Genomic DNA, 57,671 nt, shown 5'->3' on the forward strand with positions numbered 1-57,671 from the left:
ATCCGCCGAAAGCCTAAGGGTTCCTGAGGAAGGTTCGTCCGCTCAGGGTAAGTCGGGACCTAAGGCGAGGCCGATAGGCGTAGTCGAAGGACAACAGGTGGAAATTCCTGTACCACCGTAATCCGCTATGAGCGATGGGGTGACGCAGTAGGGTAGTGACGCGGACTGATGGATGTCCGTCTAAGCAGTGAGGCTGATGTGTAGGCAAATCCGCACATCGTAAGGCTGGGCTGTGATGGGGAGCGAAAATTATAGTAGCGAAGGTCATGATCTCAGACTGCCAAGAAAAGCCTCTAGCCAGGAGAAGGTGCCCGTACCGCAAACCGACACAGGTAGGCGAGAAGAGAATTCTAAGGCGCGCGGAAGAACTCTCGTTAAGGAACTCGGCAAAATGACCCCGTAACTTCGGGAGAAGGGGTGTCTCGGTAGGGTGAATAGCCCGAGGGGGCCGCAGTGAAAAGGCCCAAGCGACTGTTTAGCAAAAACACAGGTCTGTGCGAAGCCGCAAGGCGAAGTATACGGGCTGACGCCTGCCCGGTGCTGGAAGGTTAAGGGGAGTGGTAAGCCTTCGGGCGAAGCTATGAACCGAAGCCCCAGTAAACGGCGGCCGTAACTATAACGGTCCTAAGGTAGCGAAATTCCTTGTCAGGTAAATTCTGACCCGCACGAATGGCGTAACGACTTGGGCGCTGTCTCAACGAGAGATCCGGTGAAATTTTAATACCTGTGAAGATGCAGGTTACCCGCGACAAGACGGAAAGACCCCATGGAGCTTTACTGCAGCTTGATATTGAATTTGGGTACGATCTGTACAGGATAGGTGGGAGCCGTTGAATCTTGAGCGCCAGCTTGAGAGGAGGCATCCTTGGGATACCACCCTGATCGTATCTAGGTTCTAACTTGGTACCGTGATCCGGTGCGAGGACAGTGTCAGGTGGGCAGTTTGACTGGGGCGGTCGCCTCCTAAAGAGTAACGGAGGCGCCCCAAGGTTCCCTCAGAATGGTTGGAAATCATTCGAAGAGTGCAAAGGCAGAAGGGAGCTTGACTGCGAGACCTACAAGTCGAGCAGGGACGAAAGTCGGGCTTAGTGATCCGGTGGTACCGCATGGAAGGGCCATCGCTCAACGGATAAAAGCTACCCTGGGGATAACAGGCTTATCTCCCCCAAGAGTCCACATCGACGGGGAGGTTTGGCACCTCGATGTCGGCTCATCGCATCCTGGGGCTGAAGTAGGTCCCAAGGGTTGGGCTGTTCGCCCATTAAAGCGGTACGCGAGCTGGGTTCAGAACGTCGTGAGACAGTTCGGTCCCTATCTGTCGTGGGCGTAGGAAATTTGAGAGGAGCTGTCCTTAGTACGAGAGGACCGGGATGGACGTACCGCTGGTGTACCAGTTGTTCCGCCAGGAGCACCGCTGGGTAGCTATGTACGGAAGGGATAAGCGCTGAAAGCATCTAAGCGTGAAGCCCCCCTCAAGATGAGATTTCCCAATTAGTAAGACCCCTTGAAGACGACGAGGTAGATAGGTTGGGGGTGGAAGTGCAGTAATGCATGGAGCTGACCAATACTAATCGGTCGAGGGCTTATCCTAAAGATAAGGCGCAATGAAGTTTCGGATCCAGTTTTCAGGGTGTAACACCTTGAAGGTATGTAGAAGTACATACAACAAGCGTATAGCTATTCATTCACACAATCTGTGATGAACCGAATAACCTTACGGAAGAATTTGCGAAGCAAATTCATGTTTGGTGGCGATAGCGGAGGGGTTCCACACGTACCCATCCCGAACACGACCGTTAAGCCCTCCAGCGCCGATGGTACTTGGACCGCAGGGTCCTGGGAGAGTAGGACGCCGCCAAGCGAACTTTATAATTATTATTCCCTGATAGCTCAGTTGGTAGAGCACTCGACTGTTAATCGAGTTGTCACAGGTTCGAGTCCTGTTCGGGGAGCCATATGGAGAGGTGTCCGAGTTGGCCGAAGGAGCACGATTGGAAATCGTGTAGGCGCCAAAAGCGTCTCGAGGGTTCGAATCCCTCTCTCTCCGCCAGAATTATTTTATAGCATGGCCCGTTGGTCAAGGGGTTAAGACACCTCCCTTTCACGGAGGTAACAGGGGTTCGAATCCCCTACGGGTCATAGTAGTATGGAGGCTTAGCTCAGCTGGGAGAGCATCTGCCTTACAAGCAGAGGGTCGGGGGTTCGATCCCCTCAGCCTCCACCATTTAAAAAGTAAATACTTATTACTGTCGCGGGGTGGAGCAGTTCGGTAGCTCGTCGGGCTCATAACCCGAAGGTCGCAGGTTCAAATCCTGCCCCCGCAACCAATTTAAATCTATTATGGAACTGTGGTGTAGAGGCCTAACATGCCTGCCTGTCACGCAGGAGATCGCGGGTTCGAATCCCGTCAGTTCCGCCATTTTCACAAAGTTACATTACCCTGTTGGGAGCCATTAGCTCAGTTGGTAGAGCACCTGACTTTTAATCAGGGTGTCGAAGGTTCGAGTCCTTCATGGCTCACCATTCATGCACTTATACGTCATGAATATAATTGTATTGCGGACGTGGCTCAGCGGTAGAGCATCGCCTTGCCAAGGCGAGGGTCGCGGGTTCGATTCCCGTCGTCCGCTCCATATTTGCGCCCTTAGCTCAGCTGGATAGAGCGTTTGACTACGAATCAAAAGGCCGGGAGTTCGAATCTCTCAGGGCGCGCCATTAACTTCATAAGCCGGTGTGGCGGAATTGGCAGACGCGCGCGACTCAAAATCGTGAGGGAAACCGTGGAGGTTCGAGTCCTCTCACCGGCATCTATTTCGGGATGTAGCTCAGCTTGGTAGAGCACCTGGTTTGGGACCAGGGGGTCGCATGTTCAAATCGTGTCATCCCGATTCAAAAGAAAGTCGCTGGAAGCAGCGGCTTTTTTGTTTATGTTATTATCTTTTGTATAATTAAGTAATCTTCAGGTCACACTAACACAAAAAGTGGGACGGAAGGGATTACTGTGAAGCGATTAAGTTGGAAAAAACAGATGAAACGGCGCTGGAAACAGTGGAGAAGAGCAGTGTGGGCATGTACTATTTTTAGTGCGGCTTGTTTACTGGCAGGTTTGGGCGTTCTGTTTTCGAATCATATGCAGGCTATGCTGTCGCACCCACTGGCTACTCCCGTTATGGCAGAGGTGGAAATGGAGGAGTTATCATATAGCCCGACCGAAGACCGATCCCCACAGATGCAGCTATTGCAAAGTATTCGTGCTTCCGGTATAAGCAGGAAGACCCGTTTGTTAACTACCTACGTATGTGGCACGGAGACCACTTCCTTGGGAACGTTAAGTTCAAAGCAGCTGGAAAATTTGCTGAAGCAACATCCCGATTGGAAGGGAAGGCTTAATACTAAAGGAGAAGTGTGGCTGGAGCGCAGAGTGGAAGATTTGTCAGAGTCATGCAAAGAGCGCGCATATATGGGCTTAAGCACTGATGGGCAGCTTACACTGTTTGAAGGGCTACCTAAAAAGGAAAAAGTAATTCGTACCTTTTTTCAATTGGATATAGGGTCCATGGAGACGGCCTTGCCGGAAGGGGTATATAAACAACTTCAGCAGGGAATCCGTGTACAGGATATAAATGAGTATAACAGTGTAATCTCTACTTTTAGTGATTTTGCAGTGGAGCGAACACAGAGGGTATTAAAGCAGCATTATTGATTACACCAAGTACGGAGACGTTAGGCTTTGCCCACGAGGTGAGGTTTGTAGCGTCTCTTTTTATGTTTTCACTCATGGTTAAACTTTTTCCTCTATTAGATACAAAGTTTTGTTATAATGAAAAGAACGACACATATGTTCGCTTTATATGGGATTTGGTCATGTATATTGACGATAGTGCTGGCTGTTGGTTAGTTACGTCATGTTTGAGCGATAGGGGAGAGATTTTTTTGCGTTTTCTAGGAATTGATCCGGGTATTGCCATTGTGGGCTTCGGATTTGTAGACAAGGTTGGTAGTAAGGTGGTTCCTGTGCAGTATGGCTGCATCCAGACGGAGGCACACACCCCCGAAGAAGACAGGCTGCTTCATGTATATGAAGGCATGTTGCAATTAATTGATAAGTATAAGCCGGATGCGGTAGCATTGGAGAAGCTCTTTTTTAATCGCAACGTTACAACGGCTATGTCCGTAAGTCAGGCACGTGGAGTGCTGGTATTAGCTGCCAAACAACGTAATTTGCCTATAGGGGAATACACGCCGATGCAGGTAAAGCAGGCTATTGTAGGGTATGGCAAGGCGGAGAAGAAGCAGGTACAGGAGATGGTTAGAATGTTTCTAAAGCTCCAAGCTGTGCCCAAACCGGATGATGTAGCGGATGCTTTGGCAGTGGCTATTTGTCATGCGCATTCCTATGGACTAAATTCAAAATTAAATGAGGTATTACGAAAATGATAGATTTCTTGCGTGGTTCTGTAGCTCACTTGGAAAATGAATATGTCGTTTTGGATGTGCAGGGTGTAGGGTATCGGGTATTTTGTCCCAATCCTTACGCGTTCGCCAAAACGGAAGGACCGGTGGTTATTTACACTCATCATCATGTAAGGGAAGATGCTATTTTACTGTTTGGGTTTGCAACCCGTGAGGAGCAGCAATTATTCCGTAAACTGATCGATGTATCTGGTATTGGACCGCGTGTGGCACTTGGGATTTTGGGAGGCGGTACGCCTGCTCATGTGGTGACGGCGATTTATCAGGAGAATATCACATTTCTCACCAAATTACCGGGAATTGGTAAAAAGACGGCACAACGTATGATTCTAGATTTGAAAGACAAGCTGGACGGTATTGGGACGTTGGGAATGGCTACCGGATTGTTTGCGGAGCCTGTTGTAGAAGAAGGTCAAGGTTCGTATTGGAGTGAGGCGCGTGAAGCGCTTAAGGCGCTCGGTTACACGGATGCTGAGCTAGATAAGGTATGGAGCAAAATGAAGAAAGATGCGAAACCTGATGATTCAGCGGATATTTTGATGAAACGGGCTTTGCAACTGTTGTTTGCCGGATAGGACGCTGATGTCCGTGGATAGGATTCTGGTAAAAAGAGGAGCGATGGAATATGGATGACCGGATTATTTCCGCCAATTTGATGATGGAAGACCAGACGGCGGAGTTAAGCCTTCGCCCCCGTTATCTAAATGAATATATCGGGCAAAATCAGGTTAAGGAAAATCTGAAAGTATATATTGAAGCAGCCAAGATGCGTAAAGAAGCATTGGACCATGTATTATTGTACGGACCGCCTGGATTGGGTAAAACCACGCTGGCTAACATTATCGCCAATGAGTTGGGGGTTAATTTACGTACGACTTCAGGCCCTGCAATTGAAAGACCAGGAGATTTGGCAGCATTGCTGACCAACCTGCAAGAGGGGGATGTTTTGTTCATTGATGAAATTCATCGCCTTCATCGTACAGTGGAAGAAGTGATGTATCCGGCGATGGAAGATTTTGCGTTGGACATTATGATTGGCAAAGGTCCGAGTGCACGTTCGGTGCGTTTGGATTTGCCTCCCTTTACTCTTATAGGTGCTACTACACGGGCTGGGTTGCTCTCTGCGCCATTACGTGACCGATTTGGCGTTATTAGTCGGTTAGAGTTTTATACGACAGACGAGCTGGCTTACATCGTGTCTAGGAATGCGGATATTATGGAAATTGAGATTGTCGGGGACGCGGCGGAGGAAATTGCATTGCGTTCACGGGGAACACCGCGGATTGCCAACCGACTGTTAAAAAGGGTACGTGATTTTGCCCAAGTGGCCGGAGACGGTATTATTCATTCAGAGTTGGCTGCTGAGGCACTAAGGAGACTTCAAATAGATCCACTCGGGCTGGATGAAATTGATCATAAAATGCTTAAGGCTATGATTCATTCATTCCGGGGCGGACCTGTAGGATTGGACACCATTGCTGCGACCATTGGCGAAGAGAGCCAGACGATTGAGGATGTGTATGAGCCTTATTTGTTACAAATTGGTCTTTTACAAAGAACACCTCGGGGACGAACGGTGACTCCGGCGGCATATGCTCACCTTGGAATTCCAATGCCAACAGACCCACGGTGACTAGAAAACCATGGTGCACTTTTAAAAATCATTGAATGCTATTCGTAAGTATGGCGATATGAAATGGATAGACAGATAAATTGAGGTAAGAAGTGTGTAAGTCCGATTCGAGCGGGTTCAAAATTTGGTTTATTCCGCCGATGTATTTAAAGGGAAATACGCAGGTCGAGATCCGATAAATCATGTAATAAAAGTGCTAGTCAGCTAGAATTGGGGGAGCTAGAAATGAGTGGAGAAACATTGAACCGAAAAAAAACTTTCGGAGCGTGGACAGGCGGCTTCAAACGAGCAGCAGTTATTATGGTATTAGCTACAGCTTGCATACCTTGGTCTTCGGGCGTTCACGCTGCTGCCGCCCAAGAAGATATTCGTGTAGTGATCTTTGCGGATCTAGGTAGTAAATATAAAGCGACAGTCCCCGCTGTAACTTTGAAATCATCAGGAAGCCTGAGTGTCGGCCAGAACAGTGGGGGAAGCTTTCAGGCTTGGATGGGACTGCCGGACAGTACGGCTCGTTTTAGTGTAGACAGCTATCGAGTGAAGGTATTTGAAGGAAATGAAGCGACTGCGATAAAAGCGGCTCAAGCTCTGCAAAAGACTAATGATAAACCTACTGTTTTTATCGGTTCAAAAAACGGTAGCTCTGTCTATCAAGTGTATGCAGGATTATATGCTAGTGAACAGTCGGCACAGGCTGCTGTGCAGCGGATTTCCTTAGCAACCGGAGCACAGGCCGAAGTTAAGGGAAACAAACATTGGTCGACGGGAAGCTACGGAACCGAGCAGGAGGCTAATCTTGTTCGCACGACTATTGCTGCCGCAGGCTTTGATGCTTTTACAGTAATTCAATCAAGAGGCCAGTACGCTGTATGGGTTGGAGAAGAAAGTAATGACAGCAAGCTGTCGGCCTTGAAAACAGAACTGGAGAGCAAGCAGCCCAGACTCACCCTTTCCAAAGTGAATACTACTCAAACTGGTCTGATTCTAAGACAGGAAGCAGGAGTAACGACAGGCTCACAGGCGATGTCTCATTACATGCTAAGTGGCTCTAATAACAGCAAGGTAATTGTCAACGGCGGTAATAATGGAATCCAAGTGGTCGAAAGATCACAGCGTATATATCGCGGCGACATGGAGATTGGCATGACGTCAGGACAGCTGGCGCTTGTAAATGAAGTCCCTTTGGAGCAGTATTTGTATTCCGTAGTAGGAGCAGAGGTCTATTCTTCATGGCCAGATGAAGCGCTCAAGGCTCAAGCGGTAGCTGCTCGCAGTTATGCGCTTGCCCAAGGCAATCGGTTTCAGATCGGCAATGTGGTAGATGGCACCCTAAGCCAAGCTTACAACGGTAAGAGCTCAGAACATGCGAATGTCAACGAGGCTGTAGAGGCAACAGCTGGTGAAGTTATTAAGAGTGGCGGCAAAGTGGTCGAAGCTGTATTCTCTTCTAATGCGGGCGGTGTGACAGCAGATGCTTCCGAGGTGTGGAATAGTGGTGGTGAGGCGTTTGCGAGCGTGGACAGCTCAGGAGATACTTCGGCACAAAAAGGAGCACAAGAGTGGTATCACGTACTTCTCTCCAGTGGCAAGACAGGCTATATTCGCGAGGATAATGCTAAGGAGCTGGAGGGAGTCACAGAAGCAGGGTTAGACAAAATCACCGTCACTGCGGAAAATACAAATGTGCGTCCTATTCCCCAAATCCAATCAACGGTTACACCCGTAGCAAAGGCGCAGCCGGGCGAAGAGATGATTGTTTTGGAAAAGGTGCCTCAATCCGGAGATTATGCATGGGTTAGAGGCCCCTTTACAGCAGCTCAAATCGCTAAGTCCTTGCAAGGAAAAATAACTGGCACGGTACCATCCTCTATTAATCACCTTGATGTCACCAAACGAGGTCCGTCAGGGCGAGTATTGGAGGTTGAAGCAGATGGCACCCCTTTAAAAGTGAAATATCCGGACATGTATCGCTCAGCGATGGGGGGACTGCCGAGCACACTGTTTGATATTGCGAGTACCGGCAGTTATACTGTATTAGGCGCTGATGGAGTTACTACTCATATAAGCGGCACACAAGGCACCCAAATTCTGTCTGCATCTGGCACCAGCACTTCAAGTGGTAACGGGGTGGTCGTCATGAATGAAGATCGCCATGCACGAGTCATCGACAAAACGCAAAGCTTTATTTTTACAGGTAAAGGGAATGGTCATGGCTTGGGCTTATCACAATGGGGGGCCAACGGTTTGGCAGAGCAGGGGTATGATTACAAGAAAATTTTGCAACACTATTACAAAAATGTGGATATAGTTAAGGACTGACCAATATATGAACGTAAACGATTACGATTTTGAACTACCTGAAACATTAATTGCACAGACGCCTTTGCTTGAGCGGACCGCTTCTAGATTACTGACGTTAGACAAAAACAACGGCGAAGTGGGACATCATACATTTTCGGATATTGTGCAGTATCTTCAGCCAGGGGATACGCTGGTTCTGAATGATACCAGAGTAATTCCTGCACGTTTGTTTGGCATCAAGCAAGACACTGGGGCTAAGGCCGAGGTTCTGCTGCTTAAACAACTGGAGGGAGACCGATGGGAAGCATTGGTGAAACCCGGCAAAAAGCTGAAAAAGGGAGCTGTTATTGTTTTCGGTGATGAGCTGAAGGCAGTTATTGAGGAAGAAGGAGATATGGGCGGAAGGGTACTTTCATTTTCATATGATGGTATTTTTCAGGAGATTCTGGATCGCTTGGGGCAGATGCCGCTTCCTCCGTATATCAAGGAACAGCTGGATGATCGTGAGCGGTATCAAACCGTTTATGCTCGGCACGAAGGTTCTGCTGCGGCACCAACGGCAGGGTTACATTTTACAGAAGAATTACTGGACCAAATTAAAGAGAAGGGCGTTACGGTTGCCTTTATCACACTTCATGTCGGTTTAGGGACGTTCAGACCGATGTCGGTGGATACGATTGAAGAACATGTTATGCATGAAGAATACTATTCATTGTCACAGGAAACGGCAGATATACTCAATGCAACCAAGGCACGCGGTGGGAGAGTCGTGGCAGTGGGAACAACCAGTTGCCGAACGCTGGAGACGGTGGGCAATAACTTCGTAGATGGTGTGCTACAGGCCAGCAGTGGCTGGACACAGATTTTTATTTATCCAGGCTATGAATTCCGTGTGGTGGATGCAATGATTACGAATTTCCATTTGCCTAAGTCCACCTTGGTTATGCTGGTCAGCGCACTAGCTGGCAGAGAGAATATTATGCATGCTTACCAGGAGGCGATTGACCAAAAATATCGGTTCTTTAGCTTCGGGGACGCTATGTTCATTTATTAATTAAGGATGGTAGAGAAAATATGGCACCAGCAATAAGATACGAACATATTAAGACCTGCAAGCAATCAGGAGCACGTCTGGGGCGTGTACACACCCCCCACGGAGTTATTGAGACTCCAACCTTTATGCCTGTGGGAACTCAAGCAACTGTTAAAACGATGAGCCCTGAGGAACTGAAAGCGATGGATGCTCAAATTATTTTGAGTAATACGTACCATCTGTTTCTTCGTCCTGGTCATGATATTGTCCGTGAAGCGGGCGGACTGCACAAGTTTATGAATTGGGATCGTCCTATTTTAACAGACAGCGGCGGATTCCAAGTGTTTTCCTTAAGTGAAATGCGTAAAATTTCAGAGGAAGGTGTTCATTTTCGCTCTCATTTAAATGGAGATAAGAAGTTTCTTTCTCCGGAAGTGGCGATGGAAGTCCAAAACTCACTTGGCTCGGATATTATGATGGCCTTCGATGAATGTCCACCGTTTCCGGCTGAGTATGAATACGTGAAAAAGTCACTGGAACGTACCAGCCGTTGGGCTGAGCGTTGTTTGGAGGCACATGCGCGTCCTCATGATCAAGGTCTGTTCGCCATTGTACAAGGAGGCATGCATGAAGATCTGCGTAAGCAAAGTGCGGCAGATTTGACTTCCATGGATTTCCCGGGGTATGCTATTGGTGGACTGAGTGTAGGTGAACCTAAGCATTTGATGTATGAAGTGCTCGATTATACGGTTCCTCTGCTTCCTACCAACAAACCACGTTATCTGATGGGCGTAGGTTCGCCGGATGCTTTGATTGAAGGCTCCATTCGTGGTGTGGATATGTTCGACTGTGTACTTCCAACCCGAATTGCTCGCAATGGGACAACGATGACAAGTCAAGGACGTCTTGTCGTTCGGAATGCGAATTATGCAAGCGATTTTGGCCCGCTTGATCCGGCTTGTGATTGCTACACTTGTCGCAATTATTCACGTGCTTACTTGCGACATTTAATTAAAGCAGATGAAACCTTCGGGCTCCGACTGACAACGTATCATAACTTGCATTTCTTAATACAATTGATGCGTAATGTCAGACAAGCGATTATGGATGACAGGCTGCTTGATTTCCGCGATGAATTTTTTGAGCAGTACGGTCTTCATGATAATGATAAAGGCTTTTAAGTTTTAGGGGAGAGTATACGAAAGGGGGATTTAATGTGTTTCATTTTGCTACAGCTGCGGCTGCACCTGGTGGAGCTGGCGGACTTTTTCAAATGATCTGGCCACTGGCTCTGATGTTTGTAATCTTCTATTTCTTGCTGATTCGTCCGAATCAGAAAAAACAAAAGCAGCGTCAATCGATGCTTCAAGCTTTGAAAAAGGGAGATAAAGTAATTACAATCGGAGGTCTTCACGGTACAATTGTGGAGATTACGGACGATGTGGTTGTTTTGCGTGTGAATGATGTGACAAAGCTGACCTTTGACCGCAGTGCAATTAGTAATGCGATTGCAAAAGACACTGCAACTGAGGAAGTTGTTTCTAAATCGTAATATGCGATTGTAATGCAAAAACCGAGCCTTAGAGGAGGCTCGGTTTTTTTGTGTTGCATACATGTCGACTTACTTGCTGAAGTTAATGCCAAACATCCCGCCACCTGCTCCTATGACAAACGCGATTCCTAAGTGCATTAGGTCTTTACCGTTCATGCCTGCATCCAATGCCAAAAAACCGACTAGAAGAACGATTAGTCCATACAGAATGCCTGTAATACCGCCTTGATACCAGCCTTTGTTCGTGGATCTTTTACCAGCGACGAAGCCGCCAGATAGCATGGCGAATGCGTGGACGATGTACGTATACAATGATAAATCCTGTTCTTGCATCTGTGTCATCCACAAGAGTATTGAAAGAATCAATGCGCCAAACAGCATCCATGCAAAGGCATAAAATAAGCCGGATAAAATGGGATGGGCCAGACGAAACGAACACCAGCGGCGAATGAGCTCCATGGATAATTCCTCCTGTACCAAGGTTTGAACTATTATCATTCTATGGCCAAGCTTCCCGGGTTAGTACCAAGTCGTAAGCAGTCTTTCTCTTTATTTCAATAATTTAGCCTTTTGTTTTTTGTATGAGCCAAGTGAGGAACGGTCAGAATACGTGTACAATGAACGACTAATGTCTTGTCGCAAGTACAGGAGAGGAGGCGAACCTATTGAGTCACGATATTTTTGCTCATATTTTTCGGACGCTGCTCATGTATTTTATTGTATATCTGGTGATGCGCTTGATGGGTAAAAGGGAGATCGGAAAACTGTCTGTTTTCGATCTCGTCATATCCATTATGATTGCGGAAATTGCTGTGTTCAGCCTGGAGGATATAAAACGTCCACTTTATGAAGGGTTGATTCCTTTAGGAGTGCTGTTAATTTTGCAAATCGGGATTTCCTATTTCAGTCTGAAAAGTCGGCGTCTGCGCTTACTATTTGATGGTAGGCCCAGTGTATTGTTCTCCAATGGACAACTAAACAAGGACGAAATGGCGAAGCAGCGTTATAACTTAGATGACTTGCTGTTACAACTTCGTGAACAAAATATAGAAAGTTTGGACGAGGTTGAATATGTCATTCTGGAAACAACAGGTAAACTCACGGTGATTAGCAAGGATATTTACGATGGCGCTAAACGCGAAAAAATAAAGCAGGAACAAAGCGAGAATGATTTGATAAGCAAAGAGCACCAGGAAAATAGAGTCCACCCTTCTCCACAAATCGGTGGAAAGTTTAGATATGAGGGACTGCCGATTCCATTAATTATGGATGGCAAGGTGCTGGATCGAAATTTGGAACGGATGGATATGAACCGTTTTTGGCTTAAAAATCAGATTCAAGCGAAGGGACACAAAGATTTTAAGGATGTTTTCTTATGCTCGGTCAACCATAGAGGGGATGTATATATTACACCACCGGTCTATGGAGAATCTTCAGATTAGCTTATTTTATGCTTTAAACCATCTTCTCAGGATTGGAATGCGTGTGAGGTTGTCCCAGTCGATCATTTTGATCAAGGTCATCAGGAAAAGGTACAGAATAATTCCCAAGCCTGCGGAAAAAATAAACTGGAGCCACATTTGATCGAAAATCGTTAAATGTCTGTAGGTATATAATACCGCTGCCGCCATAATGATCATGCCTATCCCGGTTTTCCAGAAGTCAAGTAAACGTACACGAAAGCGAAGCAGTCTGCTGACACTGAAGCCATGTAGGAGGGTAACGATAGCACTGTTAATACAGATGGCGATGACAGCTCCGTAGATACCGTACTGAGGCTGGGAAGCAAGCCATACAATCAGCCCAATTTTGATAATGGCTCCGACAAAGGTGTTCAATAAGGCGCTTCCAGGACGGTCTAACGCCTGAAGTGCTGCCTGAAGCGGGGCCTGAATGTACATAAAAAGTGCAAAGGGCGCCATGAGTTTAAGCATGCCCGCAATATCGCCATTATTGTAGAGCAGCACACACAGCGGCTCTGCTAATACATACATAATTACGGCAAATGGCGCTCCTGCGACTAAAGCAAGACGAAGCGATTGATGCAAACGTTTGTGAATGGCGGTAATATGCCCTTTTGCTGCTGCTTCGGATAACGAAGGCACGAGTGAAACAGCCAGCGAACTGGTAAGGGCTCCAGGTAGTAATAACACAGGAATAACCATGCCCTGCATGGCTCCATATTGTGCAGTTGCCACGCCAGTTGCAATGCCTGCTACGGCGAGGCTACGCATGCATAAGATAGATTCGAGCAAATAAGATAAGGAACCGACAAGCCTTCCAGCAGTAACGGGAACGGAAATCGACATAAGACGTGATAAAACGGATGATTGCTCGGTATGAACTTCTGAAGGTAAAGGCGCCTTCGGTTGAAGAATGTGATCTTTTCGCTGGTTCCAGGCGTATTGCCACAGCAGCACAACCATGCCAATGAATTCACCCGCCAAAGCACCAAGCATTGCACCCGCAGCAGCGTAGGCTACCCCATGGGGAAGTAACAAGTAAGCAAACCAAATGACGCAAAAAATGCGCATGACGGTTTCCGCAATGGAGGAACTTGCGGAAGGAATCATATTTTGTTTTCCTTGAAAATAGCCCCTATAAGCTGAGGAAACAGCAACAATGACAATCATTGGGCTCATACTTACGAATGTATAATACACACGGCTGTCGGTCAGGAGATGGCTTGTGATCCAAGGTGCAAACACAAGACAGATTGCCATGGCGATCAGGCTGAGTGTAATGGTGAAGCGCAAGCTAGTGTGCAAAATACGCCGTGACATCTCGGGTTGCCCCGCCGTTTCAGCTTCAGCTACAAGCTTGGCTACCGCAAGAGGGATGCCCCCAGTAATAAGAGTCACTAGTACAATAAAAAAGGGATACCCCTGCTGGTACAAGCCGACTCCTTCGGGGCCGATGATACGCGGGAGTGCGATTCGGGGAATAAAACCCAGTAGCCGATTGATGATTCCCGCTGCCAATAAAATAATTGCTCCATGAATGAATGTCTGCTTTTTCAATCGCAACTCCCTCTTCCCCAAAATGAAATTCTGCGTCTATGTGTTTCCTTAGAAGATATGCTGAACCTGTCCATGTTCATGACAAGCTTTTCAGCTTAGAAACAAGGTGATCCAGACTACAAGAGGGAGAGTGGTGAATTCTGCTATTGACGAGCGAAATGAATGCATATATTGTTGATTTACGGCTATTTTTCGACGAAAAGAAGGGTTTTCCAAGATCAGGACAGAAATGTTCTATAAAGCAGTCAATAACCCCGCTAATTGCTGATCTGCGGAACCGATAGTCGCTTGGAGGAGGAACGACCATCGTGGGTATGGAAGAGCTGGATGAGCAGGATTGGGATGACGCAATTGAGATACTCTGTCAAAGTAAGGCAGACGAGCTGATTCTCGTAGGCTATGAACATGTCACCAGTAAGGACGTGTGGAATTGCGTCAGCCATAAATATGAAAAGGAGGGTATTCCTCCGCTGCACAAGCTCGTTAACGATATACTTTCCCTTAAAGCGACGAGCTTTATGAACTATTTGACGATGTCCGCATTACGGGGCTCCACTTTCGAATAGAAGGGGGTCTTTTTTTGCATTCAAATTGACTGCTTTTTGAGGGGTAGCTATAATAGGAATATTGAGAATGAAAGGGGAACATGGGACGGAATGAAGAGAATTCTAAGTTTCATCGTGGTCGTGCTCATAACTACTGGTGTTATGGTCGGGACAAGCCCGGGCCTACTAAAAAGTTTAAAACTAGGCCTCGATTTAAAGGGAGGCTTTGAAATTTTATATGAAGCCCAGCCTTTGGAAGCCGGGCAACGTGTAACCAGCCAGTCTCTGATACAAACAGCACAAAGCTTGGAGAGACGTATTAATGCGCTTGGTACGACTGAGCCGGAAGTAACAACTGAGGGGAGCAATCGGATTCGCGTGCGGCTTGCTGGTGTCTCTAATGAGGCGGAAGTCCGCTCCATGCTGAAAAAACCCGCAGAGTTAACCTTCCGTAGTGCAACGGCAGCAGATGCTAAAAAGCCGGGTCAATACAGCAAAATTGAGCTCCGCGGTAATGATTTTGTGGAGAATGGTGCAGTGGTAGGCTATGATCAGCTGAACAAGCCTGAGATTAGTATCAAAGTAAAAGACAAAGCTAAATTTGCAGAAATCACAAAGCGACTTATGAATAAAGAGTTGGCTATTTTCCTGGATGATGAATTACTGTCTGCACCTACAGTCCGTAGTGAATTGACGGATGGCAGTGCTTCGATTACAGGTAGCTACACACGTGATGAGGCGAACAAGCTAGCAGATACGATCAACCTGGGTGCTCTTCCGCTTAAACTGACGGAAAAATATTCTCAGAGTGTAGGAGCTACACTGGGTCAGTTGTCACTGGATCAGACGATCCGTGCCGGTTTGATCGGTTCGGTCATCATTCTGATCTTTATGATTGCAATGTTCCGTGTACCGGGACTGATAGCTAGCTTCTGTCTCATCGTTCATACCTGGCTGGTGCTTGCGATTTTTTATTTGGGCGGTTTCGTGCTCACACTTCCGGGTATCGCAGCCTTCGTGCTCGGGATCGGGATGGCGGTGGATGCCAATATCATTACGTATGAACGGATTAAAGAAGAAATCAAGTCAGGCAAAACGATTCGTTCTTCTGTCATTGCAGGCAGTAAGGCATCGTTCCGTACTGTTATGGATGCCAATATTACGACAATTATAGCGGCAGCCGTCATGTTTGGTCTGGGTACAGGCTCCGTTCGAGGATTCGCTCTCGTGCTCATCGTTGATATTGTCGTGAGTATTTTGACAAATATCTTCTTCTCGCGCTTCTTGCTCAATCTGCTGGTTAAAGCAGATGCTGTGAAGAAGGCCAAGTATTTTGGTGTGAAGGAGAGTGATATCAGTGCGCTTTAATTGGGACTATAAATATGTCAAGATGAGCAAGTGGTTTTACACGTTCTCGATTATTATCACATTGCTTGGTATTTTGAGCTTATCGATATTTGGTTTGAATTACGGGGTTGATTTCCGTTCCGGTTCCAACGTGGATGTTAATTTGACTAAGACAGTTACACAAGAACAGATTCAAGCTTTGCTGAACAAGAACGGGATCGGCAAAGAGGTGGATTATACACCAGGTAAAGAGCGTTTCGGCATTCGTTTTTCACAGGTATTAACGGATCAGCAAGTGAATGAATTCAAAACCTCTTTTAACAAAGAGCTTGATCCGAAGGCATCATTTGAGGTCAATACGGTGGATACGGAAATGGCGCAAGAGCTGGAGCAAAATGCAATCTGGGCGATTTTGCTGGCCTCTGTGGCTATTGCTATCTACATTTCGATCCGGTTTGAATGGCGTTTTGCGGTTGCTGCAATTGTTTCGCTGCTGCATGATGCGTTTCTCGTCATTAGTATATTCTCGATTTTCCGGCTTGAGGTGGATTTGACCTTTATTACGGCTATTCTGACAATTGTCGGTTTCTCCATTAATGACACCGTCGTTATTTTTGACCGTATTCGGGAAAATCTGCGATTTGCAAAGAAAAAGTCCAGAACCGACTTGGAGCAAGTCGTCGATCACAGTATTGCACAGACAATGACGCGTTCACTCGCAACTGTGTTTACAGTGTTTATTGCCTCCGTCTGCCTATTCATTTTTGGCGGCGAGTCCATTCGGATGTTCTCGCTTGCGATGGTTATCGGTTTGCTGTTCGGTGCTTACTCTTCCATCTTCATTGCCAGCCCGCTGTGGGTAGCTTTGAAGGGAAAACAAAAGACGTCAACAACTGGTGGAGCGGCCAAAACTGCAAAGTCTTAAGTTACGCAAATACCAGTAGTATAAATTAAAGAGAAAGCCGCGTCTGCTTGGGCGCGGTTTTCTAAGGTTTTAAGAATTCGGTTATATTGGATTGGAGCTTTATCGGGAAATGGTTAGTTCAGGATTGAGGGGGAAACGTTGTGAATAGCGAACGCAGCCGATCATTAGAAACTGCGGCGTTGAGCGGAATTGTAGGCAATCTCGCGCTGGCTGTTCTAAAGGGAACCGTCGGTTATGCAGCAAACAGCAAGGCGTTGATGGGGGATGCACTGCACACGGCTGCGGATAGTGCTTCCCGTTTGCAGGAGATGCTGTTTTCCAAGGGTGGTACAGATCACGGAATGCTGGCGCGGTTGCGGAACGGTGAAAAAGTTCGGACGGTTATATCTGTGGTGCTGGCTATTTTAGTGCTGATGAGCGGACTTCAACTAGCTATTTCTGCTATTCGTTCATTAAGCAGTTCGGAACCGCAAGCTCCCGGTTTGTACGCATTAATTACCGTGTTTATTGCTTTGGTGTTGAGAGAAGCGTTGTTTCAGTTTCAATATCGCTACTCGATTAAACACGGCCATAAAGCGGAAGCGGATCGGTACGCTAACCATGAACGGTACTCGCTATATGCATCGCTGATTGCATTGATCGGCATGATCGGTGCAATGACTGGCGAGGCAATGGAGTGGCCTGCATTGTTATATCTTGATCCAACTGCAGCTTTGCTGGTAGCCTGTCTGGTGTTGCGTAAAGGATATCTCATGGTAATGAATACCGCATACCAGGTGCCTGCACAGCCCTTGCAGGAGGAAGACTCCCAGCGCTTTATGGAGACGATTCAACGGGTATATGGTATTGTAACGGTTGAACACTTACATGCTCAGGAAACGGGTCATTTCATAACAGTGGATGTAACGATAAGTGTTAACCCGCGGATTACGGTGCAGGAGGCGCAGGAAATTGCTGATCGAGCCAAAAATTTACTGTTAGCCCGTTTTCCACAGGTGACTCATGTACAAATGCAGTTCATTTCTTACCAAGCCGGGTATCCTTATAAATCCAACTATGAACTGCCAGATAATGATGCGTCGTCCTTGCTTCAATAAGGCAGGCCGACTATGAAAGAAAGGTGAATAGGATTGCTTCATTCGCAGTACAGATGGAAGACCCCGGAGGTTAACCTGGAAGCGGCTCAGCCGTTAACAGAAGAGCTGGGGATTTCACCATTGTTGTCCCGGCTTTTAGTGAACCGGGGCGTCACTACGGCCGGGGAAGCAAACCGCTTTTTGTACGGAAGTGTGGACGATGTACACGACCCATTTCTGCTTCTTGGCATGAAAGAGGCCGTGCCGAGAATTCGCCAGGCTCTGGAGCGCGGCGAGCATATATTAATCTATGGCGATTATGATGCGGACGGCGTATCCAGTACATCATTGATGATTCAGCTTATGCGTTTTCTGAAGGCTTCTTATGATATTTACATTCCCCATCGTTCTAATGAGGGATATGGTCTGCACAATCATGCTCTAGATTGGGCACATCAGCAGGGAGTGACGCTGGTCATTACAGTGGATACGGGAATTAGTGCAGTAGAGCAAATTGCTTATGCGACTTCCTTAGGAATCGATGTGATTGTGACTGACCATCATGAGCCGCCTGCTGTGCTTCCCGAGGCTTATACTTTGATCAATCCGAAGCTGCCGGATTGTCCCTACCCGTTTAAAGGCCTTGCAGGCGTTGGTGTTGCTCTGAAGCTGGCTCAGGCGCTGTTGAGTGAAGTACCCGAGGAATGGTTTGAAATCGCCGCTATTGGTACGGTAGCTGATTTGATGCCACTACATGGTGAGAATCGGACGATAGTACGTAGAGGGATTCAATCCATGAGAAACACTGCATTTCCAGGAATTCGGGCGTTGCTTCATGTAGCGGGTGTGGAGATATCCACAGTGACTTCGGTCAACATCGCATTTGCATTGGCACCGCGGATTAATGCGAGCGGGCGTCTGGATCATGCGGGACGAGCAGTTTCCCTGCTGACGACAGAAAAAGAGGAGGAAGCAGACCAGCTTGCGCATGCGCTGGATCTGCTCAATCGTGAGCGTCAACAAGTGGTCGAACACATTGTGGAGCAAGCCGAGCAGCAATTAGCATCCAAACTAAATGAAGGCAAGCTTCCATCTGTGATTGTTTTGGCTGGTGAGGGCTGGAATGTTGGTGTCGTCGGAATTGTGGCATCCAAGCTATTGGATCGGTATTATCGTCCGACCATTATTCTAGGCATAGATGCGGAGACAGGCATGTGCAAAGGCTCTGCTCGTTCTATTCCTGCATTGGATATTTACAGTGCTCTTACAGATTGCCATGAGCTCATGGAGCATTTTGGTGGACATCCTTCGGCAGCGGGGATGACGCTGTCCCGTGACAATCTGGAATTATTCGAAGAACGGCTTAACCGCTATGCAGGTTCCATTTTGACACCGGAGGATTTTATCCCTATAGCTGAGGCTGATATGGTCTGTCGTCTGGATGAGGTGTCTTTACAAGTGGTTGAAGAACTGGAATTACTTCAGCCTTTTGGGATGGGAAATCCTTCTCCACGATTCATATTACAGGGGCTTCAATTGCGCGAGGCTCGCAAAATGGGACGTGAGAAAAACCATGTGAAGCTACTATTGGAGCAGAATGGTTTATCGTTGGATGCGATTGCCTTCCGACGTGGCGATTTGGCTGATTTTTTACAGCAGCAAACGGACATAGATCTGTTGGGCGAGTTATCAATTAACGAGTGGAACGGTAAACGTTCACTTCAGCTGATGATGCAGGATATTCGTGTGCAGGCTCCGCAAATTTTTGATTATCGTGGAGTATCGGACCCACTTGCCGAACTGGAGCGAGGGCTGAGGATCTTCCATCCAAGCTTAGAGGAACGAAAGAATGATGTTGCGGTGTTGATCCATCCGTCATCCCGGCTTCGGACATCGAGCTCCGTGGGCGCTGAATACTTATGGTTATACGATAAAGATGGCAGCGTTACTCCTAGTGATGGTCGAAAAGATACACAGCACTCTGTGAAGTCGCTGTTCGTACTGGAGCCGCCAGATACACCCGAGCAGTTTCATGCATTATGGTCTACCTTTGAGAATGTAGAGAACGTGTTTCTTCTTCATTCGATCAGTGAGCGTGGCGGCCGGCTCGTGAGCCCCGATAGGGAGCTGTTTAAGCGTATTTACATTGTGCTTTCTCGAATGGGAACACAGCTAATTGATGAAAAAGCAATGCTACCTGCTCTTAGCAGGCAGTGCTCGTGTTCAGTGCGCATGTTATCCAAGGTATTGGACATCTTCGAGGATCTTGAATTTTTGACTCGTACAGATGGTCAATTTTGTTTTGTATCCAATCCGCCCAAGCGGGATTTAACTGCTTCTCCGCGCTATCAGGAATTGTACAATATGGCTGAGATGGAGCGGTATTTACTGGATGCGGACACCACCCAGATGACGAGCTGGATCATGTCGCTTATGAAAGGTGCGTCTTGAGATATTACCTTGTAGTTTTGTAAAATGTATATACTAATTAGAAGTTTACAGTAGGAGGAACTAAGTTGGACTACAAAGAATATATTCGGGTAATTTCCGATTTTCCACAACCAGGGATTAGTTTTAAGGACATTACGACCCTAATGAAAAATGGTGAACTGTATCGCAAGGCGATCAACGATATGAAGGAACTGGTATCTGATTTAAAAATTGATTTGATTGCAGGTCCGGAAGCACGTGGATTTGTTGTCGGTGCACCTCTGGCTTATGCGCTTGGTGTTGGTTTTATTCCCATCCGTAAGAGTGGCAAGCTGCCTGGAGAAACCATTGAGGAAGCATACGGTTTGGAATATGGTAAGGATACTCTGGCTATGCATAAGGATGCGATTGAGCCGGGGCAAAATGTTCTGATTGCTGATGATCTGCTTGCTACAGGTGGAACCATCGCTACGTCCGTTAACTTGGTACGCCAACTTGGTGGCAATGTGGCAGGGGCTGCCTTTCTTATCGAGCTGTCTGACCTCAACGGACGGGCAAAGCTGCCTGATGTAGATGTATTCACCCTAATTAAGTATTAAGTATTAAGTATTAAGTATTAAGTATTAAGTGTTTAGAAACCGGGGTTTCCCGGGAAATATTTATACATGGATTGCCTAAATAGTCCGATGGAACATCTCTTTATCTAAAGAGTTGCTCCATCGGACTATTTTTTGATTGTAATTAAATTGGATTATTTTATTGTAACAAATTACCACGGTTTTTATTGGAAAATAGTTATAAAAAAATAAAATAAATGTCGATAAAAGTGTAAAAAGAAACAGAGGGGATATACATTGGGTATATTTCAATTTAAGAGTTTACAAGCACGGACACTTTCTACCTTGGTTCCGTTAGTACTTATAACGCTGATTTTAATCAACTTTTTGTCTTATTTTTTTGCCAAACAGAAGCTGGATACGGAAATAAGCCAAAATGCTGCTCATTCCTTGTCGAGGGCTCAAGCAGATATTGCAGCTAACGTAGATCGTCATGCTTTGCTTGTTTCGATGCTGACTAAGAGTGCGGAACAACTGGGAACAGAAATGAACATTGAGGGCTATGGACGACTCTTTGAACAAGAGCTGACATTAAATGATATGACTTACGGGTTAGGGATTTATTTTGCTAAAGATGCGTATGACCCAGGAGTGACATACCGTTCAATATATGTGCATAGAGACGGCGAGCTAGTCAAGCAATCGACTGAATATGACGATTCGCAATATGACTATTTAACGCAGCCTTGGTATACAGAAGCCGTGGAACGTGGTAAAGATATAAATTTCACAGAGCCTTTTTACGATAGCAAGCTGAACATCAATATGATTACGGCAGGGAAAGCATTTTACGACAGGGAGGGGAAACTATTAGGTGTCATTACAGGCGACCTAAACATGACGAGTATCCAGACGTATATTGAAAAAATGAAGTTTGGTACTCAAGGTAGTGCGATCTTAGTGGATAAGAATGGAGCCATTCTGTCATCCGGTCTTCAGTCCTTAAAAGCAGGCGAGCCGTTAAAAAACACGATGAATGCGGAAGCAGCACAATCTATTCAAAGTGGTATGTCTGGACAACTATCCATACACATTGATAATGAGGACTACCGGATAATGTACGAAACACTCCCACAAACCGGATGGAAAATTGGTGTATTACTGCCAGAATCGGATTTGAATCGCTCTGCGAATGAAATGCTTAAACTTCTGCTGATTGTTAGTGTTATAGGTATTTTACTAATTATGGGAGCGGTATTGATTAACAATTCAGGCATGATCAAAGAAATTAAAAAAATTAGGCAGATGACCAATCGTATGGCACTTGGTGATTATACCGTTGAATTACCACATCATCGTAAAGATGAATTTGGCCAAATGGCTGATGGGATCAATAAGGTGATTGTTGCAACCAGAGGAATGGCATCACGCTTGAGCGAAGAGTCAGGTGTAATCTCAGGTGTATCTTTAAAAATATCTCAGGAGATTTCCGGAGCGACTAAAGATGCGCACCATAATGCAGGAGAACTGGCGCAGGTAAAGGAAGGGGCAGAGCTTCAGTTGGCCGCAGCAGCAGAAAGTGCGACTGCGATGGAAGAAATGGCTGTTGGCATACAGCGTATTGCTGAATCTATACAGCATGTATCCGAGGCTACCACTGAGATTGAACTTAAAGCACAACAAGGAAATGAACGGTTGAACGTGGTCAGCCAAGGAATGCATAAAGCAAAAATGTCTATGGATGAGGCAGGCAGGGTAGTAAGCTCGTTAAATGAGCGGTCCGCTCAAATTGGCAGCATTATTGGAATGATTCAGGATATTAGTGGGCAGACCAAGTTACTGTCGCTGAATGCTTCCATTGAAGCCGCTCGTGCTGGGGAGCATGGCCGAGGGTTCGCTGTAGTGGCTTCAGAAATCGGAAAGCTGGCCGTAAACGTAAGCGAGTCTGCGGAGCAAATTACAAGTCGAATCCGATCCATGCAGGAAGAAACCAAATTCGCTTTGGAAGGAATGCAGCAGGGGGCTCTGGAGATGGATGAAGGCGTATCTATTTTACGTGAGGTGGAAGAACGTTTTATTGCGATGAATCAAGATATTCAGCAGGTGGCGATAGAAGTGCAGGAGGTCTCATCTGCCTCTGAAGAAATGTCGGCAGGCTCAGAGGAAGTTGCAGCCTCCATTGGTTATCTTGCAGACATTGCGAAAGCTTCAGCTGAACGTACAGGCCAAGTCTCGGAACGATCCGAACGGCAGCTAAAGGACCTGAAAGGTCTGGATAGCTCTGCCAAGTCGCTTACAGGTGTTTCCGATACGCTTAATCAGGTCGTATCCCGTTTTCGTGTGTGATATCTTATTTTAAAAATAAATAAAAAAGCCGTGCATAAAAAGACGCCGTTCCATGTAAGAAGGATACTTACACGCTTGTCTATACAGCCTGAGCGTGTTCATCCATAACTAACATGGAGCGGCGTTTTAAAATTGAAAAATAGATATTAATCTGGTGTTTTTTCAGTTAAAGGTTCCTGCGTTTTATCATTCGACCAGCCGAGCACATCAACCAGCTTGAAGAACAAACTCAGAATAATACCGATGATTGTCGCCAGGGCCATACCTTTCAAGGTGACCGCACCCCAAGTGAGCGTAGTACCGCTGATTCCGACCACAAGCACGATGGTGGCGAGCAGCATGTTAGTTGGCTTGGCGAAATCAACTTTTTGCTCGACGAAGATTCTAAGACCAGAGGCAGCGATCACACCGAATAATAGCAAGGATACGCCACCCATAACTGGAGACGGAATATTAGAAACAATCGCTGAGAACGTACCCGAGAAGGACAACAGAATGGCAATAATAGCCGCTCCGCCAATAACCCATACAGAGTACACTTTAGTTAATGCCATAACACCGATATTTTCACCATAAGTCGTATTAGGTGTAGAACCAACAAAACCGGAAATGATGGTAGAAATCCCGTTACCCAGCAAAGAGCGGTGGAGACCAGGATCTTTGGACAACTCACGTCCGACGATGTTGCTCGTCACTAGCAAGTGACCAATATGCTCTACGATGACGACCAGAGCAACCGGAAGAATCGTCAGCATAGCCGAGGCATTAAAGGTTGGAGTGGTAATTGCGGGATGAGCGAACAAAGGAGCGTCCGCAATAGCCTGCGTATTGACCATACCCATGAAATAAGCAAGCACATAGCCCACCACGATACCGATTAGAATATGAATGATTTTGGCAAATCCGCGAAACAACACCGCACCCAGAACAGTAACACCGAGCGTAACGAGGGAAAGGGTGATCGTTTTGGGATCTGGCGTCCAGGCTTTAGTAGGATCGGCATTAATAATGCCTGCCATGCCTGCAGCAACCGGAACCAGTTCCAGACCAATCAAGGCTACGATTGATCCCATGACAGCTGGTGGAAAAACGATGTCTAGCCAACGTGTCCCGGCGTATTTAATTACCAGTGCGACGAGACAGAAAATAATACCTGTAACGATGAAAGCACCCAGGGCCATTGCATAGCCATTGCTGCCAGGGTTACTTTTAAGCACAAGACTGACAGGAGCGATAAAAGCGAAGCTGGAGCCGAGATAGGCAGGGATTTTGCCACGGCAGATCCATATGTACAACAATGTTCCGATACCGTTCATGAGCAAAATCATGCCGGGATCGACGCCAAAAATATTGGGCACCAGCACGGTGCTGCCAAACATGGCAAACAAATGCTGTACGCTGAGCAGGATCCCAGGTCCTGCTGGAAGCTTTTCATTAACTTGAATTTCGCGTTGCAACGCAGTTCACTCCTTAGTTCTTTCAATTATTCTTATATACATTAATTACTTTTCGTAATTTTTTCAATATAATTCGTTTCATTTCGTCAACAATCCTGATTTTACTTAACCATGTGTGACAAAATAATGCGACAGTGCCAAACCTGTAATAGTTGACGTGTGGCGTGCTAAGCGTCATAATTGTAGGAAATCACTTTTAAAAGGGAACCTTTGCGCGACATTGATCGGCGGGTTCCATTTTGCATAGAAAGGACACGGAATAGAGCAGAATGGGGATAGAGCAATTACTTAAAAAGGCCGGGGCCTATACCAGAGAAGCAGATCTTATCCGCATCAGGGACGCCTATGATTTTGCCGAGCAGGCCCATTCCGGCCAGACTCGTAAGTCCGGTGAACCTTATATTCTGCATCCGCTTGCGGTTGCTGATATCGTCGTTAATATGCAGATGGATACCATCTCCATTATCGCCGCTCTTTTACATGACGTTGTGGAGGATACGACGGTGTCTTTGGCGCAGATTCGCGAGCATTTTGGCGATACATGTGCGATGCTTGTCGATGGTCTGACGAAGCTGGAGCGTATCCAGTTCCGATCCAAGGAAGAACAGCAGAACGAAAATTATCGAAAAATGTTTATTGCCATGGCGCAGGACATTCGTGTCATCGTCATTAAGTTGGCAGATCGTCTGCACAACATGCGTACCCTGAAATATCAATCGGAAGAAAGCCAGCGTCGAATCGCTTATGAAACGTTGGAAATTTTCTGTCCGGTTGCAAACCGATTGGGTATTTCAGCGATTAAATGGGAAATGGAAGACATTGCTTTGCGCTATCTGAATCCTCAGCAGTATTACCGCATCGCTAATTTGATGCATAAGAAGCGGGCAGAGCGCGAGCAATTTATTGATAATGTCATACAGCGTATCAGAGAGAAGCTGGAAGAGATGGGGATTCAGGCTGATTTGTCTGGACGCCCTAAACATATTTACAGTGTGTTTAAAAAGATGACGACAAAAAACAAGCAATTCAATGAAATATACGATTTGCTGGCGATTCGAATTATTGTGGATAACATTAAAGACTGTTATGCCACATTGGGGATTATCCATACGTTGTGGAAACCGATGCCGGGGCGGTTTAAGGATTATATTGCCATGCCTAAGGCTAATATGTATCAGTCCCTCCATACGACCGTAGTAGGTCCCAACGGAGAGCCTACAGAAGTACAAATTCGCACAGTGGATATGCATCGCACTGCTGAATTCGGGATTGCGGCCCACTGGGCCTATAAAGAAAACAACGGGGCAAATAACACAAACTTTGAGGACAAAATCACCTTTTTCCGAGAAATTCTGGAGCTGCAAAACGAGGCGAAGGATGCTTCGGAATTTGTGGAATCACTCAAAATGGACTTTTTCTCAGACCTTGTGTTTGTCTTTACTCCTAAGGGAGAAGTCATTGAGTTACCGGCTGGATCGGTTCCGCTGGACTTTGCTTTCCGTATCCACACAGAAGTTGGAAATCGAACGATTGGCTCTAAGGTAAATGGAAGAATTGTTCCTTTGGATTATCGTCTGAAAACTGGCGATATCGTGGAAATTATGACGTCCAAGCACTCCTATGGACCTAGTCAGGACTGGCTTAAAATTGCTCAGTCCTCTCACGCGCGCAGTAAAATCAAGCAATGGTTCAAGAAAGAAAAGCGTGAGGAAAATGTAGAAAAAGGCCGCGAAAGTCTGGAACGTGAGCTAAGGAAGCGTGATATTGAGCCATCCGTGTGGATGAGCGAGGACAAACTTCAGGATGTGGCACAAAAGTTCTCTTTTAATGATTCTGAAGATATGCTGTCTGCGATTGGCTTTGGCGGTATAACCGCAGCGCAGGTTTGTACACGTTTGACAGAGAAGCTGCGCAAGGAACAAGAAGAGGCACGTCTAATTGAGCTGACGACCGAGGTTAAGGAGTACAAACCGCAGGGTGATCGGAAAAAAACACCGACCAACGGTGTCAGCGTCAGAGGCGTCGACAATTTGCTCGTTCGCTTTGCACGATGTTGTAATCCCGTACCGGGTGATGACATCATCGGCTACGTAACACGCGGGCGCGGCGTATCTGTTCACCGTACCGATTGCCCGAATATTCCTTCGGGGGTGGGCGAAGATCAGGCGCGTGTGATTGAAGTGGAGTGGGAAGAAGCAGCCGAGGTCAATTATAGTGTCGATATTGAGATTACAGGGCATGACCGCAATGGTTTATTGAACGAGGTGCTTCAGGCCATTTCTGAGAATAAAACTAGCTTCTCGGCCGTGACAGGACGTACAGATAAAAATAAAATGGCAATGATTCACATTACAATTCTTATTCGTAACACGGATCATTTGCATTCTGTTGTCGAACGGATCAAACGGGTGAAGGATGTATACACCGTGCATCGGATTATGCAATAAACTTGTGAAGCATACACGCAGGTTTATATAGCCTTTGTAATACATCTTGGGTACAAAGACTCATAGGTGGCTGAAAGAGCCATGGTACGACTGTGAACACCTTGTAAGGGGAAGAGTAAAGGAGCAGCGGATAGGCAATGAAGATCATTATTCAGCGCTGTAAAGACGCTCAGGTAACAGTGAATCAAAAGGTGGTCGGCAAAATCGGAACTGGATTAATGCTGCTGGTTGGTATTGGTCAGGGAGATACGGCAGCCGATGCCGTTTATTTGGCGGATAAAACAGCGGGATTGCGTATATTTGAAGATGCTGAAGGAAAAATGAACGATAGTGTTCTGGATGTCGGTGGGGCCATTTTGTCTGTCTCCCAATTTACGTTGTATGGTGACTGCCGTAAAGGGAGAAGGCCCAACTTTATGGGAGCGGCCAAACCTGAGGAAGCGGAGAAGCTGTATGATTTCTTTAACAGCCAGCTTCGAGCCAAGGGCCTGGAGGTCGAGACGGGGATTTTTGGAGCTATGATGGATGTTTCCTTGACCAACTGGGGTCCAGTGACGTTGATTTTGGACAGCGAACGTTCGTAGGTATCCATTCTTGGTATGATCTGAGAACTTGAGTAGAAGAGAATAAAATAGCCGTTTAGAGGGACCATAATGTCATCCCGGTTGGTAAGCAGCCATCTGGAAAGCCTTAAGGGTGATAGGAGAGACGAAGCTATGCGTCAGACCCCAAAAATGGACGGATATCAAAGCGCGGTGCTACTTTATCCTGGTAGTATGCGGGAGGCAATCAACCTTACTCGTAATGCTGATGCGTTATTACAGCATGTTGCTACAGCTGTGGACAAGCCAGGACGCGGTGCCCTACCGCGTAGGTAAGCCATTTGTAAATGCAGCATTAACGACGTATTGTCTCAAGCGGTTATAAAGAGATCGAAAATAATTATGTAGCAGTACATCAGGGAGGAGCCAACGGGCTCCTTTTTCTTTTTCACTGCTTGGAATTGTTATAAACACAGATCAAGCGGGTAATAACAAAGCGTGGTAAACAAACAAACCTAACTTTAAGCTCGCTTTAAGGATAACCGGAAAGGAGATCTGAACGATAATGAGTAAAATTGCATTTTTGTTGGCTGACCAATTTGAGGATTCCGAAATGAAGGTCCCTTATGATGAACTGAAAAAGGCTGGACATGAGGCAGATATTATTGGATTAAAACAAGGTGAAAAAGTGAACGGTAAGCAAGGCAAAGCAAGCTACACTATTGAAAAAGCCATTGCAGATGTGAAATCAAGTGACTATGATGCAGTTGTTATTCCTGGTGGATCATCACCGGAAAATCTGCGTTTGGATGCAAATGTTCTGAAGTTTGTAACTGAAATAAATGAGTCCAAAAAAACGATCGGAGCTATCTGTCACGGGCCGCAAATTTTGGCGAGTGCCGATTTGTTACAAGGCCGGACGATTACAGCTTACCCTCCATTGAAAGATGACTTGATTAATGCGGGTGCTCATTTTGAGGATCAAGAGGTGGTGGTGGACGGTAACTTTATTACGTCTCGGACTCCTAAGGATGAGCCCGCTTTTGTGCGTGAGTTGTTAAAGGCATTGTAATTTAACCGTGAATGCTTCCTAGATTTATGCCAGTACAATTCCCAAACGAGGAGGATTTGATATGGCTAAACAGATTCAGGCTTATTTTCGCACAGAAGATGAAGCTGAGGGCGCTAGAGCTTCGCTTCAGGCTTATAGAACTGAACATTTGGAAGTAGGTGCTCTGGATGAGACGCTCGGTCGGGAGACGAGGGTTTTAATTCCGTTGGTCCCTTATAACAATACTGGCTCTGTGAGTACAGGAGGTTCTGCGGGTGCGGCGATTCCAGCCGCAGGGGCTTATGGCGAGAATATTCTACCCGATGCGAAGAATGACGAGATTAATTCTAGCGCAGCCCAAAGGGATCTGAATGAGGATCGGAGCGGAACAACGAATCATGACGGAGGTTTGCTCCGTGCGACAGATGTGTATATTAACGGTGATCATGATGAATTACGGTATGTATTGTCCGCCAAGGTGAATGATGCCGATTATGATGAGATCATTTATAAGCTTCGTTCCAATCGTGCATATGTGGCGCAGCTGGATTAAAAAGGGAGCGAATGTCACAAAAATGTCGATATACGAGGAAATTAGTCACACTAGAGTGGCTGTAATACAATTGTAATATTCGAAACATCATTCCTTAATATTCGTTGTTTATAATAACAGCATGACCCCCTTTTGATATATCTTTTAGACCTGCGGACCGTTTCCGCAGGTTATTTTCTTTTTATAAGACTTATTTGTCTGATTCTAGGGGGAATGTCTTGACTTTGTCGAAGCAGTTCATTAAAATCATAAAATAATGAAAAATGATTTGATGACGGGACCAAGTACTCCGAACCCACAAGCGCAGAGAGGAATTTCCAGGCTGTAAAAATTCCCTTGATGAGCGGACGAATGACCTCCCCGAGAACAGGCGGCGAACAATGAGGAATCTCTGCTGAGTAACGCATGGCATATGCCAAACAGCGGACCATCCTGCATAATAGCCGTACTGCGCGTTACGGGCGTTATACGTATGAGCGGAGTCAGTGTAATGCTGACGGACACTGAGTCATTTGTATGCTAGTGGTCTGGTAAACTCCGGAATGTGGGTGGTACCACGGGTGATTTGTAAACGACAATCCCTCGTCCCTGTTAATGATAACAGGGCGAGGGATTTTTTGTTTTTATAAGAAATACAATGACGGGGGGATACGTAAATGGCCTTTCAAAAACCGACGGGAACACAGGACTTGCTGCCAGGCAGTGTAGAAAAATGGCAAGTGGTCGAGGAAAAAGCTCGTGAGATTAGCCGCCGCTTTAATTACCGAGAGATTCGTACACCTATGTTCGAACAAACGAATTTGTTCGTTCGGGGCGTGGGTGAAACGACCGATGTGGTGGAAAAGGAAATGTACACTTTTGAGGATAAAGGCAAACGGAGCATGACGCTGCGTCCGGAAGGAACGGCAGGGGTTGTCCGCTCTTATGTGGAGAACAAACTGTATGGTGAACCGGATGTAACTAAGCTGTACTATATCGGCCCAATGTTCCGGTATGAGCGTCCACAAGCTGGGCGTCAGCGCCAGTTTCACCAATTTGGCATTGAAGCATTCGGGGCGATGGACCCGGCGCTGGATGCAGAAGTTATTGCTTTCGGGTATCAATTCTGCCGAGAGCTAGGCTTGAAAGGAGTACAGGTAGAAATCAACTCCGTTGGTAATGCTGCCAGCCGTGCTGCTTATCGGCAGCATTTGGTGGACTTCCTGATGCCCATTAAGGATACGTTGACCAAGGAGAGCCAAGCGCGCATCGAGCGTAATCCGCTGCGTGTGCTGGATAGCAAAGATGATCAGGACAAATTTGGCGGGGCACCTTCGATTTTGGATAGTTTGGATGAGGAATCCAGCACTCACTTTGAGAAAGTGAAGCAAAATTTGGATGCGATGGGTGTGGAATATACAGTGAACCCACGCCTGGTACGAGGACTGGATTATTATACGCTGACAGCATTCGAATTCAAAGCCGAAGGCATTGGTGCTATTGATACGATTGGTGGAGGCGGTCGCTACAACGGATTGGTTGGAGATCTGGGCGGACCGGATCAGCCAGGGATTGGTTTTGGCATTGGGCTTGAGCGAATTCAGCTGATTTTGGAGCATCAGGGTGTCAAATTGAACGAAGCCAAGCCGCTGGATATCTATATGGTGGCTTTGGGTGAGGCGGCAGAAACGGAAGTGACCAAACAACTGTTCAAGCTGCGTCAAGCTGGATTTTCCGCAGAGCGAGATTATCTGGGGCGTAAAATGAAGGCTCAGATGAAATCGGCAGATCGCTTTAAAGCAAGATATACGGCGATTCTGGGTGATGATGAGCTGGTTAAAGGTGAAATTGCACTGAAAAACATGGAAACCGGTGAGCAACGTACCGTTAAGCTGGATCAGCTGGTGGAAGAATTAGGCTAAACAACATGATGTAACATCAGTCAGGGGGAGCTTCCCTCTGGCTGTCATATAGCATTAACTACTAAACCTAACAGGAGTGTGTATTATGAAAAGGAGTCATCAATGCGGCGCATTGACTCATGCGCATATCGGAGAAACAGTTACATTGAACGGTTGGGTACAGACCCGTCGTGACTTAGGGGGCGTACTTTTTATAGATTTGCGTGACCGTAGCGGAATTGTACAAATCGTGTTTAATCCGGCCTATTCCGGTGAAGCACTGCAAATTGCGGATCGTGTTCGCAGTGAATATGTGCTTGAGGTTACTGGTACTGTTGTCAAACGTGATGCAGAAACGATCAATACGAACCTGCCTACAGGTGAGATTGAAGTGCGTGTCACTGAAATCGAAGTATTGAATGCATCCAAAACACCACCGTTCTTCATTGAAGACGGCGTAGAAGTAGACGAGTCGCTGCGTTTGAAATACCGTTATCTGGACCTGCGTCGTCCGGAAATGCATCAGACGTTGAAACTGCGTTCCAAAGCAGCAAAAGTATTCCGCGACTTCCTGGACGGTGAAGATTTCATTGAGGTAGAAACACCAATTTTAACGAAAAGCTCCCCAGAGGGTGCACGTGACTATCTGGTGCCTAGCCGAGTGCATGAAGGCGAATTTTTTGCCTTGCCGCAATCGCCACAATTGTACAAGCAATTGCTGATGGTAGGCGGCCTGGAGCGCTACTACCAAGTGGCACGTTGTTTCCGTGATGAAGATTTGCGTGCTGACCGCCAGCCTGAATTTACGCAGATCGACATTGAGACTTCCTTCATGCAACAGGATGACTTGCTGCCTATGATGGAGCGTCTGATGGTGAAATTGTTCAAAGAAACAGTTGGGGTAGAACTGGAAACCCCATTCCAACGGATTACACATGCAGAGGCAATGGACAAGTATGGTTCTGACAAGCCTGACCTGCGTTTTGGTCTTGAGTTGATAAATGTCAATGATATCGTGGCAACCAGTGGGGTAAAAGTATTTGCTTCCGTAATTGAAAAGGGTGGCGAAGTTAAAGTCCTTAATGCCAAAGGATGTGGCACGTGGAGCCGTAAGGACATTGATGACCTGGGTCCTTTTGCAGCACGTTATGGAGCAAAGGGCTTGGCTTGGATCCAAGTGAAAGAAGGCGAATTCAAGGGGCCTATCGTTAAATTCTTCACACCGGAAGAAATCGAAGCCTTGAAAGAGCGTACGGGAGCCGAAGAAGGCGACCTGTTGCTGTTCTCTGCGGATAATAAAAAAGTAGTTGCTGATGTTTTGGGCGCGCTTCGTCTGAAAATTGGCCGTCATTTGGGGCTCATCGACGATAACAAATTCAAATTTGCCTGGGTCGTAGACTTCCCGCTTCTGGGCTATGACGAAGAACAAAAACGTTATGTAGCGGAGCACCATCCGTTCACTCGTCCGAAGGAAGAAGATCTGGCCCTCTTGGACACAGATCCAGGTCAAGTTCGTGCTCAGGCCTACGACATCGTGCTGAATGGCTACGAAGTGGGTGGCGGCTCGATGCGTATTTTCAAACGTGAAGTTCAGGAGAAAATGTTCAAAGCGCTCAATCTGCCGCCTGAAGAAGTGAAGGATAAATTCGGTTACCTGCTGGATGCATTTGAATACGGTACGCCTCCACATGGTGGTATTGCCTTCGGTTTTGACCGTCTTGTTATGTTGCTTGCAGGTCGTACAAATCTGCGTGAAACCATTGCATTCCCGAAAACGGCCAGCGCGACAGACCTGCTTATGGATGCACCAGCCGAAGTGGATCAAGCTCAATTGGATCAGCTTCATATTCGTCTTGCTCCGAAGCCTGTTGCACCTAAAGCTTAAAACAAGCGTTGGATTTTGCAAGTGCAAGTTGCCATCTGTTGGCATGTAAATAGATTATAAAATGCCTTGAACCCGTTACCCTTTTATGGATAATGGGTTCGTGGTTTGTATGCTGGAGTTCAAGCATAGAGTTTAAACCAGTGAGGGAGGATTACCATATGCTGCATCAATTTTCACGCACGGAACTGGCCATCGGGACGGAAGGTCTGGAGGTTATGAAAAATAGCACGGTAGCTGTATTGGGTATCGGCGGTGTCGGTTCGATTGCAGTGGAAGCGCTGGCGCGGACGGGTGTTGGACGCATTATTTTGATTGATAAGGATGTCGTAGATATTACCAATATTAATCGCCAAATTCATGCGCTGACGACAACAGTAGGTCAAAAAAAGGCTGATCTGATGGTAGAGCGTGTGAAGCTGATTAATCCTGAATGTGAAGCAATTGCACTGAACATGTTTTATACGGAAGAAACATATGAGGAGCTATTCAAGTACGATCTGGATTATGTGCTGGATGCTTCGGATACGATTATTTACAAAGTTCATTTGATTAAAGAATGCTTGAAACGGGGAATTCCGATGATCTCCAGTATGGGTGCTGCGAATAAAATGGACCCAAGCCGTTTTCAAGTTTCCGATATTTCCAAGACAAGAATGGACCCGATTGCCCGTGTCATCCGCACCAAGCTGCGCAAAGAAGGTATTACCAAAGGCGTCAAGGTTGTATTCTCTGATGAGGAGCCAATGAAGCCGCGTGAAGAAATTACCAAAAAAATTGTACCTGCCAACGCACCTGAAATCCGGAAAGCGAAGCAACCACCTGCAAGCAATGCTTTTGTACCTCCGGTAGCAGGATTGATTATGGTCAGCGTAGCTGTCAAGGACCTGTTAGAGCACGCTGGTGTATAAGCTTGAAATGTAGCATGACAGTACATTCGTTAGATTTACAGTAGTATGTTTCAACCTAAGACCTGTAGTTCTGTGCATCACTTCTTGGTGTCACAGTAGGCTACAGCTCTTTTTGTTTTGAAAAAAGCAGCTTACTGCAAACAGATTGAACAACTTGCTGGAGGGTTTTGGTATGAAGGATGGGCTATGGTCCAGAAGTCTCGGTTTCAAGCCCGAGCATCATTGGAAAAAGGAATTAGCCGCGGGTGCCATTTCTTATTTTTCCGTTGTATATATTATTATGGTTAATGCAACCATTTTGGCAGATGCCGGGATCCCTCTTCAAGGGGCAATGCTCGGGACGCTGCTGACCTCGATGATCGGCTGTCTGCTGATGGCTTTTGGCGGAAAGTCTCCCATGGTCGTTGTACCAGGTATGGGAATTAATGCCTTTTTCACTTACACACTCGTACATTCCATGAAGCTGAGCTGGCAGGAAGCGTTGATGGTGGTTGCCGTCACAGGAGTGATATTTGCCGTTGTGGCGTTTACATCATTGTACAAGCTGATCAGTCAGGCGATTCCCTATAATTTGCAGCATGGAATTACGGTGGGGATTGGTCTGTTTTTGACCTTTATCGGTCTGCAAAAAAGTGGGATCGTAATTGCACATCAAACGACTTTTGTGGCTATTGGTCATTTCAATGATCCCAAGGTGATTACGGCCTGTGTAACGTTGCTACTCGCGATTGTATTATTTGTACGTAACGTTCAGGGCGGTTTGCTTATCAGCATTTTGGCAGGAACTGGGCTTGCATACGTACTGGGAGCTGTAGAACCAACAAGCACGGTACGAACCTCTGAAACGGTGCGACAGTATGGGCAATTGTTTGGGGAGCTTTCCTTTTCAGGTATCGCTTCGGTAGCCTTCTGGATCGCTGTTTTTTTGCTGTTACTGATTGTGTTGTTTGAGAATGTTGGAATGATTACTGCACAGACCAACATGATTGGAAGACCGGATTCTTTTAAGAATAGCTTGCGTGTATTGGCTGTGACCAATATTTTTGCTGGTATTCTGGGCAGCAGTCCCGCGGTAGCCGCTGCGGAGTCGACGGCTGGTATTGCGGCAGGCGGACGTTCAGGAATGACCCCGCTGGTAACTGCAATTTTATTCGGAGCGACATTTTTCTTTATTCCACTATTGGCTTATATTCCTGACAGTGCCATTGCACCTGTATTAATCATTATCGGAGGCCTAATGGTACAAAATGTGCGAGAGATGGATTTCAGTGATTTTACTGAATCCTTTCCTGCATTTCTGATCATGGTGATGATGCCCTTTACTTACAGTATTGTAGACGGGATGGCATTTGGTTTTATTGCATATCCCGTAGCCAAGCTGGCAGCAGGACGGGGCAAGGAAGTGCCTGTCGCATTATATATCATTTCTGTACTGTTTGTGGCTAACTTTGTGCTTCATTCTCTGGTGTAGTAAACTCGAAGATAGGTTGTACTGTTCATACCCGCGCAGAGCGCGGGTGTTGTTGTTTGAACAAGAATGGTCAGACAGGAAGCGAGGTTGATGGTTTATGGAAAAAGAACAACATGGGCGACAAGATGAGCAGGAAGATCGGATGAAGGAAAAGCCGGGTAAAAGGCCGGACAAGGCTGGTATGGGTCGGTTTATCAAACTGATTGCGAGTGCGCATCCGCCCAAGGCCATTCTGATCATCGCCCTGATACTGACCCTGGTTCAGACGATTGCTGGTTTAATCGTACCAATGATGACTAAAGGGTTGATCGATGGCTTAACCTTTTCTTCACTGAACCGTATGGTCATTATTGGTTTGCTTGGCGCTTTTGTGCTTCAAGCGGTAGCTTCGGCAGTTTCGATCTATATGTTGAACTACGCCGGGCACAAAATAGTGGCTAATTTGCGCAAACGCTTATGGCATAAAATTTTATCTCTACCCATTCCATACTTTGACCGGAATCGGTCAGGAGATACGATGAGTCGTGTCACTAATGATACAAGCCTGATTATGAACTTAATTACCGAGTATCTCGTGAATCTGATCTCTAATGTGATTGCCATTATTGGTGGTATTGCATTGTTATTTTATCTGGATTGGGTGATGACGCTCATTATTCTGACCATTGTTCCGCTAACAGCCCTGATTTTATTTCCGGTAGGCAGAAAAATGTATCGTATCTCCAAAAAACAACAGGATGAGATGGCAGATCTGACCTCTGTGCTGAGTCAGGTTATCGGCGAAATCAGGCTGGTGAAGGCCTACGGAACGGAAAGCAGAGAGGCACAGGCCGGGGAGGATCGCATTTACCGTATGTTCCGCTTCGGGTTGCAGGAGTCGCGTATATTGGCCCTTGTAGGTCCCATTTCTACCTTTTTGCTGACTGCGGTGCTCGTTATTATACTGGGTGTTGGTGGTGTTCGCGTTGCATCGGGTGTACTGACCGCGGGTGATTTGGTGGCTTTTATTTTGCTACTGTTTCAGGTAATTACACCGATGGCCCAATTCACGACCTTGTATTCACGTCTGCAAAAGGTGGTTGGGGCCACTGAACGGATTCAGACTATTTTAGACCATGAAGAGGAACCACTTGAATTGAAGCAGGAAGCGGCAAAAGAGAGCAGAGATATTGTATTTCGTGATGTCGCTTTTTCCTATACTGAAGGTGAAGAGGTTCTTCATCGTGCAAACCTGGTCATTCCGGCTAACCGAACGACAGCATTCGTGGGACCGAGCGGGAGTGGGAAGTCCACCTTGTTTTCATTGTTGGAGCGCTTCTATGTGCCAGATACAGGGGAAATTCGTTATGGAGACGAATCGATATCGTCATATACACTGTCCTCCTGGCGCTCGAAGATTGGTTATGTATCACAGGAGAGCTCGATGATGACCGGAACGGTTAGAGATAATATTACGTATGGCTTGGGGCGCGAAGCTGATTTGGAAGAAGTCAGACGAGCTGCCATGATGGCGTATGCGGATACATTTATTATGGATCTACCTCAAGGCTACGATACGGAGGTAGGGGAACGGGGAATGAAGCTGTCCGGCGGGCAGCGACAACGGATCGCCATTGCGCGTGCGCTTCTTCGCAGTCCTGACATCCTCATGCTGGATGAGGCTACCTCTAGCCTGGACAGCTCATCCGAGCATGAGGTGCAGAAGGCCTTAGCGAACTTGATGGAAGGACGCACGACGATTGTCATTGCACACCGATTGTCTACGGTGGTCCACTCCGATCAAATTATCGTGTTGGACAAAGGCAATGTGACTGGTGCAGGAACCCATGCCGAGTTATTAGAAACCCATCAGGTGTACCGCGAGTTGGCTCAAAAGCAGTTTGTGGAGATGGGAGAAAAGCTTCATACTTTTGTGAAAGAGTAGGGAATTGGGCGTATTAGGAAATAAGGTTGGATTTTTGTGGTCAAATGTGTTACGCTTACTTTCCTTTTTTTGTATCGGAGCAAGTGGATGAGATGCAGAAATCGAGACTTGATATTCTTAGGAGGTAACTGAAATGGAGAATAAGTTTCAAAGTGCCTATCAAGAAGAACAGCATAGGCTGTCGCTTGCTATGGAGGAAATTGATCGGAGATTGGAACGGCTTCGCAATACGCCAGTGTACACCGGGCATGACTTTACGGAGCAAGTACTGGAATCTGCACGGGAGGAAAAACGCCAGGCTTTGACCAAAAGCTCGCAGGAGCCTTATTTTGGGCGTATGGATTTTGACGAGCGCGGTAGAGGTCAGCGCAAGCCACTTTATATCGGTAAGATCGGGGTGGAGCGTGAAGAAACGTCAGCATATCCGCTGGTGATTGATTGGCGTGCACCGATTGCCAGTTTGTTTTATTCGTTTACAGGTGGTGAAGAAACGGCGTCCTACGAAGCTCCTGAGGGAACTGTCGAGGGCTTGGTGTATCTGAAACGCAACGTTGTCATTCGTAAAAGAATCCTGGAACGGGTAGCTGATACGTACAATCGTGAAAGTGACGAGCCTGCCGTTTCTGATGAGTTTCTCGTTTATCGTTTGGGAGAGAACAAGGATAACCGTTTACGGGATATCGTATCTACCATTCAAGCGGAGCAGGATCAGATCATCCGCGCGGCTAAAAATACAGCCCTCGTTATTCAAGGGGTAGCCGGTAGTGGCAAGACGACCGTAGCGCTCCATCGACTCGCATTTTTGCTGTATCAATACAAGGATCAGGTGTCGGCGGACAAAATGGTTATTTTCGCACCAAACCACATGTTTCTCGATTATATTTCAGATGTACTTCCAGAGCTGGGGGTTGGAAATATTCAGCAAAGTACATTTGCAGACTGGGCGTTAGGCTTGCTGGGGCTGGATTTACCTCTGGCAGATCCTACCGAAACGTTATCTTATTGGTTTGAAAGTGGCAGCTTGAGAACGGAATCTATGGATGAGGCGCCGGGTAGATTTAAGGGATCGGTTCATTTTATGAAGCTGCTTCAGGATTTTGTGGAACGACTGGAGCCTATCTCGGTGCCTGAGGGCGACTTTTCACCTTGGGATGGGGCGGTGCTGCCGCGAACTGAGATTTTGAATTGGTTCAATGAGGAATATAAGCCCTATCCGCTCGCGAAGCGGAAGGAGCGTGTGCTGGCAAGAGTCCATCGCTGGATTGAAATGGAACTGAAAAAGTCACCTTCGGCGGCTGCGCTCAAGGAACGAAAGAAAAAAGCCGGATCTCGGGAAAAGGCGTATGCTAAAAAATGGCCACAATATGACGCACTGACGCTTTATAAGCAGCTTTTTCAGGCAACTAAAGGATTACCTGCAGAGACCGCTGCGGAAATGAAGGCTTCTTTGCCGGCTCCCATCTTTAAGGCCACACAGTCAGACCTGCGAAATCAGATCATCCGTGAAGAGGATCTGACTGCGTTGGTGTATCTTCACGTGCTGATTCATGAGGTAGAATCATCTCAACGTTTTGACCATGTGGTCATTGATGAAGCGCAGGATTTTTCACCTTTTCATATCGCCCTCCTGGATTTGTTTGTAAAAGGGCATTCCTTTACAATACTGGGCGATTTATCGCAGGGAATTCATGAATATCGTGGTGTACATGCATGGGAGGAAATGAGTTCACTATTTGTGCCTGAACAAACAGGGTATTTTGCACTTACACGGAGTTATAGATCAACTTTGGAAATTATAGAATTTGCAAATACAATTTTGGAGCAGGGAGTACGTGGCGGCATTACAGCGGTTCCGGTATTTCGTAGCGGTGATCCGGTGCGTACTGTGTCTTACGACTCGTCCATGCGTGAACAGAGTTTACTTACCGCTCTAAAAGAGCTTTCCTCCAAGGAGTATCGTACTGTTTCCGTACTGACACGTACCTTAAAAGAAGCTGTAGAGCTGCATGAGGTTTTCACCAGTGCGGGGTTGGATGTCCATTTGATTGATGGTGGTAAAAAGCAATATGAAGGCGGCTTGTCTGTACTGCCTGTATATCTGTCCAAAGGCCTGGAGTTTGATGCAGTTATTATGGCCGATGCCGACCAGGATCATTATGGAGAACGGACTTGGGATGCCAAGCTGTTGTATGTGGGATGTACCCGTGCGCTGCATGAGCTGTGGCTATTGCATGACGGTCCACTTCCAAGTTACGTACAGACGCAAACGGAGTAATTAGAACGCTGAAGGTCATGCCAACCAAAGAACAGCCACGAAATTCATTTTTCGTCCTAGGCTGTTCTTTCTTTTTAGTTGAATCACATGTAAGGCTACAGTTATACCGTGACCAGGCTATCTGCAACTTGTTAACCGATATGGTAGAATAAGAGGCGGTTTATAATCGTTTTAATACAGTAGATCGATTGGATTTTCATGTCTTTTAGCTGTATGGGCGAACTTGTTTTCAATGAAAAAAAGTGTTCGTTCATAAATGATAAGGAAGTGAATGAAATGGACTTATTTTCATATTCCCAGGAGTCAACGCCAAACAATCGGTTGCTTGCAGACCGCCTGCGTCCGACATCGCTGGATGAATATATTGGACAGGAGCATGTTGTGGGTCCAGGCAAGCTACTGCGGAGAGCTATAGAGGCCGATCAGGTTTCTTCTATATTGCTGTACGGGCCACCGGGATGCGGCAAAACGACACTGGCACATATCATTTCTCAACACACGCAAGGTGATTTCGTCCGTCTAAATGCAGTAGAAGCATCTGTAAAGGATGTAAGAGAAGTCATTGACCGTGCACAGACGAATAAATCGATGTATGGCAAAAAGACTATTCTGTTTCTTGACGAGGTCCATCGTTTTAACAGTTCGCGTCAGGATGCATTGCTGCCTGCGGTGGAAAAGGGAACGATCGTGTTTATCGGCGCCACGACGGAAAACCCCTTTCACTACGTCAACGGCGCTTTAATGAGCCGTTCTACGTTATTTCAGCTTGAAGCGCTAACCCGGGAGCATTCGCTGGCTGCTATGCGCCGCGCATTGAGCGATGCGGACAAGGGGCTCGGCTATATGCAGCTTCAGGTAGATGAAGCTGCACTGGACCACATCGCGTCGATGGCGAACGGCGATATCCGCCGTGCATTGAACGCACTGGAGCTAGCGGCGCTCACGACCCCTCCGCTGGCAGACGGCACGATTCATGTGACGCTGGAAGTGGCAGAGGAATCCATCCGCCGCCCGATTGTCAAGGCAGACGAGTCCACACAATATGACGTGCTGTCTGCCTTTCACAAAAGCATTCGCGGTTCCAGCGACGCGGCGCTGTTCTGGTTCCTGTATGCCGTAGAGAAGCTCGGCATGGACCCGATGACTTTTATTCGCCGCCTCATTGCAGCGAGCAGCGAGGACATTGGTCTGGCGAACCCGCAGGCGATGGTGCAAGCGGTGAGTGCGCTTGAGGCCTACCGCAATAACGGCTGGCCTGAGGCCAAACTGAACATTGCACAGGCCATTTTGTTCGCCGTGGAAAGTCCCAAGTCGAATGCCGTATACACGGCGATTTCACGGGCCATGTCGGCCATGGACGATATAAAATCGGCCGAGGTGCCGCTACATCTGCGCGACGCACATTACAAAGGCTCGGAAAAACTCGGCCATGTTGGCTATCAATATCCGCATAATTATCCGAATCACTATGTAAGGCAGCAATATTTACCCGATTCGATAGCAGGCCAGACCTTTTACCAGGCCACTGAGCAAGGAAATGAGTCTAAAATTAGGCAAAACCAGCGTTGGCGGGAGTCGCAGTCTTGATATATGTGACTTTAATATACGAAGTGTGTACGATATTGTCAGGTTACACGATGATCTTGCAAGAGCGAAGAAGGGAATAAAAGAAATGAAAGACGTACTATTCGTCGCAGCAGGTGGAGCGCTCGGAACCTCTGCTCGCTACAGTATACAATTATTATTGCCTGCGGCTGGGGCAGACTTTCCATTTGGCGTCCTGTTAATGAATTGGCTTGGCTGCCTGTTTCTCGGCTGGTTTTTTACGGTGACCTTGCGATCGTGGCGGATCAACCCCCGCTGGCGACTTGCCATCGGAACAGGCTTTACAGGGGGATTTACCACCTTTTCCACCTTTACAGTGGATGCTGTACGCCTCACGGTTCACGATCGTATGCTGACGGCTATATTGTACTTGCTGCTTAGCGTAGGCGGGGGTTTGTTTTTGACGTGGGCAGGTATCCGTTTAGGCACAAAAATGACACAGGTTGCCCCCAAGGAGGAACATTTATGATTTGGTGGGCGGCAGCAGGTGGAATGGTGGGTACACTAGCGAGATACGGGCTTGGCATGTGGGCCGGAAAAAGGTTGGGTACTGTATTCCCGTGGGGGACGTGGATCATTAATATTAGCGGTTCATTGCTGCTAGGCTGGCTGTATGGCGAGTTTGCGCAACACAATTTGTCTCCTGCACTCTGGATGCTACTGGGAACCGGTTTTTGTGGCGGCTACACCACCTTTTCTACATTCGGCTATGAATCTCTTCAACTGATGGAACACAATAAATACCGACGTATGGCTATGTATGTATTATCTTCTGTAATAGTAGGAGTTATAGCTGCAGCAATCGGGTACAGGGTCAGTTATACCTTATAAATTTTCAAAATGACATGTGAGCACACCATAAAAGCTTCCAAACCCTCATTCAAGGCGTTATCAGCCGTGAATAGGAGGGCGGAAGCTTAGTGCTGTGCTTATTTAACTATTTTTTATCTCGTTCTTTGTATAATTCAGGTAAAAGGGCTTTGAGTTCAGGTCGTGGATCAGGGTCAGACAGCTTCATTTCCTCTAGCGTTTGGACGGCAATACGCAGTACAGTATAATCTCTGTACCAACGATTGTCTGAAGGAACAACATACCAAGGTGCTTGCTTGGTTGCACTTAGCTCTAGTACCTCCTCATAGTATTGGGTATATTGCTTCCAAAATTTCCGTTCCTGCAAATCACTCGGATCAAGCTTCCAGTTTTTGCGAGGCTTCTCAATCCGGTCAATCAGCTTTTCCAACTGAAATTGCTTTGAAATATGTAAAAAGATTTTAACCACCTTTACACCACTATCCAGCAACAACTGTTCAAAATGCTTGATATGCTTCATATTCTGCTTGGCCTGCTTATCGGATACCTGTCCGTGAACACGCGTAATCAGCACATCCTCGTAGTAAGAACGGTTGAACGCCGCAATATATCCGCGTCCTGGAGTTACGCTATGGGCGCGCCACAAGAAATCATGGCTTAATTCCTCAGTCGTAGGTGATTTGAAGCTGTGTACAGTCACCCCGGCAGGGTTAAGATTAGAAAATACCTGCTTGATCACGCCATCTTTTCCGCTGCAATCCATACCCTGGAATACAAACAAAACGGCTTGTTTTTTCTCTGTAAATAATTTGCTTTGTAATTCTGCGAAGCGTTCCTTCAATTGATCTGTTTCCTGTCGGATTTCTTCTTTATTTTTAATATTCTTCGTATCCTTGGGGTCCCATTCTTTCAAAGAAACTTTCTTACCCGGTGTCAGCATTCCTAATGAATCAGACATAAAGGCACGCTCCTTTTCAATTGAAGTAATGATCTTGTCTACATCATATACCCAAATGGGGGCGTTATCAAAATTCCTTATGTATGGTCTTTATTAGCGATTTTTCTACTGATGATGCCTCTGGTCACGAAATTTTCTTCAGGTTTAACAATTAAAAAGTTAAGTTTAAGTCTTTAGACATAGGCAATAAGGTTAATCTTTCTTATAACAATTAGGAATTAAGATGGTTCTCCATAAATTTGAAGAGTGTTATTATGTCATGACGAACTCTCAACAGAGGTATAATATGACAACTATTAAAGTAACACCTGAGCAGCTTATGACTATCTCCAAGCAATTCGAACTTGCACAGCAAAAAGTGACCCAAATGAATATCAATTTAATAAAACAAATTTCATCTATGGAACGATTCTGGGATGGAGTGACCAAAGAGCAGTTCTATTATAGTTTCCAAACATCTCAGAAGAATATGAATGACTTTGTTACACTGACAGATTCTATTGCAAAAGAATTGCGTCGTCATGCGGATAAATTCAGGTTAGCTGATTTGCTGGAAGCAGGTAATATTGATTCAAGCTGCTTACCACCACCACCTAATTCATGTGCTATCCCTACTCCAGATACTAGAAATGCTTTGGAAAAATCAGCAGATAGTTTGGTAGAGCTTGGTGAGGATTTTATGGCTGCTGCGGAGGACAGGTACGAAAAACGCTATGACTCTGTAGGTGGATTTTTAGACTATTGGACGTTTGGAATTCCGAAAGGTTTGTATCAAGGATATGCAGAGCGTGCATCCAAGCAGTTTGATTCAGGGAATGATTTTTTTAACTTCTGGACTTTTGGTGTACATGGAACAATCAGAGAAGCAATGTTTCCTACAAATGCATGGTCAAAGGAACATTGGGCTAACATGATCGGTACAGCGGGAATATTTGGGGGAGTCAGTTCGGTAATTAAACCTAAGATTGGATTGGGCTCGTCATTAAAATATGAGGTGAAATCTGGGGCTACTATTGAAGTTAAAGGGACTTCGAATCGTTTATCTGATACGATGTTAGGTAAGAATGATGCTGATCCATTTAGGGATATATATGGTCCCGGACGACTTTCTCATCCAGAAGAGTGGAGTACCATTATTAAGAATACGCAAGGAGCCGGAGTTGAAGTTAGGATTCTAGATAGAGACATTATGGCGTATGCCCCCAAGGGATCAGGGAAGCCTGGGCAATTAAATATATATGAGGATGCTTCAATTAGTGCACTGCGGCATGAGTACCAACATTTTCTTGATGATAAAGCTAAAGGTTTTCCTAGTCTGGATGTAACATATGAATTCAAAAATAGGATTATTATGGAACTTAGAGCCTACATGGTCGAGATAAAAGAAGCAGAGAGGATTGGAAATAAGGACCTTGCAGAACACCTTTGGAACAATTACAGGGATGAACGGCAGTATCTTTTAGAGAATTATGGGCCAGTTAAACTAGATTGATGGGAGATAACAAAATGAAGCTACTTACTTTATCGAAAGAAATACGAGAGGGAAAAATAGGCGACGATCAATTGGTGGAATGTTTGGATATCCAGCATAATCAGGTACAGTTGAATGCAATGAGTCAGATCGCTAAAAAGAAACTATGCAATGAGAAAATAATCGAAAAATTGAGACATATTAGCCAGTTCAGAGACCCTAAGGTAAATAAGCTTTTTGGTATTGATACGCTTGGACACTATAGTATTGCCGTGCTTCGAGTATTGAACACTTCTGAATCTATAAAACAGTACGAGCAGTTAATGTCTGAACTCGACGATTTTGATAAAGAAATAGTTGAAAGAATTACAGAGGGAATAAGTTAGTGTTTTTTTAGAAGTCCTTATCCATGCTAATGCTTTATCTCCGTACTCAGATGAGTTACTTTGTGAACCCATAGCAGGTACATGGTCGATTCAAGATATGGTCAGTCATATTATGGGCTGGGACAAAAGCTTCACTAAGACGCTTATACAGATAATTGATAAGGGACAAGTCACGCTCAAAGAACATCCCGTTGTACAGGCATTCAACGACTCATCTGTAGCGTTCGGTAGAAATATGAAACCACATGATGCTAAATGAAGCTATTGCTCAGCGTAAGCGAATGATTGCGAAACTCTAAACGGTTCCAGAATCGGCTTTTGTGCGTCCAATTCCTAATAGCCTGTATACTTTGGAAACCTTTTTACAGGAAATGTTTGTTCAGCATGATAGACATAATAAAGAGCAGATCACCAATTCCCTTCGACTTATGGCTAAAAACATGTAACAGAAAAAAGTCGCTCCTCCCAAATCAGGAGAGACGACTTTTTTATTACGGCTATTCAATGTTAATTGTCATTCATTCAAACCGTTTCAGGCTGAAGTTTTTCAACCTTATCAATAGTTCCCCCACCCAGACAACGTTCCCCGTCATAAAATACAACAGCTTGTCCAGGAGTAATGGCCTTTTGATGTACATCAAATACGACATGCACAGTTCCATCCGCAAGCCATTGTAAAGTGACTTGCTGGTCAGGCTGACGGTAACGGAACTTGGCTGTGCAGCGGAATTCGCCAGATGGACGTGCATCTGCGCCTTCAATCCAGTTTACATCCGTGGCAATCAGGCTGGTAGAATACAGGCTGTGGTGACGATCACCTTGTACCACATACAGGATGTTCTTCTCCAGATCCTTATCTGCTACGAACCATGGTTCGCCTGAACCTGAGCCGCCAATGCCCAAGCCTTGTCGTTGACCCAGTGTATAGTACATCAGACCATCGTGGCGTCCTTTGACTTCACCCGTAGCAATATCCACCATATCTCCACCTTTTGCAGGCAGATATCCACTCAGAAACTCCTTAAAATTGCGTTCGCCGATAAAGCATACGCCCGTGCTATCTTTTTTCTTGGCTGTATAAAGTCCCGCAGCTTCTGCGATTTTACGCACTTCTGGTTTCGGCAGATGACCGATCGGGAACATGGCTCGCGACAACTGTGTTTGGCTTAATGCATTCAGGAAATAAGTCTGATCCTTGTTGCTGTCCACACCTCGCAGCAAAGTAAAGCGGCCGTCTTCCTCTACAACCCGTGCATAATGTCCAGTAGCAACATAATCCGCTCCCAAATCCAGCGCTTTGTTCAGAAACTCGCCGAACTTAATTTCACGGTTGCACATGACATCTGGATTGGGTGTGCGTCCAGCTTTATATTCATCAAGAAAATAGGAGAATACTTTATCGAAGTATTCTTTTTCGAAATTGACTGTATAGTAAGGAATGTCGATCTGTTCACAGACGCGGCGCACATCCTCCGCATCCTCTTCAGCCGTACAACGGCCAAATTCATCCGTGTCATCCCAATTTTTCATGAAGATGCCGATTACGTCATAGCCCTGCTCCTTTAGCAGCAGCGCGGTAACGGATGAGTCGACGCCACCGGACATGCCGACGACGACACGGGTTTCATGATTGGCTTTAGCCATGGTCATCACCCAATTCTTTCAATATTGTTGTAGAACCCACCTATTGTAACATAAACGATAATAAGTTACGATGTTTGGATGAACAAACGACACGGCGAACGATGCAAGAAAGCTACATAAAACGGGCTAAATCTGTTGCTAATCGCTCGAAAGCAACTTTTTTTAAGATTGTTACCGTAATGTTTCCCTTTACCTGCCCTAATATGTTAACATAAGCTGAGGGTTAGGATCGGAATAGAGAGGTTTACAACTCCAATTATTCCGCGTGTTTAACGGAATTGTTAATATAAGCGAGGTGCCACAATTGAAAATATCAACGAAAGGCCGTTACGGCCTGACCATTATGATGGAGCTTGCGGCCAGGTTTGGCGAAGGTCCAACTTCTTTAAAAAGTATTGCCGAAAAAAATCAGCTATCAGAGCATTATCTTGAGCAGCTCATTGCGCCTTTGCGTAATGCAGGTTTGGTAAAAAGTATCCGTGGTGCTTATGGCGGTTATATTTTGGCGAATGAACCGTCAGGCGTAACAGCAGGAGACATCATTCGTGTGCTGGAAGGCCCGATTTCTCCAGTTGATTTTACGGAAGAAGACGATCCGGCAAAACGCCAGCTCTGGCTGCGAATTCGTGACAGCATTGCTGAAGTGCTGGATTCAACTACACTCAAGGACTTGATCACATACCAAGAACATGATGAATTGGATAACTACATGTTTTATATTTGATTTCCAATTATGTATATAACGAGAAAGATCTTGGTTTATCAAACGTTTTAGCCCCATTATATGGGGCTTTAATTCTATATAAAATACATTAAAATTGTCTATCCTGTAAATTACCAAGCTTGAGCATGTCTGAGAGTTATTTTTTACGGACCAATCCCTTTTTTGATTTCGTCATAAGCAGCTTGAGCTTTGGCCAAAGCTTTTTATAGTACGACCTCTGCGAGGTATCTGTCTTCTTACACCGATAATCGGATCAAGGGGTCTCCGTGAATACTTGCAGTTGAAATGCTCTTACAAAAACTTTTAAAGTGCATTATATCAATAAAGAAGTATATAATGGAACTTCGGCAATACTAAAAACAAGATGTTCTATATTTGAGGTGGATAACATGAACAGAATTTATCTGGATCATGCCGCATCGACTCCTATGCATCCTGAGGTTGCGCAGACTATGATGGATATCATGACCGGCCAATTCGGCAACGCTTCGAGCGTTCATGCCTTTGGCCGCGATGCCAAGCGCACCGTCAGCGCAGCGCGGGATGCCGTTGCGGCCTCTTTGGGCTGCAAGCCTGAAGAAATTATATTTACGAGCGGAGGGACAGAGAGTGATAATCTGGCCCTGTTTGGGACGGCTACGGCAGATGGTCGTACTTCCGGCCATATTATTACAACCGCGATTGAACATCACGCCGTGCTTCATGCTTGCGATGAGCTGGAAAAAGCAGGATACCAGGTGACCTATGTCCCAGTCAATGGTTTTGGGCGTGTGAATCCTGCGGACATTGAGGCAGCTATTCGCCCGGATACTTTTTTGATCAGCATGATGTATGCCAACAATGAGGTGGGCGTCATTCAGCCGGTCCAAGAAGTAGGACAGATTGCGAGAGAGCATGGAATTATATTTCATGTAGATGCAGTTCAAGCCTTCGGGCATATATCCATCGACTGCGGGAACCTCCCGATTGACTTACTTAGTGTGTCTGGCCATAAGATTAACGGACCGCAAGGAGTGGGTGCACTGTATATCCGTCAGGGTACACGCATTCAGCCGCTAATGTATGGAGGACTTCAGGAGAAGAAACGCCGTGCAGGAACAGAAAACATCGCCGGCATTGCTGGGCTGGCTAAAGCCGCAACTCTTGCCAATGCTTCCATTGAAGAGCGAGGAGCACATGATATGGCTCTTCGCCAAACGCTGCTAAAAGCGTTGGAAAGCTCTCTGGGCAGTCATGAGTTTATAATCAATGGCGATCCTGAATATTTTGTGCCTAATGTGCTAAATATTAGCTTTCCGGCCATTGGTACAGAGACCATGCTGATGAATCTCGATATGGAAGGAATCGCAGCGGCCAGCGGCTCAGCCTGCACTTCAGGGTCTCTAGAGCTATCACATGTGTTGCAGGCGATGGATCTTCCTGAAGATGTTTTGAATTCAGCGATTCGATTTAGCTTCGGTTTGGGTAATACTACGGAAGAAATGGAATACACGGCCAAGAAAATTGAAACTATATGGAAGCGGCTGCGTACTAGGTACTAGGGATTTCTCCGCATTTTAGTAAGAAGGGAGGAGCGGTTTCCATTTCATTGCATGAACGGAAGCAAGGTATTGACAGGCATGTAGGAAAAACACCGCACCTTCGTTCGGACTGCATAGTAAGGAGGGACCCTATATATGAGGCTTCAAGACATGATCGGACTTGCTGTTTTCGATGTCGAGGACGGGAAGCAGATTGGTAAAATACATGACTTTATGTTGACAGCTGATTGGCGAATTACAGGGATTGAGCTAGAAGGTAAAGGGCTTTTTTCATCTCATGTCAAAATGGTGGCCTGGGATGACATCGTTGCTTATGGTGAGGATGCGATTATGATTCGCAATCAGCAGGCCGTCCGTAAAACAGAGGCCCATGATATACAACATACGTACTTGCTTGGACCCGGTAAACTGAAGGATTTATCCGTGCTAACAGAGGAAGGGCTTATGCTCGGGCACATCTCGGATGTTTATTTTGACCAGGAAATGGGCAATAACATAATAGGCTTGGAAATCAGCGATGGTTTTGTATCGGATATTATTGAAGGGCGGAAATGGCTGCCCTGCACCGAAGATATGTCCATCGGGGAAAATGCTGTTATGGTTCCCCCGTTAAGCGAGCAGCGTCTGGAAAAAGCCATATATTCTGTTAATGGATAGGGTGAGTTTATTGAGATGTCCGAATTGTAATTCCAAAGATATCGGAAAAATTGGCTCCCATCAATTTTATTGCTGGGGATGCTTTATCGAACTTCAAGTGAATGGTGAAAAAATGTCTGTCTACCAAGTGGAAGAGGATGGAACGCTCAGTTCGCTGGACGACTTATTCTTTGGAGATGAGATGGCACAACAGGACTTGCCGCAAATTCACGCTTCTTCCTAAGCTTGACTCGGGAAGTGGACAGGCTGTTTACGAAGAGGTGTGATCTTCCCCCTATGGCTTAACATATAGCTAAGTGGGTTGGATCATGCTTAATAAAAAATGGAGAGGGTGTCCCGAACGGCTATTGGCCTGGGGGCACCCTCTTTTGTATATCCTTTCTTGTGAAGATGGCTAGTTTTACAATTTAAAGCGTTTGACCTCTTCCAATAAAAGATCTGCATGAGAATCAAGTTTGGCAGAAAGGTCGGCAATATTGTTCATAGCATGACCTTGTTCTTGTACTGAGGAAGCTACTTCCTCGGTAGATGCTGCACTTTGCTCAGAAACAGCGACAACGCTGGAGATGACATCAGAAATATGTCCGGCATTTACACGCAGATGATCTGCTGCAGCAGAAACATCTTCAATTTGGGCAAGCATGTGCTGAGAAGCGCCACGTATGGATTCAAACGCCTGTCTCGTTGCAATGGCAGCATGCTCCTGCTCTACAGTTACAGCAAGAGCCTTCTTCATTTCTTCCGCGCTTTGTACTCCCGCAATTTTAATTTCTTCCAGCTTACTCATGATACTGTCACTGGAGCTACCTGCTTGTTCGGCCAGCTTTCTCACTTCTCCCGCGACGACGGCAAAACCTCGTCCGTGTTCCCCGGCCCGTGCCGCTTCAATGGATGCATTGAGGGCCAGTAGGTTTGTTTGTGCGGCGATATCGTGGATGGCCCCGGCCAGCCGCCCAATATCCTGGGTTTTCAGCGTGAGTGAATCTACCGCTTCTCCTGCCGCAGTGGTTGTTTGTCTGGACTCGGCTGCCAGTTTCGCTTGACGCTCTGCTGTTTCATAGCCGGCCAGCACAGCAGAATCAGTTTCGAATACAGCAGTTTGGGTCCGTTTGACACTTTCGCCAATCTGGTTGATGGAGCCTGTCATGTGTGTCAGCTTCTCAGAACCGGAATATACCGCCTCGGCTTGGTCGCTGGCTCCTTGCGCTAGCTCCTGAACTGCACTGGAGATTTGTGACGCAATGGTTCCTGTATCTTTGGCGTGTTGATGCATATCATGGGAAGCGGAACTGACATCGCTAGCTGTATCTGATACCTTGCGCAACAGGTGAGAGAGATTGTCTGACATGAGGTTAAAATCTGTCCCCAGACTGGCAATTTCATCTTTACCCTTAATATCTACACGAGCGGTCATATCGCCTTCAGCTATCCGTTTGACATTTGTTTGGAGTCTGCGAATCGGCTTGATAAAGTTGTTTGCCGCCCAGATCGCCAGCAGCATAGCAACGACTAAAATGATAGCAACAGTAATAATCAACTGATTACGAGTGGAGTAATATTCCTGAAAAGCAATATCTTTAGAAATAGACAGGCCTACAATCCAGCCTGTGCTAGGCATTCTTTTAAAATAAAGCTGACGGTCACTGCCATTGTAGCTATAGTCTGTTTTTCCCGAAGCTGTGCTGAGCAGGGTCGCGGTCGATGATCCTAACTCGGGGGTTTCCTTGAGGTTTTTGCCAGCCAGCTTGTTGTCTGGATGCGCGATTACGACTCCCTTTTGGTCAATCAGAAATGCGTAGCCCAATCCGTTCAAGTCTATGCCTTTAATCATTTTTGTCATATCGTTGAGCATAATATCCTCGCTGACTACCCCGGTGATCGAGCCGTTGGCATCCTTGAGAGGTTTAGCAATGGAAATGGTGAAGTCATTGCTGCCTGCATCAGTATAAGGTGAGGAATAGTACATTTCTCCCTTGGTTTTGGCGTCCTTGTACCACGGACGAGCGCGAGGATCGTAACCCTCTTCAAACCAGCCAGATCCATCCCAGTAAGATCCATCTTCATACCCTGCATAAATGTTGGAAATATTTTGATCCTTATAGTTTTGGAAAGCTGCTTTCAGAGATGCTATTTTGGCATCTGATGAAATATCGCTGGATTCCAGACTCGCAGCTAATGTTTCAATAATTTCAGCTTTGCCGCCTGTCCATCCGTCGAGCTGATTGACGGTTTCGGAAGCTTTGCTGTTCATAAGCTCTTGGATATCATGATTGGCCTGATTTTTAACACTTGTCATGCTAATGACGGATAAAGGCCCAGCTGCAACGATTACAATGCAAGTGAAAAGGAGAATAAGCTTCATTTTTAAGTTCATGTAACGACCCCCGATGTTTCAGAAATGTGAAAGCTTAGGATAGTGCTTTGTACTTATATCGTCAGATCGAATGACTTTGTTTATTGTTTTCATCCATTTTCATCAATTTTTCACAATGGTTATTAATGGGACATCTCAGACTGGCGGGAAGGATTAAAGTACAGGTACAGGCATATACTTAAAGGAGGCTAGTCCGGTAAGGGGGCACAAAATGGACCAATTAACGAAAAGTAGACTGTTCCGGTACGGCATATGGACGCTGCTGGGACTTGTCATTCTATATTTTATCTGGCTGCTGAGACCTTTGTTTTTTCATTTGTATGAATTTCTGAAAACAATCATTGCTCCGTTTGCGGTAGCGATGATCATCTCCTATGTACTTAATCCTGTAGTCAGTATGCTGGGCGGTCGAAAGGTGCCTCGTAGTGTAGCTGTGCTGCTCATTTACGCTGTGTTTTTGTCCAGTCTTATTGTGATCCTGATGAATCTGATTCCGATGTTCATTGAACAACTGGATGAGCTGAATGAGCATCTGCCAGAGCTGACCATGCATGCGCAGGGACTAATGACGAATATGGACAGCGGTATTTTACCCCAAGGGGTGCGTACGGGGATGAATCAATGGTTTTTCCAACTGGAGAATCGGATGGCTACTGGGATTTCTACCTTTATGGACAACATCGGTGGGATGATCAACATGTTGTTTAATGTGTTCATCGTACCTTTTCTCATTTTTTATATTTTAAAGGATTTTGACGTGTTTGAACGGACGATTGTTTCTTATCTCCCGCGTTCTCGTCGTAAGGCGATTGTATCGGTGCTTAAGGAAATTGATCAGGCGCTTGGCAACTATGTCAGGGGCCAATTGCTGGTGTGCGTCATTATTGGCGTAATGGCGTATATTGGATATATGCTGATTGGCATGCCTTATGCGCTGTTGCTGGCCGGAGTTGTGGCTCTTTTTAATATTGTTCCATATTTGGGCCCCTTTTTGGGCGCTGCCCCGGCAGTAATTATGGCTTCTACGGTTTCTTTAAAAATGGTGCTTTTAGTGGTAGTCGTTAATTCCTGTATTCAAGTTCTGGAAAGTAATGTAATATCCCCTCAGGTGGTAGGGCGAACGCTGCATCTGCATCCGTTAGCCATTATTTTCGCTCTGCTAGTGGGTGGGGAAATTGCGGGAATTGCTGGCTTGATCTTGGCAGTTCCAGTGATGGCTGTTTTGAAGGTAGGGCTTCAGCATTTTTTTGCATATTACGTGAAGCGAAAAACAATCTAATTTCGTCTATATCCCGGATGCATGCTGTCTGAAATCGCGTTGACACGGCTAAATGACACGGATATACTGAATTGAGTATGTTTAAATGTGTTTATCCAGTAGGGAAAGCTCATTTCGGAGTGCGGGCTGAACCCGCCGGGATGCTCCCGTTACCAGTGAAAACAAGGCGATCGATCGTCCGTTAAGCAGATGTTGGTGTGCGCTTGCACATGTGGCATTTCGTACAGAGGGGACGGCGATAACCAGGGTGGTACCGCGATACAATCGTCCCTGATCCGTTCAGGGGCGTTTTTCTATTTTTTATGGCCTGTGCCAGAAACCAGTGACACCATAATTAGGAGGCTACTTATATGAAAGCTAGTGAAATCCGCTCCAAATGGCTGGAGTTTTTTGAAAGTAAGGGACATGTGATTGAACCAAGCGCACCGCTTGTTCCACACAAAGATCCTTCCCTGCTATGGATTAATGCGGGTATGGCGCCGCTTAAGCCTTATTTTGACGGACGCGTAAAACCAGAAAATCCACGTATCGCCAATTCGCAAAAATGTATTCGTACGAACGACATTGAAAATGTCGGTAAAACGCGTCGTCATCATACGTTTTTCGAAATGCTTGGGAACTTTTCTATTGGCGACTATTTCAAGGAAGAAGTCATCACATGGGCATGGGAGTTTCTGACAGACCCGAAATGGATTGGCTTTGATCCAGAACGTCTGGCTGTAACGGTATATCCTGAGGATGAAGAAGCGTATAAGCTGTGGAATGAAAAAGTTGGACTTCCGGCTGAACGTATCATCAAACTGGAAGACAATTTCTGGGATATCGGTGAAGGCCCTTGCGGACCTTGTACGGAAATTTTTTATGATCGTGGCGAAGCCTACGGCAACGACATGACAGACCCTGAAATGTATCCAGGGGGAGAAAATGAGCGTTATCTGGAAGTGTGGAACCTCGTATTCTCACAATTCAACCATAACAAAGATGGCAGCTACACGCCGCTTCCCAATAAAAATATAGATACAGGAGCTGGTTTGGAACGTTTTGCATCCATTTTGCAAAATGTCGATTCCAATTTTGATACGGATATCTTCCAGCCACTAATCCAGAAAACGGCTGCCATGGCAGGAGTTAAATATAACGACAATGTGGACAGTGATGTGGCTCTCAAGGTCATTGCTGACCATGTTCGTACCGTGACTTTCGCGATTGGTGACGGTGTACTTCCTTCCAACGAAGGACGGGGTTACGTCATTCGCCGTTTGCTGCGCCGGGCTGTTCGCTATGGAAAGATGTTGGGCATGAACCGTCCATTTATGTTTGAACTGGTGGAAACCGTTGGGGACATCATGGGCGTGTACTACCCTGAAGTCGTGGACAAGCGTGATTTCATCATCAAGGTGATTAAAACAGAAGAAGAGCGTTTCCATGAAACATTGACAGACGGACTAGCTATTTTGGCTGATATCAGTGCTCAGGCAAAGGCCGAAGGCCGCAATGTCATTAGCGGAGCAGATGCTTTCAAGCTGTATGATACGTATGGGTTCCCATTTGATCTCACAGAGGATTATGCGGACGAGCAGGGCTTGAAAGTTGATCGTGAAGGTTTTGATGAAGCGATGCAGGAACAGCGTCAACGTGCGCGTGACGCTCACCAAGACAATGCCAGCATGAAGATTCAGGGCGGAGCTTTGTCCGATCTGGCGGTTAAAAGTGAATTTGTTGGATATAATGACCTCATAACTGAGTCCAAAATTGTGGCAATTGTATATAATGATATGCTGGTGGAGAGTGTTAGTGAAGGGCAGTCCTGTCAGGTCGTGCTGGATGTGACTCCTTTTTATGCCGAAAGCGGCGGACAAGTCAGTGACCATGGCTTACTGCGTGGCGGAACGGTAACCGCGAAGGTTGAAGGGCTGTTCAAGGCGCCGCAAGGTCAGCATGTGCATCAGGTCGTTGTAGAGGCTGGTGAGCTGAACGTAGGCGATACGGTAAAAGCTGAAGTAGATCAAGCTTCACGTGGAGAAATCGAGAAAAACCATACGGCTACACATTTGCTTCACAAAGCGCTTAAAGAAGTGCTGGGTGACCATGTCAATCAGGCGGGTTCCTTGGTAGAACCTGGGCGTCTGCGTTTTGACTTCTCCCATTTTGGTAGCATTACCCCAGAAGAGCTGGCAGATATTGAACTGCGGGTTAACCGTGCCATCTGGAGCCAACTGGATGTGACTATTGAACTGAAACCGATTGACGAAGCTAAGGCTCTTGGAGCGATGGCGCTGTTTGGTGAGAAATATGGTGATATCGTACGGGTCGTTAAGGTTGGCGATTACAGTATCGAACTGTGCGGAGGATGTCATGTCAGCAATACTTCGCAAATTGGCTTGTTCAAGCTTGTTAGCGAGAGCGGCATCGGATCAGGTGTACGTCGTATTGAAGCAGTGACCGGACGTTTTGGTTTTGAGTACATGGAAGGTCAATTAGAGCTGTTGAAGGTGTCGGCTGGGCTGGTTAAATCCAAGCTGTCCGAGGTGCCAAAACGCATCGAATCTTTGCAGCAACAGATCAAAGACCTCAGTCGTGAAAATGAATCACTGCAAAGCAAGCTGAGCGCTATTGAGGCGGGTCAACTGACTGATCAGGTTGTGCAAGCTGGCGGAGTGCAGTTGTTGGCTGCACGCGTGCAGGCCTCCAGCATGGATGCGCTGCGTGCAATTGCTGATGAGCTGAAAAGTAAGCTTCCTGCAGCTGTGCTGGTGCTAGGCGCTGCAATGGACGACAAAGTTAATTTTGTCGTTGCTGTCCCAGCTGAGCATACCAAGGCAGGACTTCATGCAGGTAAGCTCGTGAAAGAAATTGCGGCCGTATGCGGCGGCGGTGGCGGCGGACGACCTGACATGGCGCAAGCCGGGGGTAAGGATGCCAGCAAGCTGGACGAAGCACTTCAACGTGCACATGAATTGGTGTCAGCAGCCTCACAAGGATAAAGTTCGATAATTTTTGCGGATTTTTGGAAAAAAACGGACTTAGACATTTCCTTGAAGGGCTTTGCTTATGGTATGATATAAAAGAATAAGCTGGCATAAACATGTACACATGTTTTGTGGAAGCGAGGTGTCAACAATGGATTCCATGGACAAAACGGTCAAATTTAATGTCAAGGCGGATGAGAAGGAAGCTTCTGCTCAGGAGATTTTGTTGACCGTATATGATGCGTTGGTAGAAAAAGAATACAATCCGATCAATCAAATCGTCGGGTATTTGCTATCCGGTGATCCGGCTTATGTGCCACGGCATAATAATGCTAGAAGCCTGGTGCGTAAAAAAGAACGCGATGAATTGATTGAAGAGCTGGTTCGTTTCTATCTCGCTAAGCATCGTTAGGAGACAGGCATGAAAGTAATGGGATTGGATTACGGGGATCGCCGAATTGGGGTCGCCGTAAGTGATGCCTTCGGCTGGACCGCCCAAGGATTGGAAGTCATAGAACGACGCGGTGACGACAGCGAGTTCGGTAAAATTGCAAATTTGGTTCGTGAACATGAAATTGGTGAGGTTGTTGTAGGCTTGCCGAAAAATATGAACGGAACCGTGGGTCCACGCGGTGAGATTTGCATTGAGTTTGCGAACCGGCTCAAGGAGTTACTGGGTTTACCCGTTCACCTTTGGGATGAACGGCTGACGACGCGTTCGGCAGAGCGTGCGCTTCTGGAGGCCGACGTCAGCCGCAAAAAACGCAAGCAGGTGGTAGATAAACTGGCCGCAAGCCTGATCTTGCAAAATTATTTGGACGCACACAGTACAAGGTGAGGGGGATTTCGTAATGGCTGAAAATCAATTGGGTATGGAAGAAGAGCCGGAAATTATTTATATTGCCGATGACGAGGGCAACGAGGAAGAGTTCGAGGTCATTATGAAGTTTGAGGTAGATGGTTCCGAAGCGAAGTACATGATGGTTGCGCCAGTGGACCCTGAAGCTGATGAGTCCGATGTGTACGCCTTCCGTTACGAGGAAGAAGGCGATGATATTAAATTGTTTGTGATCCAAGACGATGCCGAATGGGAAATCGTCGAAGAGACCTTTAATACATTTGTAGAGGAAGAAGAAGAGGAAGACGGGAAATGACGAGCTATTCACGTGAAGACCTGAGCTGGACCTCTGATTTGAAAGAAGCTTTTGATGGTGACATAGAGTTGCAGGATGAACAGGGTCATGCGTTACGCATGGAGTTGGAAGCAGAGTTCAAGGTAGGTGAGCAACGGTACGCCGTATTGCGTAGACCTGGCGCTGCTGCTGGCGAACATGAATTATATCATGTAAGCTCATCCACAGACGGCGAAATCTCCATCACCACCATTGAAGATGATGATGAGTGGGAAGATATTTCTGAGCTGTACGACGAATGTACGTTGCCGGAAGAGCTGTAAGTCTGGATAACGAGGAGATCAAACCTGAAAGGGCGGACCAGTCCGCCCTTTTTGGCTGTGAAGGAGTTGGGTGGATGTGAAGCGAAGGACAAGGATGCTTACGTTGCTTCTCCTGCTTGTTTGCATAGCAGGAGGTGCACTCCTCTATATATGGAATGCCATGCAG

The 57,671-nt window shown here is 46.3% G+C and carries 49 protein-coding genes, 11 tRNA genes and 2 rRNA genes (2 of these 62 cut by a window edge); 56 read left to right on the forward strand and 6 right to left on the reverse strand.

The genetic code is table 11. The features are described from left to right. The 21 genes from G7035_RS14665 to yajC all read left to right on the forward strand — a co-directional run. A 23S ribosomal RNA gene (locus G7035_RS14665) occupies positions 1 to 1,591 on the forward strand; it begins 1,355 nt to the left of the window's first position. Between the two features lie 153 nt (positions 1,592 to 1,744). Then, positions 1,745 to 1,861, forward strand: a 5S ribosomal RNA gene (rrf, locus tag G7035_RS14670). An 18-nt stretch (positions 1,862 to 1,879) separates the two neighbouring features. After that, positions 1,880 to 1,955: transfer RNA gene (locus G7035_RS14675), tRNA-Asn, on the forward strand. 3 nt (positions 1,956 to 1,958) lie between these two features. Further along, a tRNA-Ser gene (locus G7035_RS14680) sits at positions 1,959 to 2,050 on the forward strand. A 17-nt stretch (positions 2,051 to 2,067) separates the two neighbouring features. Then, positions 2,068 to 2,139, forward strand: a tRNA-Glu gene (locus G7035_RS14685). Positions 2,140 to 2,148: 9 nt separating this feature from the next. Further along, a tRNA-Val gene (locus G7035_RS14690) sits at positions 2,149 to 2,224 on the forward strand. Between the two features lie 26 nt (positions 2,225 to 2,250). Beyond that, positions 2,251 to 2,327, forward strand: a tRNA-Met gene (locus G7035_RS14695). 15 nt (positions 2,328 to 2,342) lie between these two features. Beyond that, positions 2,343 to 2,419 (forward strand) — tRNA-Asp (locus G7035_RS14700). Positions 2,420 to 2,447: 28 nt separating this feature from the next. Then, a tRNA-Lys gene (locus G7035_RS14705) sits at positions 2,448 to 2,523 on the forward strand. A gap of 35 nt (positions 2,524 to 2,558) precedes the next feature. Continuing rightward, positions 2,559 to 2,633: transfer RNA gene (locus G7035_RS14710), tRNA-Gly, on the forward strand. Between the two features lie 5 nt (positions 2,634 to 2,638). Beyond that, a tRNA-Arg gene (locus tag G7035_RS14715) sits at positions 2,639 to 2,715 on the forward strand. A 12-nt stretch (positions 2,716 to 2,727) separates the two neighbouring features. Continuing rightward, positions 2,728 to 2,807, forward strand: a tRNA-Leu gene (locus G7035_RS14720). 7 nt (positions 2,808 to 2,814) lie between these two features. Beyond that, positions 2,815 to 2,888: transfer RNA gene (locus G7035_RS14725), tRNA-Pro, on the forward strand. A gap of 113 nt (positions 2,889 to 3,001) precedes the next feature. Further along, positions 3,002 to 3,703, forward strand: a complete 702-nt coding sequence (locus G7035_RS14730) for a BofC C-terminal domain-containing protein (protein WP_019688334.1) — start codon at positions 3,002 to 3,004, stop codon at positions 3,701 to 3,703. A 230-nt stretch (positions 3,704 to 3,933) separates the two neighbouring features. Beyond that, a complete protein-coding gene (gene ruvC, locus G7035_RS14735) occupies positions 3,934 to 4,437 on the forward strand; it encodes a crossover junction endodeoxyribonuclease RuvC (RefSeq protein WP_016819144.1) in 504 nt (167 codons plus the stop codon). After that, the gene (ruvA, locus tag G7035_RS14740; RefSeq protein WP_019688333.1) at positions 4,434 to 5,048 is read left to right on the forward strand and encodes a Holliday junction branch migration protein RuvA; all 615 of its coding nucleotides are present in this window, start codon (positions 4,434 to 4,436) and stop codon (positions 5,046 to 5,048) included. Before ruvC ends, ruvA begins: the two co-directional genes overlap by 4 nt. Before the next feature lie 50 nt (positions 5,049 to 5,098). Beyond that, entirely contained in the window at positions 5,099 to 6,106 is a 1,008-nt protein-coding gene (gene ruvB, locus G7035_RS14745; protein ID WP_016819142.1) for a Holliday junction branch migration DNA helicase RuvB, read from the forward strand. A gap of 225 nt (positions 6,107 to 6,331) precedes the next feature. After that, entirely contained in the window at positions 6,332 to 8,425 is a 2,094-nt protein-coding gene (locus G7035_RS14750; RefSeq protein WP_019688332.1) for a SpoIID/LytB domain-containing protein, read from the forward strand. A gap of 7 nt (positions 8,426 to 8,432) precedes the next feature. Next, positions 8,433 to 9,461 (forward strand): tRNA preQ1(34) S-adenosylmethionine ribosyltransferase-isomerase QueA, encoded by a 1,029-nt coding sequence (queA, locus tag G7035_RS14755; RefSeq protein ID WP_019688331.1) that lies wholly within the window; start codon positions 8,433 to 8,435, stop codon positions 9,459 to 9,461. A gap of 20 nt (positions 9,462 to 9,481) precedes the next feature. After that, complete coding sequence (gene tgt, locus G7035_RS14760) at positions 9,482 to 10,621, forward strand: tRNA guanosine(34) transglycosylase Tgt (RefSeq protein WP_019688330.1); 1,140 nt, start codon at positions 9,482 to 9,484, stop codon at positions 10,619 to 10,621. 35 nt (positions 10,622 to 10,656) lie between these two features. Further along, on the forward strand, positions 10,657 to 10,992 hold the full coding sequence (yajC, locus tag G7035_RS14765) for a preprotein translocase subunit YajC (RefSeq protein ID WP_016819138.1): 336 nt from the start codon (positions 10,657 to 10,659) through the stop codon (positions 10,990 to 10,992). A 69-nt stretch (positions 10,993 to 11,061) separates the two neighbouring features. Here the strand turns inward: yajC and G7035_RS14770 are convergent, their stop codons facing one another. Next, a complete protein-coding gene (locus G7035_RS14770) occupies positions 11,062 to 11,451 on the reverse strand; it encodes a TIGR04086 family membrane protein (protein ID WP_016819137.1) in 390 nt (129 codons plus the stop codon). 206 nt (positions 11,452 to 11,657) lie between these two features. Here G7035_RS14770 and G7035_RS14775 point away from each other — a divergent pair, with 206 nt between their 5' ends. Continuing rightward, the gene (locus G7035_RS14775) at positions 11,658 to 12,434 is read left to right on the forward strand and encodes a YetF domain-containing protein (protein WP_016819136.1); all 777 of its coding nucleotides are present in this window, start codon (positions 11,658 to 11,660) and stop codon (positions 12,432 to 12,434) included. Between the two features lie 6 nt (positions 12,435 to 12,440). Here the strand turns inward: G7035_RS14775 and spoVB are convergent, their stop codons facing one another. Next, on the reverse strand, positions 12,441 to 14,012 hold the full coding sequence (gene spoVB, locus G7035_RS14780; RefSeq protein WP_019688329.1) for a stage V sporulation protein B: 1,572 nt from the start codon (positions 14,010 to 14,012) through the stop codon (positions 12,441 to 12,443). Between the two features lie 308 nt (positions 14,013 to 14,320). Here spoVB and G7035_RS14785 point away from each other — a divergent pair, with 308 nt between their 5' ends. From G7035_RS14785 to G7035_RS14815, 7 genes are all read left to right on the forward strand, one after another. Further along, complete coding sequence (locus G7035_RS14785) at positions 14,321 to 14,578, forward strand: post-transcriptional regulator (protein WP_013372642.1); 258 nt, start codon at positions 14,321 to 14,323, stop codon at positions 14,576 to 14,578. Positions 14,579 to 14,668: 90 nt separating this feature from the next. Beyond that, positions 14,669 to 15,925 (forward strand): protein translocase subunit SecD, encoded by a 1,257-nt coding sequence (gene secD, locus G7035_RS14790; protein ID WP_016819134.1) that lies wholly within the window; start codon positions 14,669 to 14,671, stop codon positions 15,923 to 15,925. Further along, positions 15,915 to 16,829, forward strand: a complete 915-nt coding sequence (gene secF / locus G7035_RS14795; protein ID WP_019688328.1) for a protein translocase subunit SecF — start codon at positions 15,915 to 15,917, stop codon at positions 16,827 to 16,829. Before secD ends, secF begins: the two co-directional genes overlap by 11 nt. Before the next feature lie 140 nt (positions 16,830 to 16,969). Then, complete coding sequence (locus G7035_RS14800) at positions 16,970 to 17,926, forward strand: cation diffusion facilitator family transporter (RefSeq protein ID WP_019688327.1); 957 nt, start codon at positions 16,970 to 16,972, stop codon at positions 17,924 to 17,926. 33 nt (positions 17,927 to 17,959) lie between these two features. Then, positions 17,960 to 20,356, forward strand: a complete 2,397-nt coding sequence (recJ, locus tag G7035_RS14805; protein WP_019688326.1) for a single-stranded-DNA-specific exonuclease RecJ — start codon at positions 17,960 to 17,962, stop codon at positions 20,354 to 20,356. 65 nt (positions 20,357 to 20,421) lie between these two features. Continuing rightward, positions 20,422 to 20,934 carry an adenine phosphoribosyltransferase gene (locus tag G7035_RS14810; protein WP_013372637.1) on the forward strand — a complete coding sequence of 171 codons (513 nt, stop codon included), beginning with the start codon at positions 20,422 to 20,424 and terminating at the stop codon, positions 20,932 to 20,934. Positions 20,935 to 21,189: 255 nt separating this feature from the next. Further along, positions 21,190 to 23,238 carry a methyl-accepting chemotaxis protein gene (locus tag G7035_RS14815; RefSeq protein WP_019688325.1) on the forward strand — a complete coding sequence of 683 codons (2,049 nt, stop codon included), beginning with the start codon at positions 21,190 to 21,192 and terminating at the stop codon, positions 23,236 to 23,238. A gap of 146 nt (positions 23,239 to 23,384) precedes the next feature. Here G7035_RS14815 and uraA read toward each other — a convergent pair whose 3' ends face one another. Further along, entirely contained in the window at positions 23,385 to 24,695 is a 1,311-nt protein-coding gene (uraA, locus tag G7035_RS14820; protein WP_017427785.1) for a uracil permease, read from the reverse strand. A 269-nt stretch (positions 24,696 to 24,964) separates the two neighbouring features. Here uraA and G7035_RS14825 point away from each other — a divergent pair, with 269 nt between their 5' ends. From G7035_RS14825 to crcB (G7035_RS14890), 14 genes are all read left to right on the forward strand, one after another. Then, positions 24,965 to 27,142: a RelA/SpoT family protein gene (locus G7035_RS14825; protein WP_016819128.1), complete on the forward strand. Its 2,178-nt coding sequence runs from the start codon at positions 24,965 to 24,967 to the stop codon at positions 27,140 to 27,142. 137 nt (positions 27,143 to 27,279) lie between these two features. Then, complete coding sequence (gene dtd, locus G7035_RS14830) at positions 27,280 to 27,726, forward strand: D-aminoacyl-tRNA deacylase (RefSeq protein ID WP_013372633.1); 447 nt, start codon at positions 27,280 to 27,282, stop codon at positions 27,724 to 27,726. Positions 27,727 to 27,858: 132 nt separating this feature from the next. Next, positions 27,859 to 28,020: a hypothetical protein gene (locus G7035_RS14835; protein ID WP_016819127.1), complete on the forward strand. Its 162-nt coding sequence runs from the start codon at positions 27,859 to 27,861 to the stop codon at positions 28,018 to 28,020. 229 nt (positions 28,021 to 28,249) lie between these two features. After that, positions 28,250 to 28,756: a type 1 glutamine amidotransferase domain-containing protein gene (locus tag G7035_RS14840; protein ID WP_019688324.1), complete on the forward strand. Its 507-nt coding sequence runs from the start codon at positions 28,250 to 28,252 to the stop codon at positions 28,754 to 28,756. Between the two features lie 61 nt (positions 28,757 to 28,817). Further along, a complete protein-coding gene (locus G7035_RS14845) occupies positions 28,818 to 29,288 on the forward strand; it encodes a hypothetical protein (RefSeq protein WP_016819125.1) in 471 nt (156 codons plus the stop codon). Positions 29,289 to 29,944: 656 nt separating this feature from the next. After that, on the forward strand, positions 29,945 to 31,189 hold the full coding sequence (gene hisS, locus G7035_RS14850) for a histidine--tRNA ligase (protein ID WP_013372628.1): 1,245 nt from the start codon (positions 29,945 to 29,947) through the stop codon (positions 31,187 to 31,189). 85 nt (positions 31,190 to 31,274) lie between these two features. After that, entirely contained in the window at positions 31,275 to 33,053 is a 1,779-nt protein-coding gene (gene aspS, locus G7035_RS14855) for an aspartate--tRNA ligase (protein ID WP_019688323.1), read from the forward strand. Positions 33,054 to 33,211: 158 nt separating this feature from the next. After that, complete coding sequence (locus tag G7035_RS14860) at positions 33,212 to 33,961, forward strand: tRNA threonylcarbamoyladenosine dehydratase (protein WP_019688322.1); 750 nt, start codon at positions 33,212 to 33,214, stop codon at positions 33,959 to 33,961. 172 nt (positions 33,962 to 34,133) lie between these two features. Next, positions 34,134 to 35,432 (forward strand): NCS2 family permease, encoded by a 1,299-nt coding sequence (locus tag G7035_RS14865; protein ID WP_019688321.1) that lies wholly within the window; start codon positions 34,134 to 34,136, stop codon positions 35,430 to 35,432. A gap of 97 nt (positions 35,433 to 35,529) precedes the next feature. Continuing rightward, complete coding sequence (locus tag G7035_RS14870) at positions 35,530 to 37,356, forward strand: ABC transporter ATP-binding protein (protein WP_019688320.1); 1,827 nt, start codon at positions 35,530 to 35,532, stop codon at positions 37,354 to 37,356. Between the two features lie 133 nt (positions 37,357 to 37,489). Beyond that, entirely contained in the window at positions 37,490 to 39,631 is a 2,142-nt protein-coding gene (locus G7035_RS14875) for a HelD family protein (protein WP_019688319.1), read from the forward strand. A gap of 276 nt (positions 39,632 to 39,907) precedes the next feature. Further along, positions 39,908 to 41,218, forward strand: coding sequence for a replication-associated recombination protein A (locus tag G7035_RS14880; protein ID WP_019688318.1), 1,311 nt, complete (start codon positions 39,908 to 39,910; stop codon positions 41,216 to 41,218). A gap of 85 nt (positions 41,219 to 41,303) precedes the next feature. Continuing rightward, positions 41,304 to 41,705: a fluoride efflux transporter CrcB gene (gene crcB / locus G7035_RS14885; RefSeq protein WP_016819118.1), complete on the forward strand. Its 402-nt coding sequence runs from the start codon at positions 41,304 to 41,306 to the stop codon at positions 41,703 to 41,705. Next, positions 41,702 to 42,067 carry a fluoride efflux transporter CrcB gene (gene crcB / locus G7035_RS14890; RefSeq protein ID WP_019688317.1) on the forward strand — a complete coding sequence of 122 codons (366 nt, stop codon included), beginning with the start codon at positions 41,702 to 41,704 and terminating at the stop codon, positions 42,065 to 42,067. Before crcB (G7035_RS14885) ends, crcB (G7035_RS14890) begins: the two co-directional genes overlap by 4 nt. A 106-nt stretch (positions 42,068 to 42,173) precedes the next feature. Here crcB (G7035_RS14890) and G7035_RS14895 read toward each other — a convergent pair whose 3' ends face one another. Further along, complete coding sequence (locus G7035_RS14895; RefSeq protein WP_016819116.1) at positions 42,174 to 43,004, reverse strand: PPK2 family polyphosphate kinase; 831 nt, start codon at positions 43,002 to 43,004, stop codon at positions 42,174 to 42,176. Positions 43,005 to 43,290: 286 nt separating this feature from the next. Here G7035_RS14895 and G7035_RS14900 point away from each other — a divergent pair, with 286 nt between their 5' ends. Together G7035_RS14900 and G7035_RS14905 are read left to right on the forward strand one after the other, a co-directional pair. After that, complete coding sequence (locus tag G7035_RS14900; RefSeq protein ID WP_045244584.1) at positions 43,291 to 44,496, forward strand: WXG100 family type VII secretion target; 1,206 nt, start codon at positions 43,291 to 43,293, stop codon at positions 44,494 to 44,496. 14 nt (positions 44,497 to 44,510) lie between these two features. Further along, positions 44,511 to 44,861, forward strand: coding sequence for a hypothetical protein (locus G7035_RS14905; RefSeq protein ID WP_016819093.1), 351 nt, complete (start codon positions 44,511 to 44,513; stop codon positions 44,859 to 44,861). A gap of 522 nt (positions 44,862 to 45,383) precedes the next feature. Here the strand turns inward: G7035_RS14905 and mnmA are convergent. Further along, complete coding sequence (gene mnmA, locus G7035_RS14910; RefSeq protein WP_025365607.1) at positions 45,384 to 46,505, reverse strand: tRNA 2-thiouridine(34) synthase MnmA; 1,122 nt, start codon at positions 46,503 to 46,505, stop codon at positions 45,384 to 45,386. A 304-nt stretch (positions 46,506 to 46,809) separates the two neighbouring features. Here mnmA and cymR point away from each other — a divergent pair, with 304 nt between their 5' ends. The 4 genes from cymR (at position 46,810) to G7035_RS14930 (ending at position 49,650) form a co-directional block, all read left to right on the forward strand. After that, positions 46,810 to 47,229 carry a cysteine metabolism transcriptional regulator CymR gene (gene cymR / locus G7035_RS14915; RefSeq protein WP_013372613.1) on the forward strand — a complete coding sequence of 140 codons (420 nt, stop codon included), beginning with the start codon at positions 46,810 to 46,812 and terminating at the stop codon, positions 47,227 to 47,229. Between the two features lie 389 nt (positions 47,230 to 47,618). Next, entirely contained in the window at positions 47,619 to 48,770 is a 1,152-nt protein-coding gene (locus G7035_RS14920) for a cysteine desulfurase family protein (RefSeq protein WP_019688315.1), read from the forward strand. Between the two features lie 135 nt (positions 48,771 to 48,905). Next, positions 48,906 to 49,427: a PRC-barrel domain-containing protein gene (locus tag G7035_RS14925; RefSeq protein ID WP_016819088.1), complete on the forward strand. Its 522-nt coding sequence runs from the start codon at positions 48,906 to 48,908 to the stop codon at positions 49,425 to 49,427. A gap of 10 nt (positions 49,428 to 49,437) precedes the next feature. After that, complete coding sequence (locus tag G7035_RS14930) at positions 49,438 to 49,650, forward strand: hypothetical protein (RefSeq protein WP_013311529.1); 213 nt, start codon at positions 49,438 to 49,440, stop codon at positions 49,648 to 49,650. 177 nt (positions 49,651 to 49,827) lie between these two features. Here G7035_RS14930 and G7035_RS14935 read toward each other — a convergent pair whose 3' ends face one another. Continuing rightward, a complete protein-coding gene (locus G7035_RS14935; protein WP_016819087.1) occupies positions 49,828 to 51,801 on the reverse strand; it encodes a methyl-accepting chemotaxis protein in 1,974 nt (657 codons plus the stop codon). Positions 51,802 to 52,012: 211 nt separating this feature from the next. Between G7035_RS14935 and G7035_RS14940 the strand changes: the two genes are divergently transcribed. The 7 genes from G7035_RS14940 to mltG form a co-directional block, all read left to right on the forward strand. Next, complete coding sequence (locus tag G7035_RS14940; RefSeq protein ID WP_019688314.1) at positions 52,013 to 53,080, forward strand: AI-2E family transporter; 1,068 nt, start codon at positions 52,013 to 52,015, stop codon at positions 53,078 to 53,080. A 350-nt stretch (positions 53,081 to 53,430) separates the two neighbouring features. Further along, positions 53,431 to 56,064 (forward strand): alanine--tRNA ligase, encoded by a 2,634-nt coding sequence (alaS, locus tag G7035_RS14945; protein WP_019688313.1) that lies wholly within the window; start codon positions 53,431 to 53,433, stop codon positions 56,062 to 56,064. Between the two features lie 136 nt (positions 56,065 to 56,200). After that, positions 56,201 to 56,461: an IreB family regulatory phosphoprotein gene (locus tag G7035_RS14950; protein WP_007431624.1), complete on the forward strand. Its 261-nt coding sequence runs from the start codon at positions 56,201 to 56,203 to the stop codon at positions 56,459 to 56,461. Between the two features lie 9 nt (positions 56,462 to 56,470). Next, entirely contained in the window at positions 56,471 to 56,887 is a 417-nt protein-coding gene (gene ruvX / locus G7035_RS14955) for a Holliday junction resolvase RuvX (protein WP_016819084.1), read from the forward strand. A gap of 13 nt (positions 56,888 to 56,900) precedes the next feature. Continuing rightward, positions 56,901 to 57,203, forward strand: a complete 303-nt coding sequence (locus tag G7035_RS14960; protein WP_013372606.1) for a DUF1292 domain-containing protein — start codon at positions 56,901 to 56,903, stop codon at positions 57,201 to 57,203. Next, positions 57,200 to 57,505, forward strand: a complete 306-nt coding sequence (locus tag G7035_RS14965) for a DUF1292 domain-containing protein (RefSeq protein WP_019688312.1) — start codon at positions 57,200 to 57,202, stop codon at positions 57,503 to 57,505. Before G7035_RS14960 ends, G7035_RS14965 begins: the two co-directional genes overlap by 4 nt. Positions 57,506 to 57,599: 94 nt before the next feature. Continuing rightward, a protein-coding gene (mltG, locus tag G7035_RS14970) for an endolytic transglycosylase MltG (RefSeq protein WP_019688311.1) crosses the window boundary here: on the forward strand, positions 57,600 to 57,671 show its start. 957 nt of this gene lie beyond the right edge of the window; only the first 72 of its 1,029 coding nucleotides appear in the window; it begins with the start codon at positions 57,600 to 57,602; the stop codon falls past the right edge of the window.

It is taken from the genome of Paenibacillus polymyxa (assembly GCF_015710975.1).
GTDB classification, from domain to species: Bacteria; Bacillota; Bacilli; order Paenibacillales; family Paenibacillaceae; genus Paenibacillus; species Paenibacillus polymyxa.

Bases quoted from the DNA above. Each gene is read 5' to 3' on its own strand.
- ruvA (WP_019688333.1), top strand. From the start codon at position 4,434: ATGATAGATTTCTTGCGTGGTTCTGTAGCTCACTTGGAAAATGAATAT.
- ruvB (WP_016819142.1), top strand. From the start codon at position 5,099: ATGGATGACCGGATTATTTCCGCCAATTTGATGATGGAAGACCAGACG.
- G7035_RS14750 (WP_019688332.1), top strand. From the start codon at position 6,332: ATGAGTGGAGAAACATTGAACCGAAAAAAAACTTTCGGAGCGTGGACA.
- queA (WP_019688331.1), top strand. From the start codon at position 8,433: ATGAACGTAAACGATTACGATTTTGAACTACCTGAAACATTAATTGCA.
- tgt (WP_019688330.1), top strand. From the start codon at position 9,482: ATGGCACCAGCAATAAGATACGAACATATTAAGACCTGCAAGCAATCA.
- G7035_RS14770 (WP_016819137.1), bottom strand. From the start codon at position 11,451: ATGGAGCTCATTCGCCGCTGGTGTTCGTTTCGTCTGGCCCATCCCATT.
- secD (WP_016819134.1), top strand. From the start codon at position 14,669: ATGAAGAGAATTCTAAGTTTCATCGTGGTCGTGCTCATAACTACTGGT.
- G7035_RS14825 (WP_016819128.1), top strand. From the start codon at position 24,965: ATGGGGATAGAGCAATTACTTAAAAAGGCCGGGGCCTATACCAGAGAA.
- dtd (WP_013372633.1), top strand. From the start codon at position 27,280: ATGAAGATCATTATTCAGCGCTGTAAAGACGCTCAGGTAACAGTGAAT.
- G7035_RS14835 (WP_016819127.1), top strand. From the start codon at position 27,859: ATGCGTCAGACCCCAAAAATGGACGGATATCAAAGCGCGGTGCTACTT.
- G7035_RS14840 (WP_019688324.1), top strand. From the start codon at position 28,250: ATGAGTAAAATTGCATTTTTGTTGGCTGACCAATTTGAGGATTCCGAA.
- G7035_RS14845 (WP_016819125.1), top strand. From the start codon at position 28,818: ATGGCTAAACAGATTCAGGCTTATTTTCGCACAGAAGATGAAGCTGAG.
- hisS (WP_013372628.1), top strand. From the start codon at position 29,945: ATGGCCTTTCAAAAACCGACGGGAACACAGGACTTGCTGCCAGGCAGT.
- aspS (WP_019688323.1), top strand. From the start codon at position 31,275: ATGAAAAGGAGTCATCAATGCGGCGCATTGACTCATGCGCATATCGGA.
- G7035_RS14860 (WP_019688322.1), top strand. From the start codon at position 33,212: ATGCTGCATCAATTTTCACGCACGGAACTGGCCATCGGGACGGAAGGT.
- G7035_RS14865 (WP_019688321.1), top strand. From the start codon at position 34,134: ATGAAGGATGGGCTATGGTCCAGAAGTCTCGGTTTCAAGCCCGAGCAT.
- G7035_RS14870 (WP_019688320.1), top strand. From the start codon at position 35,530: ATGGAAAAAGAACAACATGGGCGACAAGATGAGCAGGAAGATCGGATG.
- G7035_RS14875 (WP_019688319.1), top strand. From the start codon at position 37,490: ATGGAGAATAAGTTTCAAAGTGCCTATCAAGAAGAACAGCATAGGCTG.
- G7035_RS14880 (WP_019688318.1), top strand. From the start codon at position 39,908: ATGGACTTATTTTCATATTCCCAGGAGTCAACGCCAAACAATCGGTTG.
- crcB (WP_016819118.1), top strand. From the start codon at position 41,304: ATGAAAGACGTACTATTCGTCGCAGCAGGTGGAGCGCTCGGAACCTCT.
- crcB (WP_019688317.1), top strand. From the start codon at position 41,702: ATGATTTGGTGGGCGGCAGCAGGTGGAATGGTGGGTACACTAGCGAGA.
- G7035_RS14895 (WP_016819116.1), bottom strand. From the start codon at position 43,004: ATGTCTGATTCATTAGGAATGCTGACACCGGGTAAGAAAGTTTCTTTG.
- G7035_RS14900 (WP_045244584.1), top strand. From the start codon at position 43,291: ATGACAACTATTAAAGTAACACCTGAGCAGCTTATGACTATCTCCAAG.
- G7035_RS14905 (WP_016819093.1), top strand. From the start codon at position 44,511: ATGAAGCTACTTACTTTATCGAAAGAAATACGAGAGGGAAAAATAGGC.
- mnmA (WP_025365607.1), bottom strand. From the start codon at position 46,505: ATGGCTAAAGCCAATCATGAAACCCGTGTCGTCGTCGGCATGTCCGGT.
- G7035_RS14920 (WP_019688315.1), top strand. From the start codon at position 47,619: ATGAACAGAATTTATCTGGATCATGCCGCATCGACTCCTATGCATCCT.
- G7035_RS14925 (WP_016819088.1), top strand. From the start codon at position 48,906: ATGAGGCTTCAAGACATGATCGGACTTGCTGTTTTCGATGTCGAGGAC.
- G7035_RS14935 (WP_016819087.1), bottom strand. From the start codon at position 51,801: ATGAACTTAAAAATGAAGCTTATTCTCCTTTTCACTTGCATTGTAATC.
- G7035_RS14940 (WP_019688314.1), top strand. From the start codon at position 52,013: ATGGACCAATTAACGAAAAGTAGACTGTTCCGGTACGGCATATGGACG.
- alaS (WP_019688313.1), top strand. From the start codon at position 53,431: ATGAAAGCTAGTGAAATCCGCTCCAAATGGCTGGAGTTTTTTGAAAGT.
- G7035_RS14950 (WP_007431624.1), top strand. From the start codon at position 56,201: ATGGATTCCATGGACAAAACGGTCAAATTTAATGTCAAGGCGGATGAG.
- ruvX (WP_016819084.1), top strand. From the start codon at position 56,471: ATGAAAGTAATGGGATTGGATTACGGGGATCGCCGAATTGGGGTCGCC.
- G7035_RS14960 (WP_013372606.1), top strand. From the start codon at position 56,901: ATGGCTGAAAATCAATTGGGTATGGAAGAAGAGCCGGAAATTATTTAT.
- G7035_RS14965 (WP_019688312.1), top strand. From the start codon at position 57,200: ATGACGAGCTATTCACGTGAAGACCTGAGCTGGACCTCTGATTTGAAA.